This is a genomic window from Photorhabdus kleinii (assembly GCF_025384885.1).
Taxonomy (GTDB): Bacteria; Pseudomonadota; Gammaproteobacteria; order Enterobacterales; family Enterobacteriaceae; genus Photorhabdus; species Photorhabdus kayaii.
The window spans coordinates 57,672-115,342 of the sequence record NZ_JAJAFY010000008.1 but is presented as its reverse complement, the minus strand read 5'-3'; the positions used below and the strand labels follow the sequence as shown (position 1 = coordinate 115,342).

Sequence of the window (57,671 nt, the reverse complement as noted above, 5' to 3'; positions counted from 1 at the left end):
AGTGATCATCAATGTTGGGATCACCTGATCGGGAATGGTCAGATCAGGAATAATGGCTCGACCAATTGCGCCTGCTAGGTGCATACCGAACATGAGGATCGTCATGACGATGGTTCCGATGATGATCCCACGGTGAACAGCTTTGCTATCGCGGTAGGAGATGCAACGAACGGCAGTATGAGGTAATCCAATTACCCCAAAACAGACCAGTATCCAGAACGATGCCATGAAAGGTCCGCTAAGGATATGATCTGCGCCTTGTGGGGAAACCAGCTCAGGATTAATTGTTCGTAATGTGGTGACCGCCTCTGACAGACCTCCTGCCTTATAGATAATCGCCACCAGCAGTAGAACAGTGCCTAGCAACATTACCAGCCCTTGTAGGGCATCATTGAGGACACTCGCTCTGAACCCCCCAAATGCGGTATAGAGAGCGATAGAGATACCGAAAATCATTAATCCAGTGCCATAAGGGATACCCGCAGCAGTTTCTAGCAGGCGTGCGCCGCCAATAAACTGAACGGTCATCGCGCCAATAAAAGCGACTAAAAGACTTAGGCTGGCAAACCAAACCAGAAAACGACTGCCATAACGGGCATACAACATGTCATTAAGAGTAACGGCATTATAGCGGCGGGCGAGAATGGCAAATTTTTTACCTAACACACCCAGAGAAAGCCATATTGCCGGCAACTGAATCAGTGACAGTAATACCCATCCCAGACCATATTTGTAGGCTGCTCCCGGTCCGCCGATGAATGAACTGGCACTGATATAGGTGGCAGTAATGGTCATTGCCAATACAAAGCCGCCCATTGACCGGTTGCCAAGGAAATACTCAGTCAGGAAAGCGCCTTTCTGGTGGCGTCGATAGGCGTAAACTGACAGCAGAAATACCAGTGCTAGATAGCCAAGTAGAGGTAAGATAACTTCACTTTGCATTCTCATCCTCCAGCGGGACTTCTTTGAAAATAAACTTCACCATTAACCAGCAGAGGATGATGAATACAATTGGTAGTAATAAACATGCCATTTCAAACCAGCGAGGTAAGCCAGTGACACCGGGAGCATCACTGGGTAAATAGGCTGTCAATAGCCAGCCAATAAGGTAAGCAAGCGTTAACAATACAGCCCAAAGTGCTTCTTTATGGGATTGAACAAATCGTCTGTCCATTCGTTCTTCCGGTAATTAGATAAATTAGGATGGGAAGGGAAGGATTGTACGGCAAGATGCGAATTTATTCAGGAAAAATGTGATACGAAGTAAGTCATTTGAGTTTTGCTTAAAAACTTTTCTACATGAATAGATTATCTCGTATTCTTGTAGCATAACTCATATAAGGAAATGCGTTTTTATCATATTTTTCCTATAAGATGATGGGTAATGTTATAGACAAATTTAGGTTGTTTATTTATTGGTGACTAATACTGTGAAAAGCAATATGCAATACAATGAAATTAAATTATTACTGATAATAATTTATCTGATATTGGTTATCATAATTTGCTATTGAGGGAAAAATCGAAAATATCGGAAAAACATTTTTATCAATAGTGACATTAGTATAGGTGTAGTTTTACTCATTGAAAAAAATCTAGAAAAATAGGCTGAACGGTAGCTGAATCAATAATAGGGAATAAATAAAGTATGTATGATTATATTATTGTCGGTATTGGTATTGTTGGGCTTGGTGTTGCTAATGCATTGCAGGAAGTTCGGCCTGGCATCAAGATATTGATGTTGGATAAAGAGAACATGCCAGCCAGCCATCAAAGTGGTCACAATAGCAATGTAGTACATTCAGGCATTTATTATAAACCTGGCAGCTTGAAGGCCCGCCTGGCGACGCGTGGTAATAAAACTATGTTCTCTTTTTGTCGCCAGCATGGTTTGTATCATGATCGTTGTGGCAAAGTCATTGTTGCTACACAACCAAAAGAATTACCATTACTGGAAAATCTTTATCAGCGTGGATTGCAAAATGGTCTGGAAGTTAGCCGTCTAAACCGTTTGCAACTCAATGAGCGTGAGCCGCATGTCAACGGATTGGAGGCGTTACTTGTTCCCGATGCTGGTATTGTGAACTATAAAGAGGTGGCTGATAAACTGGCAGAAATTATCCAGCAGCGTTGCGCTACCTTGATTTATGGTCAAATGGTTACTGCCATTAGAGAGAATAGTGACAGAGTAGAAGTTGTTACGCCACAGAATAGTTATCAGGCAAAATGGTTGATTAATTGCGCCGGATTGCATAGCGATCGTATTGCTCGTTTGTCTGGCTATGATATTGGTATGAAGATTATTCCCTTCCGTGGTGAATATTATGTGTTGAATAGTGAAAGAAATTACCTGGTCAACCATTTGATCTATCCAGTACCTAATCCAGATTTTCCTTTTCTTGGTGTACATTTTACCCGTATGTATAACGGTAAACGTGATATTGGTCCAAACGCGGTACTGGCATTTAAGCGTGAAGGCTATAAAATCTATGGTCACCCCCGTTTTTGCAACACAAATTTTGATGTATGGTGGGCTTCGTAAATCTATTCTGCGTCTGGTGAGCAGTCATGCCCGCGCCACGATGAGTTCCGTGCCTGCCGAACCTTAAAAACCGGTCGGCTTCAGAGAGCCATTTTTTATATCAGGTTCATCAGCAGGCCGATATGCCGTTCATGTCATCAATTATCTGTCGTCGCAAAACCAGATGGTAACTGCTTAACTTACTGAGCTAACGCCGTTTTTCGTTGGCTCTTTTATTTAATGAACACCGTCTGATGTGCCGTAACGGCCCAGGCTATTCGTGCCAGTTTGTTCGCCAGCGCGTACGCCACAACGTTCGAGTGATGGCGGGCAAGCTGCCTGTTCACCCACTCTGCCAGACGCCCTGGATTATGCTCCAGCTGCTGCATAAAGACCCTGGCACACTGCGCCAGCAGCCGCCTCAGATTTTTATCACCCCGCTTGCTGATGCCCATCAATGTCGTTTTTCCACCCGTGCCGTACTGGCGGGGAACCAGCCCTGTTGAAGCCGCAAAGTCACGGCTGCTGGCATAGTTTTTACCGTCCCCCAGCCGCATGGCTAACAGACTCGCCGTTACCGGCCCAACGCCAGGAATGGTCAGCAGGCGTTGCGCGGTTTCATCTTCCGCCAGATGCGTTTTCAGTTCCTTATCGACTTCCTCAATTTCTCCGCTGAGGTAAACATAATGACTGTGGAGTCTGCTCAGAACCCTTGCCAGATAAGGCGGAAAGTCATTTTCTTCCAGCACGGCGGCCAGACGTCGTATCACGGCAATACCGCGCGGCAGACTGACGCCGAACTCCAGCAAAAAAGCGTGCATCTGATTGGTGGTTTTAACGCGTTGCCGTATCAGTGAGTTTCTGACGCGATGGAGGGCGGCCATCGCCTGTTGGTCTTCTGTGCGGGGGGGCACAAAGCGCATGGAGGGCCGGGAAGCTGCCTCGCAGATAGCTTCAGCATCGACAAAATCGTTCTTGTTACTCTTAACAAAAGGACGGACGAACTGCGGAGAAATCAGTTTTGCCTCATGGCCTAAATCAGCGCTCCGGCGAGCCATAAAGTGCGCCCCACCGCAGGACTCCATCACTACGGTTGCAGCCTTGCAGGAACCGAGAAAATTCATAAGCTGAGTGCGGGAAAACTTCTTACGCAGCAGGGCGTTACCCTGCCTGTCCTGACAGTGGACATGGAGGGAATGTTTACCGAGATCGATACCAATAAGCGTAACGTTTTGCATGATGGTTCCCTCTAAAATAAAATACCCTGCTAGCGTACCTCTCACAGGGTGGGTGTGACCATCTTGTATCTTTAATCTGGCAGATCTGAGTGAAATATTGGGCTACCGTGGTTTTTGGAAAATTGCACGTACCTATTTTGGCGAAGGAGTGGCGGAGATGTGCCGTTCATTATGTAAAAAACGGTTTGTCGCTAATGCTCGTTGTCTGATACCTGAACTTAATGCTGAGGATATTGTTTCTGGCCCCGCAGGTGTGCGTGCTCAAGCACTGACTGCCGATGGCAAGCTGGTTGATGATTTTCATATCGTGACGGGTATGCGCTCACTACACGTTTGTAATGCGCCTTCACCAGCAGCGACTGCTTCAATTGAAATAGGTCGTGAAATTGTTCAGCAATATTTGCCTGTGTGAATGTAAAATAGATGAAAAGGAGCGTTTGAACGCTCCTTAAAAACATGCTGATGTCATTAAACCAGTTTTAAGTTTCCTGTAATCCCAGTTTTTTCTCCAGATAGTGGATATTCGTGCCACCATTCTGAAAGTTTTCATCATTCATAATCGTCTGTTGAAGCTCAATATTTGTTTTGATGCCATCAATGATCAATTCTGCCAATGCATTTTTCATACGGGCAATGGCATTGTCACGATTTTCACCGTAAGTAATCAGCTTACCAATCATTGAATCATAGTAAGGGGGAACGGTGTAGCCAGCATAAATATGCGATTCCCAACGTACGCCAAATCCACCCGGTGAGTGGAAGCGGGTAATTTTACCTGGGCTTGGCAGGAATGTGTTCGGATCTTCGGCATTGATACGACACTCAATGGCGTGACCACGAACAACAACATCTTTCTGCTTAATTGAAAGTGGCATACCTGCGGCAATCCGCAACTGCTCTTTAATCAAGTCAACACCGGTAATCATTTCTGTAACGGGATGTTCGACCTGAATACGGGTGTTCATCTCAATGAAGTAGAACTCGCCGTTTTCATACAGGAATTCGAAAGTACCGGCGCCACGATAGCTAATTTCGATACATGCGTTAGCACAACGTTCACCAATACTGCGGCGCATCTCTGGCGTAATACCCGGAGCAGGGGCTTCTTCGACAACTTTCTGGTGACGGCGTTGCATAGAGCAATCACGTTCAGCCAGATAAATTGCTTGACCTTGACCGTCGGCCAATACCTGGATTTCAATATGACGTGGATTCTCAAGGAATTTTTCCATATAAACCATATCGTTATTGAAAGCAGCTTTTGCTTCCGCACGGGTCATATTGATTGATTGTTCCAGATCTTTATCACTGCGGACGACGCGCATACCGCGACCGCCGCCGCCGCCGGATGCTTTGATGATGACAGGATAGCCGATGCGTTTAGCGATGGTTTTGTTTTTCTCTGTGTCATCAGACAATGGACCATCAGAGCCAGGTACACAAGGAACGCCCGCTTTTTTCATCGCATTGATAGCAGAAACCTTATCACCCATCAGGCGGATCGTTTCTGCTTTTGGACCGATAAAAATAAAGCCAGAACGTTCAACCTGTTCAGCAAAATCTGCATTTTCAGACAGAAAACCGTAGCCAGGGTGAATGGCTACTGCGCCAGCGATTTCTGCCGCAGAAATAATCGCAGGGATATTAAGATAGCTTTTTGCAGAAGCTGCCGGGCCGATACAGATAGTTTCATCTGCCAGCAGTACGTGTTTTAAATCACGATCCGCAGAGGAATGTACCGCAACGGTTTTGATCCCTAACTCTTTACAAGCTCGCAGGATACGCAGGGCAATTTCACCACGGTTAGCAATTACAATTTTATCAAGCATGGGAACGCCTCGTTATTCGATGACGACCAATGGCTCGTCAAATTCAACGGGTTGACCGTTTTCCACAAGAATCGCTTTAACCACACCTGCTTTGTCGGCTTCAATCTGATTCATCATTTTCATTGCTTCAACGATGCAGAGGGTATCGCCCACATTGACACGTTGGCCGATTTCGGTAAACGGTTTCGCATCTGGGCTAGGCGTACGATAGAAAGTACCTACCATTGGAGAACGAACAACGTGGCCGTCGATTGCAGCCGATCTGTCGCTGATCGTTTCTGGTAGAGCCTGAGAAGGCGCAACAACGCTAGCCAGCGCAGGTTGTTGCGCTTGGACGGGAATATATTGTTGAGCTGCCGGAAAACTCTGGGGGGCTAATGCGCGGCTGATGCGCACTGACTCTTCCCCTTCAGAAATTTCCAGTTCAGAAATGCCAGATTCTTCAACCAGCTCGATCAGTTTTTTTATCTTACGAATATCCATGAGTGTGATTCCGTACTCTTCTGTTTTATTTAGTTGAGTTTTGACAAGCGGTTTACCGCTGCCTGTAATGCAAAGCTATAGCCATCTACCCCTAAACCGCAGATTACACCAACAGCAAGATCTGAAAGATATGAGTGATGACGAAATGGCTCGCGGGCGTGAACATTGGAGAGGTGGATCTCAATAAATGGGATCTTTACAGTCAGCAATGCATCACGCAGTGCCACGCTGGTATGCGTGAATGCAGCAGGGTTAATCAAGATAAAATCAGTATTACCCTGTGCAGAATGAATTCTATTTATCAGCTCAAATTCTGCGTTGGATTGCAGGTGACTGAATTTGACCCCTGATTGATGGGCTTCTTCAGACAATTTGCTGACGATATCATCAAGCGTTAAGTTGCCATAGATATCAGGTTCCCGGGTTCCTAACATATTCAAGTTAGGGCCATTAAGGAGTAAAATGTGAAACTTGTCTGCCATTGTGCTGGTATCTCCGGCAATTTGTCAACAACTGCCCAACATAATCCTATATTAACGATTTGTCATCTTTTTATAACAGCCACAAGTTCATTTCGGCGATAAAGCGCGACATTATAATGATATCGTAGCATTTAGCAGCTAAATACTGGTCTTATCAGAAAAAATGTCAAGAATAAAACCACTGTACTTTAGAGGCTAATCACAATTCTTAACGAACTCTTACCAATGTACGTCCTGTAACCTGGTTAGCTATCAATTTATTAGCGTATTCCACCGCTTGGTCTAGTGTGATTTCAGTCGTTGCTTGTTGATAAAAAGCAGCAGGTAGTAGCTCTTGCAGACGTTGCCACACGGCGGGGCGTTTGGCTGATGGAACCGTGACCGACTCTACACCTTGCAGGCGTATGTTGCGTAAAATAAATGGCATCACTGTTGTTGGCAGATTTGCATTGCTGGCAAGACCGCAGGCTGCAACGGTACCGTTATAGTGAGTTTGGGCCAGTATTGTTGCCAGTACATTATCGCCTACAGTGTCAATAGCTCCGGCCCAAAGTTGTTTTTCCAATGGGCGAGGCGGTTGGCTAAATTCATGGCGTGGCAAAACCTTTTTTGCCCCTAGGGATAACAAATAGTTATGATTTTCTTGTCTACCGCTAACGGCAACAACGGAATAGCCAAGTTGTGAGAGTAGTGCTATCGCCGTACTTCCTACACCACCACTGGCACCTGTCACAATAACATCACCATTTTCTGGCTTGACGCCACCTTGTTCCAAGGCGATAACACACAGCATTGCGGTAAAGCCAGCAGTACCAATGATCATTGCCTGTCGGCTATCTAAACCAATGGGTAAAGGCGTTAACCATTCCCCTGAAACTCTGGCTTGTTCTGCCAAGCCACCCCAATGATTTTCTCCTACGCCCCAGCCGGTTAATAAAACATGCTGGCCGATATGAAAACGCGGATCTTCTGTGTGGTGTACGATTCCAGAGAAATCAATACCCGGTATCATTGGGAATTGGCGGATAATTTTCCCTTTACCTGTGATTGCCAATGCATCTTTATAGTTCAGAGTTGACCAGTGAATATCGACGGTAACATCCCCCTTGGGAAGATGAGAAGTCTCAACTTCTTCAATGGATGCTGTTAATTGATTCTGTTGTTGTTTGAGTAGCAAGGCTTTCATTGATCGTTCCGTTTTCTGTAATTGATTTTGTCATTAAATAAGAATAGATAAAAATGGGTGATTTACATAAGGAATATAAGAAAAAATAAAGTGTTGATGGATTGTGAAACAGAATCTGTTCACATTTTTTCTATGATGTCGGTATCGGATTTCAGACTATTACCTATCGCAATCTATTTCAGAAAATTCTGTTTTTTATTATTTATTAGCAGAAAGTATTGTATTTTAGTCGCAATTTATTACATCATTAATTTGTTCACTACATAGACTACGTACTTGTAGTTAACTATTGGAAATAGTGAGCAAAAGTGTGGGTCTTATGTGAACTTACAAGAATCGTTACTGGTCAAAAAACAGGAGCGGATTTAGCCGGTTACGGTATCCGTGCCATAATGTTGAATTATGTAAAATCAGGTGGTTCTTGCATTTAGTTATGGAACAATTGGTAAAATTAACCCATTTTTATGCAGTTTTTTTCTGCTCCGTTTGGGAGAAGTAACGTAGAATATCGCTCTGTTGATATGAATAACGTAGCCACTTTTTTATTGAAGCAAGTGCTTGTGTGCCTTGTCGCTGCTTCATGTGGTTGGTAGAGTAGACGGGTTTCGTTCCGTCCCCAGCTTGCAGGATTATCCTTTCGCTATGTTTAAAAAATTTCGTGGCATGTTTTCCAACGACTTGTCTATTGACTTGGGTACCGCCAATACCCTTATTTATGTCAAAGGTCAGGGTATTGTATTGAATGAACCTTCTGTCGTCGCAATCCGTCAGGATCGTGCTGGTTCATCGAAAAGTGTTGCTGCCGTTGGGCAGGAAGCAAAGCAAATGCTGGGTCGAACACCGGGTAATATTGCGGCAATTCGTCCGATGAAAGATGGGGTGATTGCCGATTTTTATGTTACAGAGAAGATGCTGCAACACTTTATTAAGCAAGTTCATAGCAACAGTTTCATGCGTCCAAGCCCGCGAGTTTTGGTTTGTGTACCGGTTGGTGCAACTCAGGTTGAGCGTCGGGCAATCCGTGAATCTGCACTCAGTGCTGGCGCTCGTGAAGTATTTTTGATTGAAGAACCTATGGCTGCGGCGATTGGTGCAGGCTTACCTGTTTCTGAAGCCACGGGTTCAATGGTTGTGGATATTGGTGGTGGCACTACGGAAGTGGCGGTTATCTCTTTGAACGGGGTTGTTTATTCATCTTCTGTACGTATCGGTGGTGATCGTTTTGATGAGGCTATTATCAATTACGTTCGTCGTAATTATGGTTCACTGATTGGTGAAGCAACGGCTGAGCGTATTAAGCACACGATCGGTTCTGCTTATCCTGGTGATGAAATGCTGGAGATTGAAGTTCGTGGTCGTAACTTGGCTGAAGGTGTGCCACGTGGCTTTACGCTTAACTCCAATGAAATTCTTGAAGCTCTGCAAGAGCCTTTAACGGGTATTGTCAGTGCTGTCATGGTCGCTCTTGAGCAGTGTCCTCCAGAATTGGCTTCCGATATTTCAGAACGAGGTATGATCTTGACCGGGGGTGGTGCATTATTGCGCAATCTTGATCGTTTACTGATAGAGGAAACCGGTATTCCTGTCATTGTTGCGGAAGATCCATTGACGTGTGTTGCTCGTGGTGGCGGGAAAGCACTTGAAATGATCGACATGCATGGCGGTGAACTCTTCAGCGAGGAGTGAGTGTTAACTTGCAAGTGAGGGGGGAATGACGGGCAGCTCAGACCTCCTTGCGATTGCTGTCTGGGAATTCCATTGTTTATGAAACAGTACAGTTTGGAATAGCGCAGCTTATGAAGCCAATTTTTAGCAGAGGGCCTTCCCTGCAATTACGACTTTTCTTTGCTGTTATTGTTGCCATTGCTTTGGTTGTGGCAGACAGCCGCCTTGATGCTCTCAGTAAAGTCCGTAATTATATGGATACGGTAGTCAGTCCATTTTATTTTCTCGCCAATGGCCCGCGTCAAGTGCTTGATGGTGTGTCAGAAACCCTTGCTTCCCGTGAACAACTTCGATTGGAAAATCGTGCTTTACGCCAAGAATTATTGATGAAAAATAGCGATATGCTGTTGTTAGGCCAACTTAAACAGGAAAATTCCCGCTTGCGTGAGCTATTGGGATCACCTTTACGTCAGGATGAACACATGATGGTGACGCAGGTGATCTCCGGTAGGGCTAATCCTTATAGTGATCAGGTCGTCATCGATAAGGGATCAAGAGAAGGTGTTTATGAAGGGCAACCTGTTATCAGTGATAAAGGCATTGTTGGTCAGGTTGTTGCTGTTAGTCAGTTTACTAGCCGGGTATTACTGATTTGTGATACGACTCATGCTTTACCAATCCAAGTCTTACGTAATGATATCAGGGCTATTATTGCTGGTGCAGGTTGTACTGATGATTTGCAGTTTGAGTTATTACCGAGCAACACAGATATTCGGGTTGGGGATGTGTTGGTGACTTCTGGGTTAGGGGGTCGTTTCCCGGAAGGTTATCCGGTTGCGGTGGTTTCGTCAGTTAAAGTCGATAATCAACGGGCTTATACTGTGATTCATGCTCGGCCAACGGCAGAATTACAGCGTTTGCGTTATTTGTTGTTGTTGTGGGGGGCAGATAATAATCCATCCGAACCATTGCCGCCATCAGAGGTTTATCGTGTAGCCAACGAACGTTTAATGCAAATGATGCCTCAGGTATTGCCACATGCAAATGAAATGGGACCACCTGCGCCATCGTCTGTTTCTGATGAATCAACCAAGACAACAGAAAGAGTAAAAGGTGCTGAATCGACAATAACGTCGGCTAAATTTATAAATTCGGGAAATCGTTAATGAATCAATACCGGAGTCATGGGCGTTGGATCATTTGGGTATCTTTCTTGATTGCAATGGTGCTGCAAATTATGCCGTGGCCGGAGCAAATTTATATGTATCGGCCAACTTGGTCGGCACTATTGTTGATTTATTGGGTGATGGCGTTACCGCATAGAGTCAGTGTTGGTACCGGTTTTATATTGGGGATCATCGTGGATTTGATTCAGGGAGCGACACTGGGTGTTAATGCTTTGGCTTACAGCCTTGTGAGTTATTTGGTGTCATTTAAGTTTCAATTATTTCGCAATATGGCACTTTGGCAGCAGGCTTTGGTTGTCATTGCTTTATCGGTACTGATGGATCTCAGCGTTTTTTGGGCAGAATTTTTGTTATCAAATGTTGCTTTTCATCCAGAAGTATTCTGGAACAGTTTGGTCAATGGTATTCTTTGGCCGTGGTTGTTCCTGTTAATGCGAAAAATCCGTCGTCAGTTTAATGTACATTAGTGGTCGGATCGCCGTTTTTAATGTCCTGACAGAGCTTATTCCAGCAGGCGTTACTGATGCAGGCCATTCTTTCCAATAACTTGAGGATACGAGTAGTGTGTATAACCGGAGCGTACATAATGTACGTGAGGATTAAGCTCTGCTCTAGGTTCAAAATGGCAAATGAAATAGCCTAATGAGATAGGTAGTAGTAAGGACGAGATCATCATGAAAACCCTTTATCTGGCTTCCTGCTCACCAAGGCGGCGTGAGCTGGTTGAATTATTGGACTTTAAATTTGAAATTCTTTCTCCTCAGGTAAAGGAGCAATGGCAAGAGGGTGAAACTCCGCGTCAGTATGTCAGCCGATTAGCAAAAGATAAATCTCTAGCGGGAGTTGCTATTGCACCAGAGGATTTTCTGGTGTTGGGAGCGGATACTGTTGTTGTATTGAATGGTAAGATTCTCGAAAAACCACGTAGCGAGCAACATGCTGTTGCAATGCTCAGTGCACTTTCCGGTCAGAGTCATCAGGTGATGACAGCTATTGCTTTATCAGATAGTCAGCGTACCTTAAGTGATATAGTCATTACAGATGTAACCTTTCGCCAATTATCCACGCAGGAAATTTTGGATTATGTAGCAACCGGTGAGCCGATGGACAAAGCGGGGGCTTATGGTATTCAGGGAAAAGCAGGTTGCTTTGTTAAAACGCTGAATGGCAGTTATCACTCGGTTGTTGGTCTGCCATTGGTGGAAACGCACGAATTAATCACAAAGTTTTTTGCGTTAGTTGATGGGAAGGGGAACATATGACAGCAGAGTTATTAGTCAACATCACACCATCCGAAACGCGCGTTGCCTACATTGATGGTGGGATTTTGCAAGAAATCCATATTGAAAGGGAAGCCAAAAGGGGAATTGTCGGCAATATTTATAAAGGTCGTGTAAGTCGGGTATTACCAGGAATGCAGGCTGCTTTTGTTGATATTGGGCTGGAAAAAGCCGCCTTTCTTCATGCCTCAGATATTATGCCTCATACGGAATGTATTGCCGGTGAGGAGCAAAAGAACTTTCATGTTAAAGATATTGCTGAGTTGGTTCGCCAGGGACAAGATTTAATGGTTCAGGTAGTGAAAGATCCCCTTGGTACCAAAGGCGCTCGGCTAACTACCGATATTACCTTACCTTCCCGTTATCTTGTATTTATGCCCGGTGCATCTCATGTTGGGGTTTCACAACGTATTGAAAGTGAAGAAGAGCGTAATCGCCTGAAAAATATTGTTGCTGATTATTGTGATGAACATGGTGGTTTCATTATTCGGACGGCTGCCGAGGGTGTTGGTGACGAAGAATTAGCTCAGGATGCGGCTTTCTTGAAACGATTGTGGAGTAAGGTGATGGAGCGTAAAAAGCGCAATGTCACTAAAAATAAACTTTATGGCGAATTGGCTCTGGCCCACCGTATTTTGCGTGATTTCGCCGGCGCGGCCCTTGATCGTATTCGTGTAGATTCTCGTTTGACGTTCACTCAGTTACAGGAATTTATTCGCGAATATATTCCTAAAATGACAGCCAGATTGGAGCTTTATAACGGTAGTCAGCCTATTTTCGATCTGTTTGATGTAGAAAATGAAATTCAGCGAGCACTCGATCGCAAAGTTGAATTAAAATCAGGTGGTTATTTGATTATTGACCAAACTGAAGCGATGACCACAATTGATATTAATACCGGCGCATTTGTCGGCCATCGTAATTTGGAAGAAACTATTTTTAATACCAATATTGAGGCGACGCAAGCTATTGCCAGACAATTAAGGCTGCGTAATCTAGGTGGTATTATTATTATCGATTTTATCGATATGAATAGTGAGGAGCATCGCCGACGGGTATTGGCTTCTCTTGAGCAGGCGTTGAGTAAAGATCGTGTTAAAACCACGATTAATGGTTTTTCACAACTTGGGCTGGTGGAAATGACCCGTAAACGGACTCGTGAGAGTATAGAGCATATACTTTGCGACGATTGCCCTACTTGCAAGGGAAAGGGAACGGTAAAATCTGTTGAAACGGTCTGTTATGAGATTATGCGTGAAATTGTGCGTGTGCACCGGGCAGTTGATGCAGATCGTTTCCTTATTTATGCCTCACCCGCAGTGGCCGAAGCGCTGAAAGGGGAGGAATCTCATGCACTGGCGGAAGTGGAGATTTTTGTCGGTAGACAGGTAAAAGTTCAGACAGAACAGCTCTACAGTCAAGAACAATTTGACGTAGTTATGATGTAACCATCTGATTTGCTGACATAACAGCATTGGTAACCAAGGAGATGCGTGTGAGGCGACTGCCGGGAGTATTATTAGCGACAGCCGCAATAGTCATTATCATTGTGGCTTTGCTTGTTAGTGGATTACGTTTTCTACTGCCACATATTAATGATTACCGCCCACAATTATTCGCTAAAATTGAATCAATTATTGGTGTACCTATTGATGCTGGATATATTGCGGGAGAATGGGAATCTTTCGGGCCTGTTTTTGAATTACGTGATATCAGTGTAAAAACTGCAAATGCAGATGTGAAAGCCAAAAAGATCACGGTTGCATTGGATATCTGGTTATCTTTACTAAGAATGCGTTGGAATTTCCGCGATCTTACTTTTTATCAGTTACAAGTAGATTACTATCAACCGCTGTTTAATGATCAAAGCGGTAATATGTTTTCCCAATCGGATCTATTTTCTGATCTGTTTCTGGAGCAGTTTGATCATTTTAATCTGCAAGATAGCCGTTTTACTTTCCTTACTCCTTCTGGTGAACGCGCTGATCTTCTGTTACCACAATTAACCTGGCTAAATAAAGATAATCGTCACCGAGCTCAAGGGAAAATTAGTCTCTCTTCGATCAATAATCAGCATGGGGATATACAAGTTAAATTTGATTTGCATGACACTAATGGCGTATTGGATAACGGTACTATTTATTTACAGGCAGATAATGTTGATGTTCATCCGTGGTTAAGCCATTGGTTGCAGGATAATACTGGGCTGAAGGATGCTGAGTTTAGTTTGTCTAGCTGGATTATGCTGAAAGATGGTCGGATTGATGGTGGTCAACTGCAACTCCGTCAGGGAAAAGCTAATTGGAAAGTTGCTAACAAATCCCACAACCTTTCTGTCAGTGATTTGGTGTTACGAATGCGTCGCCAAGATGGTGGTTGGTTGTTTGATGCACCTGAGCTGGCAAATTTGATCACTGATGGTCAACAATGGCCGTCAGGAAAAGTATCAGTGCTCTATCTGCCGGAAGCCAAGAGAACTGATGGTCATGATCATTGGCGTATCCGGGCAAAAAACATTCAACTTGAACGGCTAAGTAGCATTTTACCGACTTTTTCTTTTTTGACGCCTGATCTTGTGAAGGATTGGCAGCATCGTCAGCCACAAGGATTGGTAAAGTATCTTGCCCTCGATATTACACCCAAAATGGCAGATGATTCCCGAATCAGTATGCAATGGCAGAATGTCAGTTGGCAGCGTTGGCAGGAATTGCCTTCTATTGATAATTTCTCTGGTTTTCTCAATGGCAGCTTGCGGCAAGGCAAACTGAGTTTTGTATTGAAGAATAGTGTCGTTGATTATCGAGATATGTTCCTGGCACCGTTTGAGATATCCCAAAGTCATGGCGAAATACTCTGGCGGCAAGATGAGCGAGGCTTACAACTTTGGAGTCAAGGATTGGATTTGCAGGCGAAGTCATTGTGGGTCAATGGTGATTTTCGTTATCAACAGCCTAAAGAACAGCCTCCTGCGCTGAATATTCTGGCGGGAATACGGGTTTATGATGCAGGTGATGCCTGGAGATATTTTCCAGAATCTTTGATGGGGACATCTCTGACTGACTATCTAACAGCTTCAATTATTAAAGGGCAGATAGAAAACGCGACTTTTGTTTTTCAAGGCAATCCAAAAGATTTCCCATTTGCAAAGAATAATGGCCAGTTTCAAGTTTTTGCTCCATTGCGTCACGCGACTTTTCAGTACCAACCAAATTGGCCGGCATTGCTAGATCTCAATATTGATCTTAATTTCCAGAATAACAGTTTATGGATGCTTGCTCCGCAAACGGCACTTGGTAAAGTGAAAGCTAGCAATGTTTCAGCAGTAATTTCTAATTATCGTAGTAAGAAATTGTTAATCAACGCTGATCTTCTGGGAGATGGCAAAGATATTCATGAATATTTTACCCGTAGTCCGTTAGCAAATTCTGTTGGTGAAACGCTGGATATATTGCAGGTTGGTGGTCAGATTGCTGGTAATTTGCATTTGGATATTCCACTCAATGGTGGCAATGTGGATGCCCGTGGTGAGGTGACTTTAAAAAATAATCACTTGTTGATTAAGCCCCTAGATAGCGAAATGAAAAATGTGAGTGGCCGGTTTCGCTTTGATAATGGTAATTTACAAAGCAGCAAATTATCAGCCCAATGGCTTGGGCAGCCTGTGACGGTTGATTTTTCTACTAAAAGTTTACCCAAAAACTACCGAGTCAATGTTGGTCTGAATGCGCGTTGGGTTGTGGCAAAATTATCTAAATTTTCACCAGCGATTGCTAAAGCGTTTTCTGGCTCTGTTGATTGGGAAGGGAAGGTCGGTGTCAGTTTGCCGTTTCAGGGCAAGCCTCAATATGATATGAAAATCGACGTTGATTTATCACAAGTGGATAGTTACTTATCTGCCCTGAAAGCGGATGAACCGCGTGCTCTTCATATTCTGGCTGATGGTGATATGGAGCAGTTGCAAGTAAAAGGCACTTTGGATAAACAGTATGCATTTAATACTCAATGGCGTCTGGCAGGGAAAAGCACTCAACTGTCACGTGGAATTTTACAAAGCAGCGATAAAATTCCTGATTTGCCTGAAAAATCCCTATTGGAGTTGAATCTTCCGGCAATTGAAGGGGAAGAGTGGTTAGGGCTGATTGCGCCTCTGACTTCAGGTTCTTCATCGGCAGGGATGTCAATGTTGCCACAGCATCTGCATATATCACTTCCATCACTGGATGCGGGGGGACAACGCTGGAATCAGTTATCGTTGGATGTGGAAAAACAGCTTTGGGGAACGCAGATCACTGCTAATAGTCGGGAAATCAACGGTAAACTCAATATCCGTAATAGTGGCTCTTGGCAAATGAATTTGAGTCATCTTTACTATAATCCTCTGCAACATAGCTCTCAGCAAGCTGAATCAGATTTACTTAAGCAATCTCAGGCAGGTACAACTCTGCGTTATTCGTTGAACCAATGGCCTTCATTAGACATCATCTGTTCTGAATGTTGGATTATGGGATTGAAGCTTGGGAAGGTGTCTGGTTCCCTGATTCCAGAAGGTAATTCGCTGGTATTAAGAGATGGAATAGTAGAAAACAGTGTCAGCAAACTAACTTTGGCAGGTCGTTGGCAAGAAGGGGCTGTAGGGAATAATACTCGTATCATGGGGCAATTTTCTGGTGAAAAGTTTGATGAGATGGCATCTTACCTTGGTATAGTCGTACCGATTGTAAATTCACCGTTTACCTTCCGTTTTGATTTTAATTGGTGGGATATACCATGGAAACCCAATTTCCAGACGATGAATGGCAATCTTGAAAGTGACTTAGGCAAAGGTGCTATTGAAAAATTGGGGGGAGGAAGTGCTGGTCAGTTACTAAAATTAGTCAGTTTTGATGCTCTGTTACGTAAATTACAGCTCGATTTTAGCGATACCTTTAGCCAGGATTTTGAATTTGATTCAATTCGTGGTGATGTTTCAGTAAAAAATGGGATACTCAAGACTGAAAACTTACGGGTTGATGGGTTGATTGCCGATGTGATAACGAAAGGTGAGATCGATCTTGTTCGCCAACAGATCAATATAGAAGCCATCGTCACGCCGGAGATTTCTGCTACTGTGGGGGTAGCAACGGCTTTTGTCATCAATCCGATGGCAGGTGCTGCATTATTCGCAGCGACCAAGGTTTTGGGGCCGTTATGGAATAAGATATCCGTTATTCGTTACCGGATTACTGGTAATCTTGAACAACCGAAAATTGATGAAGTTCTGCGTCAGCTTAAGGAGAATAGAGGAACATGAGAAACGTTAATGTTGCACTCTTGCAGTTATGTAGCGGTGAGAATATCAAACATAATTTGGCGCAAATTGAACAACAAATTAAGCAGTTGCCGGATACTATCAAGTTTGTCATGACCCCGGAAAATGCATTGTTGTTTGCTAATGCTGATAGCTATCGTAGGCATGCAGAACAACAGGGTCATGGGCCTTTGCAGCAAGCTGTCAGTGAGATTGCACGCTGTTATGGTGTTTGGTTATTAATCGGTTCTATGCCGCTTATCAGTCGTGAAAATCCTGAACGGCTCACCAGTAGTAGCCTGTTGTTTGATGATCAGGGTAAGATTTGCGCACGTTACGACAAAATCCATATGTTTGATGTCAATATTAATGATGAACATGGATCATATAATGAATCATCTGTTTTCCAGCGTGGGGAACATATTACCGTTGTAGATACACCTGTTGGTCGTCTCGGAATGACCATATGTTATGATCTGCGCTTCCCAGGGTTGTTTCAGGCATTACGTGAGCAAGGCGCTGAGTTGATATCTGTTCCTGCGGCATTTACTCGTTTAACAGGAAAAGCACATTGGGAGCCACTGCTGCGGGCTCGCGCTATTGAAAACCAGTGTATTTTGTTAGCGCCAGCTCAGGTTGGTGTACATGGAACCCGTCAGACGTGGGGTCACTCAATGGCAGTGGATGGTTGGGGGAAAGTGATTAAGAAAAACCCCGATGCAGTCAGTGCACTACAACTGAATATCAGGGCAGATAGCTTGAAGATTATGCGTGAGCAGATGAAGGTGGTGAAACATAACCGCTTTCGACCACAGTTGACTTCCTTGATTGAAAAAATACCGCAAATTAAAGAGTAGCAATTATGAGTTTAACTTCTGTCAGTGAACACCTACTGGCTGCAAATAAATTAAGCCATCAAGATCTGTTTTCAGTACTCGGTCAACTGGCTGAACGTCGGCTCGATTATGCCGATCTCTATTTTCAGTCCAGTTACCATGAATCTTGGGTGCTGGAAGATCGGATTATTAAGGATGGTTCCTATAATATTGATCAGGGGGTTGGCGTTAGGGCAATCAGTGGTGAAAAAACGGGTTTTGCTTATGCAGACCAGATCACGTTGAATGCGTTGCAACAAAGTGCACAGGCTGCCCGTAGCATCGTCCATGAAAAAGGGAATGGTAAAGCCCATACTTTTGGCGAAGTGACCTATTCTCAGCTTTATGCAGCAATTGATCCGCTGCAAAGTTTTTCCCGTGAAGAAAAGATTGCGTTATTGCAGTGTGTGGATCAGGTGGCTCGTGCTGAAGATCCAAGAGTACAGGAAGTCAATGCCAGTCTGACAGGGATCTATGAACGGGTGTTGGTCGCGGCAACCGATGGGACCTTGGCGGCTGATATTCGTCCTCTCATTCGCTTATCTGTCACGGTGCTGGTGGAGGATAACGGCAAACGTGAACACGGCACTAGCGGTGGTGGTGGCCGTTACGGTTATGAATATTTTCTGGAAGTGGTTAGTGGTCAGATCCGTGCAGAACAATTTGCGCGTGAAGCTGTTCGTATGGCACTGGTGAATCTTTCCGCTGTTGCTGCACCTGCTGGTACCATGCCGGTTGTTCTAGGGGCTGGTTGGCCGGGAGTGTTGCTGCATGAAGCTGTTGGTCATGGGTTGGAAGGTGATTTTAACCGCCGTGGTACTTCTGTGTTTTCTGGTCAGATTGGTGAAAAAGTCGCTTCTGAACTCTGTACTGTGGTTGATGATGGCACAATAAAAGGTCGCCGGGGGTCATTGGCAATTGATGATGAAGGCGTTCCTGGACAATACAATGTATTGATTGAAAATGGCATTCTGAAAGGTTACATGCAAGATAAAATGAATGCGCGTCTGATGGGTGTTGCGCCGACTGGCAATGGTCGCCGTGAATCTTATGCACATTTGCCAATGCCTCGTATGACTAATACCTATTTGCTGGCGGGTCATTCCACACCGGAAGAGATCATCGGTAGTGTGAAAAATGGCTTATATGCGCCAAATTTTGGTGGTGGTCAAGTGGATATCACTTCCGGTAAATTCGTGTTCTCGACATCGGAAGCTTATTTGATTGAGAACGGTAAAATTACCAAACCAGTGAAAGGTGCAACCCTCATCGGTTCCGGTATTGAGGCTATGCAGCAGATCTCTATGGTAGGAAACGATCTTGAACTGGATAAAGGTGTTGGGGTTTGTGGCAAAGAGGGCCAGAGCGTACCTGTTGGTGTTGGTCAGCCTACTTTGAAACTGGACAACTTGACCGTTGGAGGAACAGCCTGATTTTTGGCTGGTTAATACTCTTGTTTGAAGAAGTAGAAGAAGAACTGGAAGGGGAACTTAGTTTTAATATTTTCCCCTAACAGAAATTAGAACCTTACGGGTTTTAGGTTGTTAAGCGGATTCAGCCATATCTCTAAGATACTGGAAAATCTGACGATAAGATTTAGGTGGCTTATTTGCCGCCTTTTCTTTTTTGGCGTTGCGGATCAAGGTACGCAATTGCTGGCGATCGGTTTGTGGGAATAACGCCACCACTTCATCAATAACATCGTCATTGCCATCAATCAATTTATCACGTAATTCTTCCAGTTTATGGAGCAGAGTGATTTGCTGATTATGACGATTTTTCAGTTTATCGAGCGCGGTGGTAATTGGCTCGACATCCCGGGTACGCAGCAATTTACCAATAAATTGTAATTGGCGACGGCGCCCCTCTCTTTTTATCTTCTGTGCAAGTTCAATGGCGGCCAGCAGATCCTCATCTAACGGAACGCGTTCAAGCGCACTTTTGCTGAGCTCAACCAATTCTGTACCCAGCTTTTTCAATGCTTCGGCATCACGTTTAATTTCACTTTTACTGACCCAAATTATCTCTTCCTCTTCCTCTTCGGCAGGATAATCATTGAGCCAATCTTCAGGCTGCTTTGCCATAGTGGTTTTCCTTTTAAAAAGGTCGGAACTGGCAGGTTGATTTTTGGAGCATGACCTGTAGCCCGGCGGGTGTTAACATCCTAATATTGTGTATTGTAACTGGGAAAAACGTCGGATTACCACTCGACATTGACTGTGTGGGTAAAACGGTTCTGTTTTCCCGATAGATTTTCCCTTTATTCATCAAATTACGGGTAATTAATGAAAATCACGGATCAAATTGCGGAACAACGCAAACAACTGGAAAATGCAGTTTCACAGGCACTAGAGCTGGCAAAAGCGGGTTGTGATGCTGCGGAGGTTGCGGTTAATAAAACAACGGGTATTAGTGTCAGTACCCGCTTTGGTGAAATAGAAAATGTAGAATTCAATAGTGATGGTGCTTTGGGGATTACCGTATACCATCAGCAACGTAAAGGTAGCGCATCATCAACAGATTTAAGCCCGGATGCCATTGCCCGTACTGTTCAGGCTGCGATTGATATCGCTCGTTATACCTCTCAGGACCCGTGTGCTGGCCCGGCAGATAAAGCGCTATTGGCGTTTGAAGCGCCAGATCTTGACTTATTCCATCCAACAGAGTTGGATGCTGATAAAGCAATTGAACTGGCTGCTCGTGCGGAACAAGCTGCATTACAGGCAGATAAGCGTATTACCAATACTGAAGGTGGCAGTTTTAACAGCCATTATGGTATCAGAGTGTTTGGTAACAGCCACGGTATGTTGCAAAGTTATTGCTCCAGCCGTCATTCTATGTCGAGTTGTGTGATTGCTGAACTTGATGGCGATATGGAGCGGGACTATGCGTATACCATTCATCGTCGTTTTGAAGATTTAAAATCGCCAGAATGGGTTGGGCAGGAGTGTGCTCGTCGTGCATTATCTCGTTTGTCGCCACGTAAATTACCGACTATGAAAGCACCGGTGTTGTTTGCTGCGGAGGTTGCAACGGGCCTTTTCGGTCATTTGGTTGGCGCTATCAGTGGTAGCAGTATTTACCGGAAATCCTCTTTCCTGCTTGATCATCTGGGCAAACAAATCCTGCCATCATGGCTGACAATTGAAGAACGGCCACACTTGCTGGCGGGGCTGGCATCTTCTCCATTTGATAGTGAAGGTGTTTCTACCAGCAATCGGGATATTATCAAGGATGGTATATTACAGACTTGGCTTCTGACCAGTTATTCTGCCCGTAAGCTAGGAATGGCAAGTACCGGCCATGCAGGAGGGATTCATAACTGGTGCATTGCAGGGCAAGGTCAAGATTTTGCAGGTTTACTGCGTCAGATGGGAACTGGGTTAGTGGTCACTGAACTGATGGGGCAGGGAGTCAGTGCAGTAACCGGCGACTATTCCCGTGGCGCCGCTGGTTTTTGGGTAGAAAATGGTGAGATTCAGTATCCTGTCAGCGAGATTACTATTGCAGGCAATTTAAAGGATATGTGGGCCAATATGGTCACTATTGGGAATGATATTGAAACGCGTAGTAATATCCAGTGTGGTTCAGTCTTACTGCCGGAAATGAGTATCGCTGGTCAATAAGAGATACTCGTTTCCGATTACTTTAGTCAGCCCGGATCAAATGGGCTGGCTGAATTAACGGTGGAGCTCACCGGCAGCTTCTGGTTGATAAAGTAATTCTAATACTTTGACGCGGGTTTCTTCGCCGTTTGGCAATTCCCAACTGATTTCGTCACCGATACGAAGGCCCAATAATGCAGCACCTAAAGGAGCCATAACAGAAAGCTGATCTGAACTGTCTTGCAGTGACGCTGGATAAACTAAAGTACGTACCCGTTCTTCATTGCTTGTCAGGTCAATAAAACGAACCCGGCTGTTCATCGTCACAACATCTGATGGAATTTCTGCTGGCGGTACAATCTCTGCACGATCCAGCTCCTCATTCAAAGCGTCAGCGATACTAGTATCTGCAAACGCTGGCTGTTCCAACAGGGAATCTAAACGTTCTGCGTCTAATTCGTTGATGATAATTGCTGGTTTAGTCATACCACACTCCAAATGGATTCCAATACAAAATAACACCCCGCACCATGAGGAGGGGGGTGTTATTTAAAATGATTAACCTGATAGTAGGCTGTTCTTACTGGAAAATAAAGAGATCATGATCACGAACTGTTTTGTGCTGCTAATGAAAACAGTGAAGGACATGATAATCCATAGGTGAGTGAGCAACGTTATTCTTCGTCAAATCCCGAATTAAATAGATCAATAATAGCTGCAAGAGCCTGCTCTTCATCTGGGCCACTGGCTTCAACTTCAATATAGCTGCCTTTTTCTGAATCCAGCATCAGCATAGCAATTACACTGCTGGCCTCGGCTTCAACATGGCTATCATTGCGTAAAATAACATGAGATTCAAAGAGCTGTACTAGATCATACAGCTTCATTGCTGGCCGTGCGTGCATTCCCAGCCGATTTTTGATTTCAAGTCTTTGCTTGATAGTCATTATTTTCGCTTTTCGAGAGTACGGTGGCGCGACTGTACGTTTTTTCCTCTGGAACGAAAATAATCGGCCAACTGTTCTGCCACATAAACAGAACGGTGTTTACCGCCGGTACAGCCAATAGCAACGGTCAGATAGCTGCGGTTATTGGTTTCAAGCATAGGTAGCCAGAGTTCAAGATAACTGCGGGTTTGATAGATGAAGTTATGCACTTCCGTATGACGGTCGAGGAAAGCGGCTACAGGGCGATCAAGACCGGTCATTGGCCGTAATTTGGGGTCCCAGTGTGGGTTTGGTAGGAAGCGTACGTCAAAAACATAGTCGGCATCAATTGGAATGCCATGCTTAAAGCCGAAAGACTCAAAGACCATTGTCAACTCACGTTCCCGTTTGCCTAGCAGACGCGTTCTTAGCATCTCAGCCAATTCATGGACTGACATTTCGGAGGTGTCGATAATCAGGTCAGCTCTTGAACGAAGGGGTTCCAGCAGATCACTTTCTTGATCAATCGCGCTTTCCAGAGAAAGATTTTTGCTTGATAGCGGATGCAGACGGCGGGTGTCGCTATAACGGCGGATCAACGTATTACGTTCAGCATCAAGGAATAGTAATTGCGGTGAGAAACTCGCTGGTAGTTTAGTCAGAGCTTCTTCGAAAACTTCAGGTGATTCCGGCATGTTTCTTACATCAATACTAACCGCAGCAGAAATATCGCGGTCAGCTAGCGTATTTGCTAATTCCGGTAGTAATACTACCGGCAAGTTGTCTACACAATAAAAACCCATATCTTCCAGTGCGCGTAAGGCAACGGATTTACCTGAACCGGAACGGCCACTGACTATCATCAGCACCATGAGGCGACTCCCCTTAATTTCTTAGTGGTTATTATGAGCCACTCTTATTTATTGCTATCCATGCATTGCAACAGTTATTCAGTGATAATTGCGTATAATTCTTCATCACTTTGTGCCGATCTTAAACGACGGCAGAGATTTTTATCTGCAAGACGTTTGGCAATCAATGACAATGTGTGTAGGTGTGTTTGGCATTGATCGTTTGGAACCAGTAAAGCAAACAGCAAATCGACTGGTTGATTATCAATAGCATCGAAAGCAATAGGTTGTTCCAGACTTAGGAAAACGCTAACCGCTTGATCTGAGCTTTCTTCATCTAACTTACCGTGAGGGATAGCAATACCACTGCCAATTCCAGTAGTACCTACTTTTTCTCGGGTTAATATTGCTTCGAATACGACATTTTCTGGTAACTTAAGCTGCTTAGATGCTAGCTCACTGATAATCTCTAAAGCCCGTTTTTTGCTCGAACAATGTACATTATTGCGCGTACATGCGAGGGAAAGCACAGAGCTTAGTAGTAAATCTGCTTGATTATTCATTTTCCTATTCACTTAGGTGCTTATTGATACAGGATGCCATAGGTTATCTGTGGCATCCTGTATTTGCGCACTGTTTTACAGCAATACTCTGCTGTTGTTACTACATTCTTTGTTAACTAACTGTTAATGATGTCTCAGTTTGTCTTTATGTTTGGTTAATTGACGCGCCAGTTTATCGACCAGTCCATCAATTGCTGCATACATATCTTCATGTTCTGATGATGCGTGCAACTCACCTCCGTTAATGTGTACAGTAGCTTCGGCGATTTGTTGTACCTTTTCCACTCGGAGGATTACCTGAGTCAGGTTGATCCTGTCGAAATATTGATCCAGTTTGCTGCATTTTGCAGTGATAATGTCGCGTAATGCATCAGTAATTTCAATATTGTGGCCGGTTATTTTGAGTTGCATATTGTCTTCCTTCTCTGTTCATTTCAAACCAGACGCTTACGTTGGTTTGATGGCGGAATGGATAACGACTCTCGATATTTTGCGACAGTCCGTCGGGCAACCATGATGCCTTGATCGGCTAGCATGCTCGTCAGTTTGCTGTCACTGAATGGTTTGGCGGGGTTCTCCGCTGCTACCAGTTTTTTCACCAAAGCCCGTATTGCAGTTGAAGAGGCTTCGCCTCCACTTTCTGTATTGACATGGCTGGAGAAAAAATACTTCAATTCAAAAATACCACGTGGGCTGTGCAGGAATTTCTGGGTGGTTACCCTGGAAATGGTAGATTCATGCATATCAATCTGGAAAGCAATGTCTGCCAAAACCATAGGTTTCATATACTCTTCACCATGTTCAAAAAATTCCTGTTGCTGCTCTACAATACAACGCGCAACTTTCAGCAGAGTATCATTTCGGCTTTCCAGGCTTTTGATAAGCCACTTGGCCTCTTGTAGGTTATTACGGATAAACTGACTGTCACTTTCATTGCGCGTATGTTGCCCAAGCTCTGCATAATGCTGATTAATGTGTAAACGGGGGATACTATCTGTATTCAATTCTACTTGCCAGTGTTCACTCTCTTTTCGAACCAGTATATCGGGGATGACATATTCTGATTCGCCGGTGTTTATTGCCAGGCCAGGCTTCGGTTCAAGTGACTGGATTAAATTTATGACCTCTTTCAGAGTATCTTCTTTCAAGCGACTTAGGCGGGTTAAATTGCGGAAATCCCGATGACCTAATAGCTCCAGATGTTCGCAAACGATCAGTCTCGCCTCTTCCAAATAAGGTGTTTCTGGTGGAAACATTGATAGCTGGACTAGTAGACAATCTTTTAGATCACGAGCGGCGACACCGATAGGATCGAAATGTTGTATTTGTTTTAGCACCGCTTCCACTTCTGCCAGAGTAAGTTGAGCGTCGCCAATGCTGACAAGAATATCTTCTAATGGCACAGTGAGATAGCCAGTATCATCTACGGCATCAATGATTGATGTCGCAATTGCCGCATCTGTTTCGGTGAAAGGGGTGAGCTCTGCCTGCCACATCAAATAGTCTTGCAAGGTTTGAACGGTTTCACCTTGGTAAAGTGGCAGTTCGTCGTCGTTATAGTCATTGCGTGTCCCGGAAGGTGTGCCAGCGGTGTAAATTTCATCCCAACTGGCATCCAGGGGTAACTCGTCTGGCATATCCTTTTGTTGCAAGGCATCAAGCGTATCCATAGCTTCCGTTTCGTTATCGGGAAGTTCCTGATTGCTAATTTCCTGATGATCTTCATCCTGTTCAAGCAAAGGGTTCATTTCTAACGCTTGTTGTATTTCCTGTTGGAGTTCAAGCGTAGAAAGTTGCAACAAACGAATAGCTTGTTGGAGCTGTGGTGTCATAGCCAGTTGCTGGCTAAGCCTGAGTTGCAAACTTTGCTTCATAGCGTTAAATCAATTCTCCTGGCCGAATTAGAGCCGGAAACCTTCGCCTAAATAAACGCGCTTCACCTGTTCATTATTAAGAATATCATTAGGTGTGCCGTGAGCAATCAGATGCCCTTGGCTGACAATATAAGCACGTTCGCATACATCCAATGTTTCACGGACATTGTGGTCTGTGATAAGGACCCCGAGTCCATAATCTCTCAAATGCTGAATAATCTTCTTGATATCGATGACTGAGATAGGATCTACGCCGGCGAAAGGCTCATCCAGCAAAATAAATTTAGGATTAGCTGCCAGCGCTCTGGCAATCTCTACGCGGCGACGTTCACCTCCGGAAAGTGATTGACCAAGATTGTCACGTAGGTGGCTGATATGAAACTCTTCCATCAGCTCTTCGGCACGTTCTTTCCGCTGTTCTTGAGTCAAATCCTGGCGGATCTCCAATACAGCCATCAGGTTGTCGAATACGCTTAGACGGCGGAAAATAGAAGCTTCCTGAGGCAAATAACCGATACCACGTCGTGCCCGTTCGTGAAGTGGCAGTAGGCTAATATCTTCATTATCAATGGTAATTGTCCCGGTATCCCGTGAAACGATACCGACGACCATATAGAAAGTCGTCGTTTTCCCTGCACCGTTCGGACCAAGCAGGCCGACAATTTCGCCGGAGTTCACGTTTAGGCTGACATTTTCAACGACCTTACGGCCTTTGTAAGCTTTTGCCAGGTTTTCTGCGTTTAGTATTGCCATATATCGTTATTTACTCTTGTTGTTAACCCCAGGGCCTTCTTCTTGTAATTGAGAAGGTAGTAGGACGGTTGTCACTCGTTTACCTTTGTCACTAAACGCTTCCATTTGCTGAGTTGGGACTAGATAGGTGATACGGTCGCCTTTTATATTGCTGTCTAACTGTTCCAAATAGGCATTGCCAGTGAGTGTAACCAGCTCTTTATCCATTTCGTAACGCATTTTGGAACCGCGGCCCTTGATTGGTTTGCCATTGTCCTGTAGTTGATAGAAGGTTACTGGATTGCCAAATGCTTCAATAACCATTTTCTTAGAATCGCCATCTGGGCGAGTCACAACAACTTTGTCAGCGCGGATATCGATAGAACCCTGTTTGATGATCACATCTTCTGTAAATGTGGAAGTGTTTCTTGTCATGTCAAGGGCTTGTTTAACAGAATCGATAGAAATGGGTTTCTGTGTGTCATCTTTCAGTGCCATAGCGGGAAGACTGACTACAAAGATAGCACTGGCAATAAAAGCATTACGGATTCTGTTTTTCATGTTGGATTTCATAGTAGGTGTTAACCTTTTCAATCAGTTCAGCGGTTTTGTTTCGCAGGTTGCCACGCATTTTCATACCGACGGATTTTAGCCCGACACCAATCAGTGTGACCTGATCGTCAGATGAAACATCCTGAGTGACCAGGTTGATGATAGCGTTCTCTGTAGTAATACGTTGTAATTGTGACGTATTAGTCAGACTGTCAACCTGTACGTCTCCGTAAAGATAGAGCATTTTGTCATTAGTTAGTTTGGCTTTGTTAGCACGAACTGTCCATGTAGCAATGGCATTTGAGTCATAAGTAATTAATACCGGTTTGGTAAACCAGGTAAGTTTTGACTCTGCATAGTTCTGGACGTCATCAGCGACCAGTTTATACGTCAGTTTCCCCGTAGGGTCATAAACAAAAGTTATAGCTTCCTGACTTTGATAGGTTGGCTGACTGTTATCTGTGGCAGAAGATGATTTAATCTCATCTGAATCAGACAAGTTCCAGCCAATTAACGCCAGGATGATTAATACCAGAGTTATCACCAACCAGGATTTGATTCTATCCATTCTCGTTTCACTTCAACCTACTATATTGATAATCCTTTGGCCTCTTCCAGCTTATTCTGAGCAAAAAGCACCAAATCACAAAGTTCCCTTACCGCACCGTGTCCCCCTGCAATTTGGGTGACATAATGCGCTTTTGGTAAGAGTAATGGATGTGCATCCGCCACAGCGACAGATAACCCCACTTGTTCCATGACAGGCCAGTCAATCAGATCATCACCAATATAAGCAACCTGTTCTGGTTTTAATCCCAGTTTATCTAACAATTCTTTGTACGCCAAAACCTTATCACTTTGTCCTTGGTAAAGATGTGTAATACCCAAGGTGTTTGCTCGATCTTCCAGCAATTTTGCTTTACGGCCGGTAATAATAGCGACTTCGATTCCTGAAGTAATTAAGCAGCGAATTCCGTAACCATCTCTAACATTAAATGTTTTTAATTCTTCACCGTTATTGCCCATATAGATCCGGCCATCGGACATAACACCGTCAACATCGCAAATCAGTAAGCGGATTTTACGGGCTTTTTCAATAACGTCTTTATTAACTGGACCATAACAGGTGTCCAAATAAACTAATTGGCTCATTAAGGCGTTTTCTCCGGTTACACCACACCAGCTTGTAGCAGGTCATGCATATGTAATACACCAAGCAATTTATTGTCCTCTGCAACCAATAAGGACGTGATATGGTGTGACTGCATTAAGTTCAATGCATCAACTGCAAGGGCATTCGGTTTGATGCGGATGCCACCTGTTGTCATAACATCTGAAATTTTGACATTGTACAAATCGACGCCCATATCAAACACTCGCCGTAAGTCACCATCAGTAAAAATACCATCAATATACATATTTTCATCGCAAATGACGGTCATACCCAGTTTTTGTCGGGTGATTTCGAGCAGCGCTTCGCGTAAGGTGGCGTGACGATTAACCTTTGGAATATCATCGCCTGTATTCATCAAATCACTCACCAGTAGCAGAAGTTTGCGTCCAAGAGTGCCGCCTGGATGTGATAGTGCGAAATCTTCAGCAGTAAAGCCGCGTGCCTGGAGCAATGCAACCGCTAAAGCATCACCCATAACCAGTGTTGCAGTGGTACTGGTTGTAGGAGCCAAACCTAGCGGACAAGCTTCCTGTGGGACTTTGATACACAGGTGGATATCGGCGGCTTTTCCCATATTACTGTTGTAATTGTTAGTCATGCAGATAAGCGGGATTTTTTGGCGTTTTAATGCGGGAATCAGCGACAAAATTTCACTGGATTCACCCGAATTTGAGATGGCTAAAACAATGTCTTTAGGTGTGATCATGCCGAGATCGCCGTGGCTAGCTTCTCCCGGATGAACGAAAAAGGATGGTGTACCGGTGCTGGCGAAAGTGGCAGCAATTTTACACCCGATATGGCCGGATTTACCCATCCCCATGACAATCACTTTACCTTCGCAGTTGAACATCAGTTCACAGATACGGTCAAAATCTCCGTTTATATGTTGTTCAAGTTCTGTTAATCCATCCCGTTCTATGTGTAATACTTTTTTACCCGCTTGCTGAAAATCAATCTTAGGCATTTCTTTTTCCTACTCATTCGTGTTTATTTAATGCTGTAATTGGAAATAAACAGTACGATAAAATAAGCGATAAAGCAGCTTAATAACAGGACACCTTTAAATCGGTTTAATCGGTGTTTACGACCCAGACAAAATGCAGTAAATATTATGCTGGCTACCATCATTACCCAAAAGTCACGATGGAAAGATTCAGGTGAAATGGCGGCTGGTGAGAGTAATGCGGGAAGGCCCAAAACAATTGATATATTGAATATATTCGAACCTATAATATTCCCGAATGCAATGTCATCTTCGCCTTTGAATGCTGCGGCAATAGAGGTTGCTAATTCTGGCAGGCTGGTACCGACCGCAAGCACGGTAAGCCCGATAACTAATTCACTGATGCCATAAATGCGGGCAATAACAGTTGCATTATCAATAACCATACGAGTTGCCATAGGTAAAATAAGTAACCCTAATAGAATCCAAAGTAGGGCAATGTGTTTATTGCCTTCGACCGGTAATTCCGCAGCCTGTTCTTGCGTATAAATATCCGCTTCGGCACGGCGCGGTAGAGCAACCATTTTTATCATCAGTAAGATATACACTATGGCGGAAGCGAGTAATACCAACCCATCCATCCGGCTGAGATAGTGATCACTCATTAAATAACCACAGAAGACGGTGAGCAGTAGCATCAATAGCAGTTCCTGCCGCAGGATATCTGATTTTACTTCCATTGGGCGAATAAATGCAGCAGCACCGGGTATTAGTAGCAGATTAGTAATGTTGGAGCCAATAACATTACCCACGGCCATATCAGGTTGACTATCTAGCATTGCAGTAACTGAAACCATTAATTCTGGTAGAGAAGTTCCAATGCCAACAATGGTAATACCAATAATAAATGGAGGCAGTCCCAGAGTACGGGCAAAAATTGCAGCACCATATACTAATCTATCGGAACCATATACCAGTAAAATCAACCCGGCAATTAGAAGTAAAAAGGTCAGAAGCATGAAGCGTCCCTTGTAAGGTATATTCCGAATTAATGTTAACGCTGGTTGATTTTCTAAACAAAAATTGTCTGCCCAGTTAGATGGGGTATATTCTGACGGCGGTGGATAGAAAAGTAAAATTTGTCATCACATTAATGGCGAAAATTTTCCCGTTTTTTTGTAGTATATATGATTAATATATGAACCAAATATTAAAGCCAATTTATTAACCGTTAAGGGCTATCAATAATGAATCGACAGACAGCAAATCTCATCGAGATCCGTGGTATGTATTTTACCCGTGGTAACCGTTTGATTTTTGCTGATATTAATCTAGTTGTGCCTAGAGGAAAAGTCACTGCAATTATGGGGCCTTCTGGGATAGGGAAAACGACACTATTACGATTAATTGGTGGTCAGTTACGTCCTGAACGTGGAGAGATCTGGTTTGATGGTGACAATATTCCTGCTTTATCCCGTTCTCACTTGTATGCTGCTCGCAAGAAGATGAGTATGCTGTTTCAATCTGGGGCATTATTCACTGATCTCAATGTCTTTGAGAACGTTGCTTTTCCGCTGCGTGAACATACGAATCTGCCTGAAGAAATTATACAGACCACGGTAATGATGAAATTAGAGGCGGTAGGGTTACGTGGTGCCGCGAATTTGATGCCTTCCGAACTTTCCGGTGGTATGGCAAGGCGTGCGGCTCTGGCTCGTGCTATTGCACTTGATCCTGATCTGATTATGTTTGATGAGCCTTTTGTTGGTCAGGACCCGATTACGATGGGGGTTTTGGTGAAGTTGATTGATGAGCTGAATAAGGCACTTGGCGTTACCTGTGTGGTTGTTTCCCACGATGTACCGGAAGTTCTGAGCATTGCAGATTACGCTTATATTATCGCTGAACAACAGATTATTGCTGAGGGTACAGCTCAACAGTTGCATTCTAATTCTGATAGGCGAGTACGGCAATTTCTGGATGGTATTGCTGATGGGCCAGTACCTTTCCGTTTCCCGGCAGGGGATTATAAAACTGAGTTATTAGGATAATGGGATGTTAATGTTAACACAGGCGCTGGCGGCACTTGGCCGACGGGCCATTGAAGTGTTTGCCTCTTTTGGTCGTGCAGGTTTTATGCTTTTCCGCGCGATAATTGGCAAGCCAGAACCCGCCAGACAATGGCCGTTACTCCGACAGCAGCTTTACAGCGTGGGTGTTCGGTCATTATTGATTATTATCGTTTCAGGGCTGTTTATTGGCATGGTGCTTGGCCTACAGGGGTATCTGGTACTGACAACATACAGCGCAGAAGCCAGTCTTGGTATGATGGTGGCGATATCTCTGTTACGTGAATTGGGGCCGGTGGTCACGGCACTGTTGTTTGCTGGTCGAGCAGGATCAGCCCTGACCGCAGAAATCGGTTTGATGAAAGCCACGGAGCAAATTTCCAGCCTGGAGATGATGGCGGTAGATCCATTACGGCGTGTGATAGCGCCCCGTTTCTGGGCCGGGTTTATCAGTATGCCGCTATTATCTTTGATTTTTGTTGCGGTAGGTATTTGGGGCGGTGCGATGGTTGGTGTTGATTGGAAGGGGATTGACAGTGGCTTCTTCTGGTCTTCCATGCAGTCTGCTATCGAGTGGCAGAAAGATTTGCTGAATTGTTTTATTAAAAGTGTCGTTTTCGCCATTACTGTGACCTGGATTGCTCTATTCAATGGTTATGATGCGATCCCGACTTCAGAAGGGATCAGCCGAGCAACGACCAGAACGGTAGTTCATGCGTCGTTAACGGTTTTAGGTTTGGATTTTGTGCTGACAGCACTCATGTTTGGGAACTAAGCCAATGCAAAGCAAGAAAAGTGAAATTTGGGTTGGATTTTTTGTCTTGATTGCACTGGCTGCAATCGTCTTTTTATGCCTAAAAGTGGCAGACATTAAATCGGTAGGCAACCAGCCAACTTACCGTTTGTACGCAACTTTTGACAATATTGGTGGCCTGAAAGTGCGTTCACCGGTAAAAATTGGGGGTGTGGTGATTGGTCGTGTTGCAAGTATCTCTCTTGATGAAAAAACTTATACGCCGCAAGTGGCACTGGATATTATGAAGCAATATGACCATATCCCTGATACCAGTTCTCTTTCCATTCGTACTTCTGGCCTATTAGGTGAACAATATATTGCCTTGAATATAGGGTTTGAAGATCCCGATATGGACACCCGTATTCTGAAAGAGGGTGATCGCGTACAGGATACCAAATCAGCAATGGTACTTGAGGATCTTATCGGCCAGTTCTTGTATAAGAGTGGTGATAATGTTCAAAGTGGGTCAGAGCACACGCCGACACCCTAGCCAGCAACTGAATATCATTAAGAGGAACCCATTATGTTGAAGAGATTATTAATGGTGGCGCTATTGGTTTTCGCGCCATTAGCGAGCGCAGTTGATCAAACGAATCCTTATAAGCTGATGCAGGATGCGGCGGAAAAGACTTTTACTCGTTTGAAAAACAGCCAATCACAAATTCGTCAAAACCCAGATTATCTGCGTAAAGTGGTGAAAGAGGAGCTACTGCCTTATGTCCATATCAAATACGCAGGGGCATTGGTTCTGGGGAAATACTATAAAGATACGACTCCAGAGCAGCGCAAGGCTTATTTTGTTGCATTTGAATCTTATCTTGAGCAGGCCTATGGGCAGGCTTTGGCAATGTATCATAATCAAACTTACCAGATTGACCCTGAAAAGCCGTTAGGGGACAGCAATGTTATTGCTATTCGTGTCACTATTATCGATTCGAATGGCCGTCCTCCTGTCCGTCTTGATTTCCAATGGCGCAAAAACAGCAAAACTGGTTACTGGCAGGCATTTGATATGATTGCAGAGGGCGTCAGTATGATTACGACTAAACAGAGTGAATGGGCCTCTATCTTGCGTCAGCAAGGTATTGATGGCTTAACTAAGCAGCTTGAAATCAGTGCCCGTCAGCCAATTACTCTGGAAGAGAAAAAATAAGATGGCTGAGAGTCTGATCTGGGAAAAAACAGGGCAAACATTGATTCTCAAGGGCACTTTGGATCGTAATAGTTTGCTTCCTCTCTGGCAGCAAAAAGAGAAATTATTGGCTGATATTGACAGCATCAATGTGTCACAACTTGAATATGTGGATTCTACCGGGTTAGCTCTTTTAGTCCGTTTCAAACATCATATGCAAAAGAGAGGGGATAAATTGCGCTTTTCTGGCATTGATGAACGGCTTAACACCCTGATTAAGCTCTATGATCTGCAAGAAATGATCATTGATAGCTAACCGATAATCTCATTAATTATCTGTACATACCCTATGGATTTCAAGATGCATCGCGACGGCAAGGGAACGAATCCCCGGGAGCATAGATAACGATGTGACTGGGGTGAGTGAGTGCAGCCAACAAAGAGGCAACTTGAAAGATGACGGGTATAATCAGCGCCTTTGTAAGCAGAGATGTTACAAGGGCGTTTTCACAGTTTAAGAATAAGCAGGATTCTATTAGGATAGATGGCTGTCTATTATTTATTTCTAACTACAGAACATTGAGCAATTATGGATACTAATGAGATTAAGCAAGTGCTGATAGATAAATTAGCACTGGATGAAGTCATTGTTAACGGAGATGGCAGCCATTTCCAGGTTATTGTGGTTGGTGAGATGTTTGCCGGTATGAGTCGGGTAAAACAGCAGCAAGCCGTTTATGCGCCTTTAATGGAATACATTGCTGACAATCGTATTCATGCCTTGTCAATTAAAGCCTACACGCCGGATGATTGGAAACGGGATCGCAAGCTCAACGGTTTTTAATGTTGTTTGCCTCGCTGCGAACAGCAAATTATATAAAGAGAGTAGTCACAGATGGATAAATTTCGTGTGAAAGGACCCACTCGTCTATCGGGTGAGGTTACTATTTCCGGGGCAAAAAATGCTGCACTGCCAATCCTGTTCGCCGCGTTGTTGGCTGAAGAGCCTGTTGAGTTGCAAAATGTTCCAGAATTGAAAGATATTGATACCACTATCAAATTATTGAATCGTCTTGGGACCAACGTTGAACGTAATGGTTCTGTATTTGTGGACGCCCGCGATGTGAATCAATATTGCGCGCCTTACGAGCTAGTAAAAACCATGCGTGCATCTATTTGGGCGTTAGGTCCTTTGGTAGCGCGTTTTGGTCAGGGGCAAGTTTCTTTACCGGGTGGTTGTGCTATTGGCGCTCGCCCGGTTGATCTGCATATCAGTGGCTTGGAACAGTTAGGTGCTGAAATTGTGCTGGAAGAGGGCTACGTCAAGGCTTCCGTTAATGGGCGTCTGAAAGGGGCTTGCATTGTGATGGATAAAGTCAGCGTTGGAGCGACAGTTACGATTATGACCGCGGCAACGTTGGCTGAAGGGACAACCGTTATTGAGAACGCAGCACGTGAACCTGAAATCGAAGATACGGCTAATTTTCTCAATACCTTGGGTGCAAAAATCACAGGCGCTGGCACTGACCATATCATCATTGAAGGTGTGGAACGCCTTGGTGGTGGTGTATACCGTGTACTACCTGATCGGATTGAAACGGGAACATTTCTTGTTGCGGCTGCGATATCCGGTGGCAAGGTAGTTTGCCGTCATGCTCAGCCTGATACGCTGGATGCGGTATTGGCTAAATTGCGTGAGGCGGGGGCGGATATTGAAATAGGTAAAGATTGGATAAGTCTCGATATGCACGGTAAGCGCCCTAAAGCTGTGACATTACGTACAGCTCCTCACCCCGGTTTCCCGACCGATATGCAGGCTCAGTTCAGCTTACTGAATTTGGTTGCTGAAGGTGCTGGTATGATCACCGAAACTATTTTCGAAAACCGTTTTATGCATATCCCTGAATTAATTCGGATGGGGGCTCATGCGGAAATTGAAAGTAATACCGTGCTTTGTCATGGTGTTAAAAAATTATCTAGTGCTCAGGTCATGGCGACGGATTTACGCGCATCGGCAAGTTTGGTTTTGGCGGGTTGTATTGCCGAAGGCGTAACGGTTGTTGACCGTATTTATCATATTGACCGGGGTTATGAACATATCGAAGATAAGTTGCGTGGACTTGGCGCAAACATTGAACGAGTGAAATCAACGGGAAAGTAATTGCGCTTCCTTAAATTTGGAAATAAGAAATGGGGGTAATTGTCGGGTAGCTTCGATAATTGCCAACTTTCTTATAATGCTAAAGATATTCACATATACACTGTCAGACATAAACGTTTTTGACACACATTGTTGTGTGTCAAAATAGTTCTCATTTAAATAGCCCTCAGCAGTTTTTTAAACCGGTGTTGAGGGTGTTTGATACAGGCGAGAGTCTCACTACATTTTGGAAATACAGGCAGTGTTCATTTTCTACAGACATAAAGACCTCCCCCCACCGATTTACTTTAGTAGTTTATCTAACAGATTAATATCTTGGTTATTGTGTAAATGTGGTCTTGTCCAACCATTCAAGTCATAGTCAGAAAGACAGGATTCCACCAAGTTCATCATTTTCTTCATATTGCCAGAGCTATAAGCATGGCGCAGACATTGCAAGCGGACTCCATCTTGACTACCAGCATAATTGATTTCGTATAGCTCATGGCGGCCACCGAATTCACTGCCAATGGCATCCCACATTAATTTTAAAATCTTAATCCGTTCTACATAGTCGATGCCATTGGAACCGCGTACATATTGTGCAAGATACTTATTAATTTCTGGATTATTCATGTCACGTATACTGGATGGCAGGTAGATTAAGCTGCTGGTGACATTACTTTCAATAATATTCCTGATTTTTGTATAAGCCATCGGTGCCATAACGAGATAAGTTTGAATCGCTTGAGTATCCGGCAGATAAGCATCACCTTCCCACGGCTTGGCTTCTGCCCACATGGCATCTGTCAATGACCAGAATAGATTGCGCCATGCCACTACTTCTCCCAAATCCGCTTGAACACCACGAAAATCTATCACTCCAGTACATTCGAGACTCTTTTGCAGCAGTGCTGTAATGAAATCCAGCTTAACAGCTAGGCGTACACAAGCCTGCATGGGGAACAGACGGGCAAACCCACTTTGTACAGCCCAATGGCGAGTGCGACCAACATCGCGATAAATTAGTATGTTTTCCCATGGGATTAGTACCTTATCCATCACCATAATGGCGTCATTTTCATCAAACCTACTGGAGAGAGGATAATCGAAAGGGGAACCAGTGGTACCTGCGGATAATTCATAAGAGGCGCGGGATATCAATTTCATGCCATTGGCATCCATAGGGGCAACAAACATTAGGGTAAAATCGGGGTTATCTCCTATGTCTTGGGCCGAGCCAACAATGAAGTTGTAGTGAGTAAGAGCTGAATTGGTTGCCACGACTTTGGCCCCGCTGACTATAATACCTGCATCAGTCTCTTTTTCCAGTTGGATAAAAACATCTTTGACTTCATCCGTTGGTTTATGGCGGTCAATTGGTGGGTTAACAATGGCATGATTGAAATACATACAAGTTTCCTGAATGCGTTTATACCATGCGCGGGCATTGTTAGAGAATTGACCATAGAACTCAGGGTAAGCGCCTAATGCGCAACCGAATGCCGCTTTATAATCGGGGGTGCGTCCTAGCCAGCCGTAGCTTTGGCGTGACCATTCTGCAATGGCATCTCGCTGTTGGCGCAGTTCATCTGGATTGGTCGCAAAACGGAAGAATTTGTGCGTATAACCTTCATTACCAGTGTCTGTATCCCAACAGAGCGCATTGTGGGTTCCAGGAGCATGCAGAGCATCATACAATTGACCAATTGAAGCGGCTGTATTGCGGAAAGCTGGATGTGTAGTGACGTCTTTGACTCGCTCACCATAAATGTAAATTTCACGACCATCTTGAAGTGAATTCAAATACTCTTTACTGGTAAATGGGCGTTTGTCATTGGCACGTAAATTTTCTGGTTTCATTGTTACCTCAGAATTTGTACCCATTTTTGATTTCTGAGCCGTAGGGTACTTAATGTTAATTTTATGTTTCTAGAACTTATTTTTTATCAGACTTGAATATAATGTTCATATAACCTCCATTGATTTAAGTGCCGATAAGGCTTTATTCAATACTTGTAACTTACTTTTGTTATCTACCGTTATCGTGATATCGGATAGTTTTTGGTTACATTTACTCGCCAAGAAATAATTGTTTAAGAAGACTTCTTCTGGATGGAAAGAATGAACTCCAATATGAGAGCTCTTATCTAAAAAAATAGTAGTACCTTTTTCTTTCATTTGATTCCTAATATATTCAAAATCTAAATCGTCCTCAATAATAGAATGTCCTGCACCAAAATCGACTACTTTATTTGATGCATTTTGGACAACTTTTTTGACCAGCTCTGATTCAAATTTACGGTTGTATCTATATAAATCTATAAATTTATGTTTTTTTACTAATTGCTCAACATGATTTAGATCGTAGCCTATCTTTTCATATACGGACCATCTTATAGAATCTAAACTAATCAGTTCTTTTCCTAATTTCTTAGAAATTAATTTACTCAGCGTAGTTTTACCTGCGCCAAATGGTCCAATAATATAAATATTATTCATGCCACCTCATTAATGTTCAATCTTGAGCCAATGGTTTCCCTATGTGAGACGATGATTATTTTTTTATTTTTATCAATTTTATCTATTAATTTTCTGCAATCAAATTCATCGAATATAATCACATCTGAATTTGAGTTGTTGAGATAATCTAAAAATCTATCGTTTGCTAGATAGTGATCAAAATGATGGTCTATATATATGTACCCCTTTATTTTAGATAATCTCTTAAGAAAAAAAGTTTTACCACTGCCATTATTCCCCACTAATTGTATAATCCTATCGTTTTCTAATCTTTGCTCTAAAATTAATAAATTAGAGGATAAATTTGTTTTCTTATGATAAACATTTACATGCTTAGTTATTCTTTGGATAGATACAATTTCTGATAAGTATCCGAATATTGCAAAATAAAAAATGACTATTCTATTGTCTAAGTTTATAGCAGCCGTAATGTTGTCTGATTTGAAGTTTGGATATAGAGAGTACAAAATGATTAAACTGGATATTAGGAAGCCCAATATAGAAGCGACAGAATTAATTAAATATCTTTGTGATGCTATGGTATATAAACGATGAACTCCGGATAGAATAGTATCCTGACATAAACGATTAACCAAATTACATTGAGGTAGTTTTCTAGTATAAGAAAAGTAAATTGATAGAGAGTGGAGTTCTTTATAGTGTTTATTTCTATTATCCTTGTACGTAGGATACAATAAACAAACGCTAGTAATAAATATAAACATAGCCCCAAGTATAATTATGAAATTGTCAGAGTCAAAAAACAAAAATAGGGTTCCAACAAATATCGAACCAAACCAGAAAACATCTTTAGCATACATGGTGAATCTATTTATTATTACATTGTATTCATGTTTGAATAAATTGAATCCTTCTGCCATAGAGTTTTTTTTAATAGAGGTATATATGTCTTTTCTTGCTTTTTTTCTTATTTTAAACTCTATTAAGTATGATCCTGAGATAAATGAAATTAGGCCTAATAGAGATGTGAATGTTATCTTATAGGTCTCACTGTTATATTCGTTATATGTAATTCTTCCCAATTCGAATAATGAAAAACTGGCAATGAACAATAGTATAATCCCAATTAAAGAATTATAGCTAAAAATAGACAAAAATCTGGAAATTTTGGTATGATCTTCCTCTGATCTAACTTTACTATCTAACGTGTATTTTATGGTTTCATTTTTTGTTTCCAATTCTATATCTTTAGTTTCATGAAGATGTGATAGTAGAATATCAATTTGATATTCTATTTTTAATTTTGAAATTATATCTTCTAAATCAAGTAATAACTTAGAATCCCAGCCAGTCCTATTTACATCGAAATAAATATGGCCTTTATAATTATTAATTATAGCCATATATACATTCCTTGCGGCAAAAATAAGATTTAATTGTCCTCTTGACAGTTCGTTAATGTTTGAACTCATATTAATATACTTATTAATTTGGAAGATTTCATAACATAGCTTATTTAATATGCTCCTATTGATTAACTCTTTTGATAAAAATATATTCCCCAGAATGGTTTTTTCAATAAAACCTTGTGTGCCATCCAGATTATAGTATTCCTCTGGCTTGTATTGGTAATTCTTATGTCTACTGATAATTGATAATTGATAATTGATAATTGATAATTGATAATTGATAATTTGGCCAGATAACCATCATAAAATGGTGTTAGTAATCTAATTAAACCAAGATATTCGCCAACCAGAATTAGAGAATATAAAAGAATGAGTAATTTGTCACTATTGTCTATTTCTTTACCAATCAGGATTATAAAAAGGACAGGAATAACTTTTAAAAACGCATTTGATGCAATATCTACAGCTCGCCATAATGAATCAATGCGTTTTATTTTTTCTTCAGTATCAATAATTCTATTCAAGCTTAGAAATTTTCCCCCTTGGTACCCAGTTAACAATATAGCAGTCAGGGCCTCAAAGTTATCTCCAATAAATCCATATCTTAGCTTCCTTATCTTTGCTAGTTTCTTAGAAAGATGGACTCGTTTTTTAAATAGAAAAAATGATAATGGTATCAATATAGAACACAATGATAGTAAGCCAACTGTACCCTCTTCAATATTAACAACCATGAGAATGGAAAGATAGATAAAGCAAATTACCCTAGATATAATCAAAACAACACTAGTGTCATACGAGGAGTAATTTACAATGTCGTGTTCATTCTGCTGAGCATCTTTTTTGCTTGTAAAACAGTCATCAAATGTTGAGAGAATATAAGCCTGTTTTTTAGTAATAAGGAACAGGCTTATGTTATTAATTACACTTAAGGTAGGTCTCAATATTACAATTAAGAAGATAATCAGGCCAACATTACTTGCCTCTAAACCATTAGTCAAAGGCAGTGTTATTATGTAAATTAATATGGAAAATGAAAAAAAAGAAGATAATAAATTAATTCCTGTTTCAATAGGAAACAAGATAAAAGTACTATATTGCTTTCTTAAATCATTCTTAATTGCAGAGATATTCATTTTCTACCTTATTTTTGTGAGATATATTCTTCGTATACTTTAAGTGCTAAATCAGGCCTTCTTTGCTCTCCAAAGTATTTATAGAAAAACACAATGATGTTCTCATATATTCCACCAAGATACCAGCTACGTATACTCGTCCCTGCTAAGTCCCAAATTTGTATTTTACCTAAACATAGGCCAACGAAATCTTGAATATATATTTCAACACCAAATGGATATTCACTTAAATAGTTATCATGTGTGTAAGTCTTGGTAAATTGACAGGATGATACAGAATAAACATATCCAAAATCTTTATCTTTAAACTTTATTAGAATCCGGTTATCACTCAATTCACCATTTACATAGTTATTCATTGAAATTGCTAATCGGCCAACCAAAGGATCAATAGCTAGAGCTCGAGCCATGTCAGTTAGTTCATTTTCAATCGTAGCTAACCCATTTTTTTCTTCTGTTTCACTAAGTTCACCGAGTACAGGAATAAATGGGCTGAGCTCAACGCTAGATTCTTCATCCATGTACTTAATTAGCTTATTTTTTAGATTTAAATGTTTGTTTTTATTTAGTTCTATCCAGCCAGACAAACTGATTGAAAGCTTTCCATCTATAACTTCTATTACTTCACCTGGATATGGTCCACAAACATTTTCTTTAATTGATAATTGGTTGGCAATTTCAGACAATACCTTATTATATGAGAATAGGAATGGGCCATAATTCTCTCTTGGATTTATAAATCCATTGCCACAAATCAATATCTTAGTTTCCTCAGGGATGCCATCAAGATAGTCTATTAATATAGAGTTAAGTAATTTGACTCCTCTATAATTCTTGCCGCTAAGTCTTGACGATTCTAGTGGTAGCAAATTTGTATATGCTCCTTGAGCGTGTTTTGGTGTACACTGTGAATTATTTGCTACTATGATCCACTGTGGATTTGGGTATTGATCACCGATCCCTTCAATGTACTCCTCGCTGATTATTGCATCCACTGCTATAAAACCGTTACATTTTTCTTCATCAACATCTGATACTAAGTATTGAGTTACCCTTGACTCCCATAATATTGTTTCATATGGAGCAGAGAATGGCTTTATTTTGATATCTTTTACTCTTATTTCTTCTTTAAATGAATGTAATATGACATTATGCCCTAGGTGCTCTAAAGCTGTTTTTATACAGATTGGCATAAGTAGTGATATATAAATAGTTGTTCCCTTTGGCAGTATTGACAGAGTATCGATGTCGAAATGATCAACATGTTCATGTGATATAAATACAGCATCGATTGATGGCATATTACTTACATCAACGTTTCTTGGAGGGTATATTTCGAATTTTATATATCGGGTGTTCCCCATTGTTGAACCTAAGACAGGAACAATCAAAATATTTGTATTTTTGTGAGAGATTAGCCAACTTTGATGACCGACAAATGTTAATTGCATACATCACTCCATATATGGCAAAACAGCAACCTGTGTAGGTTGCTGTTAACTTAAAAATTAATAGTGGTAAGCAGCGATAGCGTCAGATTTTGAAGTCTGACTTTTGGAGTTTTTCTTTCCTTTTACTTGTTTAAGTAAACGTATTAATTTAACTTTTTCTTTATCACTCATATTTTTCTCTTTTAATCGATGATGTTGCCTAGTTCATTGGAATAAAAAAGAATACGTGGTTTTGCATAGTACTCCAAGAGAGTGTTAGTAAATTATTTTGATGTTTTTGGTCAATGATGACCTCTAAGATATGAGGTAAATGTCACATAAATTATGTTTTATATGCTCTATTTAACCGATGAGTGAGTTAGGGTTTGTTGACTAAAGAGAGTGAAGTTTATTGTTGGACCAGAGTTTTGGTAGTGTAAATTCTTTATTGAGAAAGCATCATAATTCCTAATGAAAACTGTAAGTAGTAGTAAATAGTACTTAGCTAATGTAAGTCCTACAGTGTTGTCCCATTTAATCAAGCATCAGTAAACAAGCTAATGTGCTTGATGTCTCGGTAAAAATGTCAATCTTCAAGTTAAAACGCTTTGTTATTGATGTACAAGATTGTGTATAGAAAACCAAATAGCGAGGCAGAGGAGAAAATCGACGACGCTGGCGCAAACTTTGCTTTCTGTCCATATGATTGCTCGTTAAGTTATTGGTGATACAGATTCACTCTGATAATTAACTATTTTAATTGACCGGTTATTCATTGAAGTATCATGAATTATCGTTAACTTTCAAATTCTTCAATAGTCACTTGCAACGATAATATTTTCCCATCGCGTAATAAAGTGACAGGAACAACGCTGCCGGGGCGTATTTCAGCCACTTGATCCATTGTTTCAACCGCAGAAATAGCAGGTTTATTATTGACACTGGTAATGATATCACCCACTTTAATACCGGCTTTTTGCGCTGGCCCGTTTGCAGTCACCTGAAATACTCGTAGCCCTTGAATCTGGTTAATATTGCCGTTAGAAGAGCGAATATGTGGCAGCTCTTGTGACGTTATGCCGATAAAACCCCGGATAACCCGTCCGTCACGGATAAGTTTCTGCATAATTTTAGTGGCGAGTTCAGTCGGAATAGCAAACCCCAATCCTTCTGGCGTTTCACCATTTTCACTTTTATCGAATGATAATGTATTGATACCTACCAGCTCACCAAGGGTGTTAATCAGTGCACCGCCGGAGTTACCTTGATTAATGGAAGCATCAGTTTGGAGAAAGTTTTGGCGGCGGGTAGGGCTTAATCCAACGCGACCGGTAGCGCTAATAATCCCTTGAGTAATGGTTTGCCCCAAGTTGTAAGGGTTACCAATGGCGAGAACGACATCTCCCACATGCGCGACTCTATTTGGATTAATCGTTATGACAGGCAGGTTCTCGGCATTAATTTTCAGGACAGCAAGATCCGTTAAGCTATCAGAACCTATGACCAGAGCTTCATAAAAATGACCGTCTTGCAGTGCAACAATAATTTGTCCTGCATTATTAATGACGTGTTTATTGGTAAGGATGTAGCCCTTATCGCTCATGATGACGCCAGAACCAAGGGTATGGTTTTCCCGACCTTGATGAGAAAAACTCCCCATGTTGCTGCTGTAGACGTTAACCACGGCGGGCGCCGCCCTGCGGACACCTTTATTAAAGCTGAATGGAACTTCGTCATTACTATTGCTGGTAATTGCAGATATCAGCCCGCTAGGGCGCAGCGATGGAATGGTAATCAGTAAAATTACAGCGACAAGTAATCCTAAAAAAGCAGAGCGCAGCAACTTGGCAATCATGGGTATTATTCAGTGTGAGTTAATGAGTCATGGCAGGATAACATAGAAATTAACAGACACCGCATTATGCTGTATCTACTTTTAGCGCTTCGATTATCACTATTGAGTTTTCATTAATAATAAAACGAAAAAATTTGTACTGACAGTTTACATGGGTATTAAACTTTTTTTATCGCATTTTGCTACAACTGGAGGGGTTTTAACGCTGTTTTCACTGTCTTTAATTTTTCGTTTTAGCGCTTTTTATTTACTTCGTAATGTTAAGATTTACTCAGATTAAATCATGTGAGGTGTCGTTTTTTATGTGATCTGAAAGCAAGGAGTGACAGAAACTTTCACTCATTTAGGGGGGATAGGGCTATGTGTGGCAGAATTATGAAACGTTATTTAATGCCAGCTTTTTAAAAGGTATAGAGTGAATTAAAGATGGTTTATTCCTTGCTATGATCATTTAAAAGTGAGTATACAGAGAAATTAGAGATTTTATATAAAAGGAGAAGGCAGGTTTAACTTAATAGATGCCTTTTTATAAGGGCAGTTAATTACATTTAATTAAATGCTATTAACCATTAACAGAAAGTTGAAAAGAAATCAGCAGGTAAAAGAATATTATTCAGCATGTTGATATTAAAGTGTTTTCTAACCGTTATTTTACTGAGAAAATTATAAACATAACGCAATAAAAAGAGGGATAAAACGGTTAATGTGGTAGGATTTAACTGCTAAACAGAAAGTTAATTATCGGAAAAAATATAAAGGGATATCTTTAACATTATCAAGTTATTTACTGTCATAATTTATGCGGAAAATAAAGGGTTGCGGCCTATAAAAAACTTTCAGAATTGAGAGTAAACAGTATCAGAAAAGATAAAAAAGCGGATATGATTAACGTTGGTTAAATGTAAAATACGATATGCCATGATGATTAAACTTAATAAAAATCAGGTGTTAAAAGTGGTAAAAACAACGTTTAACACCTGATGCCGATTAAAAGCAGCGGTTAAAACAATGGTTTATATTTTTTCATAACTTAATGCGTCCTTCTTCCACAATATCCAGTCGTTCGATGAAAAAATCAAAGTCAGCTTTTTCTTGTTGCAAAAAGGAATTCCAACTGGGTTTAGCTGGTTGAAAAATAATGGTATCGCCTTCACGAATAATTTCCAATACATTCACTCCTTAGAAATTGGGATAGCCAAGTATAAAACATTTTTACTAATGGAAAAACAAACCTCATTATTTTAAATAGGTTGATCAGCACCATAAGACACAGCGTTACGCTGTGCCTTAAATGGAATTGGATCGATTTTTACTAAAAGTATTAATTTCTCAGTAACAGATAGATACTCTCTTCTCCGCGAAGAATGTTCAGAGCTATGACGGGTGGTTTAGAATCAATAACTTTGCGCAGTTCATTAATGTTCTGTACCCGTTCATTATTGATCCCAACAATCAGGTCATTTTTCTGTAAGCCAGATAACACCGCCGGTGAGTTTTGAGCAACACTATCGATTTTCACACCGTAAGTCCCTTTCACTTCACCATTGCTTAGGGTTGCACCTTGCAGGGCAAGGGTTAGATTTCCGGCTTTGGTTGTTTGACCTTCACTGTTTTCCAGCGTAACAGAAACCTCCATTGGCTTACCTTTACGCAATAAACCAATTTTAATTTCTTTACCTGGTATCGTTGTGCCGATTTTGGCTTTCAGTTCAGCAAAGCTACTAATCTTCTTACCCTCAACGGAAATAAGAATATCGCCAGATTTAATACCTGCTTTCGCTGCTGCGGATTTTGGTAATACTTCACTGACAAATGCTCCGCGCTGGGCGTCAATATTGAATGCCTTAGCGATATCGGAATTCATTTCAGTACCTTTAATACCGAGGATACCGCGTTTTACTTCACCATGCGCGATAAGCTGCTCGCTCAGGGTTTTTGCCATATTACTTGGGATAGCAAAGCCGATACCGATGTTACCGCCACCTGGGGCTAGAATGGCGGTATTGATACCGATTAATTCACCATTCAAATTAACCAGTGCGCCACCGGAGTTGCCACGGTTAATAGAGGCATCTGTTTGGATGAAGTTTTCCAATCCTTCCAGATTCAAACCGCTACGCCCTAACGCAGAGATAATGCCGGAAGTTGCAGTTTGACCAAGGCCGAATGGATTACCAACTGCAACAGCGAAATCGCCAACTCGGAGCTTATCAGAATCGGCCATAGTAATTGCAGTTAAATTCTTAGCATCTTTCAGTTGCAGCAAGGCAATATCTGTCTGAGGATCGCGGCCTAATAATTTGGCTTCATATTCACGGCCATCATTCAATTGCACACGGATTTTATCTGCATTCTCAATAACGTGATTGTTGGTTAATATATAACCTTTGGCAGCGTCAATGATGACACCTGAACCAAGCCCTTGGAATGGGCGGGTACTTTCACGGCCCATTGGGAGATTTGGGCCAAAGAAGAACCTGAATTCTTCAGGTATACTCTGTTCCTGTTGTACCTGCGTACCAGAGACATGCACGCTGACAACCGCAGGCAGGACTTTTTCAAGCATCGGTGCGAGGCTTGGCAACGCCTGACCGGCGATAGCAGCAGGCAAAGCAGCATTGCTAATCGTAGGGACAGAAATTGTAGACAATCCGATACTGATGGCTAATGCACTAAGGAATAAGTGTTTTCTTTTCATCTAATTTTGTTCTCTTGTATACCTAAGCCGAAGGCTAATTGAGTTAATTCTGGCAAGCTGCCATGATTACTCTATGACTGTTAATTATTAAATAAAGTTCATCGGGCAAACAGATTTAGCATGATTCTTTACAGGTATTTACATGATTGAAAAACAAAAAAACAAAACTTGTAGGTAGATAATAGATTTTACATTTGAATTAATGCTGTGGCACACGATGTGCCACAGCAGGGTATTTACTGGTTTTTTTCATTCATCGGACGAAACAGGCCGGAAGCGCCATCGGAATAATCTCTTGGTGGCATTTTAACCGGAGATTGATCATTATCCGCTTCTGACTCAGTCAATCGATAATTAAATGGATTTTCTTGTGCTGGCATATTCGGCATCAGTTCATGAGAGCTTTTAGCCATATGTTGATATAACTGACGATAATCGCGAGCCATATTGTCGAGTAATTCTGCACTACGGGCAAAATGACCAACTAATTCTTTACGGTACTCTTCCAGTTCTGATTTATTATTCTCCAGTTCAGTTTGTAAGGCTTTTTGCTGGCGCAGCTTAGTGTTACCAAAACGCATAACTAGCGCTCCGATAGCAAAACCAACCACCAAGCCAATCAGTGCATACTCCCAAGTCATAGCTACTCCTTCATCGACATCGTTGTTCCGCAGAATGTTTCACTTAATTATCGTCACTATAACCGTTAATCTAGTTAGAGTGGAATATTGATCATGATTTACATTTGCTTGTAGATCTTATTGTGGACCTTATTGTAGACAATTGATCCGGTAATAAGGTCAATCTGAATCATAAAAACGATAAAAAACGGGCGATTATTTTAAGGATTGTTATTGTTATGCCATCATTGATTACCCCTTCATCATACTATCAAGAAGCCCTTTCTAAGGGTAAATACCAACCAGATGATGTTCAGCGCCAAGTTGTAGCGCAATTGGATACCATTCACAATACTCTGATTAATGCTTCTCCCGGCAATCCCGTAAGGCGACAAAGCTTGAAAAGGCGTCTGAGTAAACTGTTAGGAAAGCAGGCTTCAAGGAGCTGTGCACCTGTTCAAGGGCTTTATATGTGGGGGGGCGTTGGTAGAGGGAAAACTTGGTTAATGGATATGTTTTACCAGAGTTTACCCGGTGAAAGAAAACTACGTTTGCATTTCCATCGTTTTATGCTGCGGGTACATGAAGAATTAAAGGTATTGCAAGGGCATGAAAATCCGCTGGATATTGTGGCTGATGGTTTTAAAACGGAAACAGATGTACTTTGCTTTGATGAATTTTTTGTCTCCGATATTACTGATGCTATGATTCTTGGTACATTGTTGGAAGCGCTGTTTGTCAGGGGGATTACCTTGATTGCAACGTCAAATATTCCTCCTGATGAACTCTATCGTAATGGTTTACAGAGAGCTCGCTTTTTGCCTGCTATTGAGCAGATCAAAAAATATTGTGACGTGATGAATGTGGATTCGGGTATTGACTATCGGTTGCGCACGTTGACTCAAGCTCATCTCTATTTCACACCGCTGAATGAAGATAATGAACGTGCGATGGATCGAATGTTTACTCTTTTAGCTGGTAATAGCGGTGAACAAGCCGCTGTATTGGAAATTAACCACCGGCAGATGCCCGCGATTCGTCATGCTGACGGTGTATTGGCAATTGGATTTAAAGTTTTGTGTGAAGATGCGCGTAGTCAGATAGATTATATTGTTTTATCAAAACTTTATCACACGGTTTTGTTATATCAGGTTCCAGCGATAATGCCGGGTAATGAAAATGCTGCTCGCCGTTTCCTGGCACTGGTTGATGAATTTTACGAACGCCGGGTAAAATTGATAATTAATGCGGCGGTGCCGATGGAGCAAATTTACCAAGGGGTGTTGTTGGTTTTCGAATACCAGCGTTGCTTATCCCGTTTGCAAGAGATGCAAAGTGAAGAGTATCTGAAATTACCTCATTTACCTTAATTTTGTGTTCACCCGTATATTTCAGACTCAAAACTGATTTTAAATATTCAAATTGGGGTCGATTTTTATTTTTGACTTCTCTATAATCTTGCAACCCCACGTTACGGCAATGTTTTTTTCCCAAAAACTTGCAATAGTGCCGGCATAGGCTATTCGAAGGGGTAGGTTTGCTGGACAAGAGTCGTGTGAACCTCAGCAAGTTTCTGAACCTTGAGTGTTCACCAACGTGTAACTTATTATTGGGTAAGCTTTAATGAAAACTTTTACAGCTAAACCAGAAACCGTAAAACGCGACTGGTATGTTGTTGACGCAGATGGCAAAACTTTAGGCCGTCTTGCAACTGAAGTGGCTAGCCGTCTGCGCGGCAAGCATAAAGCGGAATACACTCCGCATGTTGATACCGGTGATTACATCATCATCGTTAATGCAGAAAAAGTTGCAGTCACCGGCAACAAGCGTTCTGATAAAATCTACTATCACCACACCGGTCATATCGGTGGTATTAAGCAAGCGACCTTTGAAGAGATGATTGCCCGCCGCCCTGAGCGTGTAATTGAAATCGCGGTTAAAGGCATGCTGCCAAAAGGGCCGCTGGGCCGTGCAATGTACCGTAAACTGAAAGTTTATGCAGGTAGCGAGCACAACCATGCGGCACAGCAACCGCAAGTTCTGGACATTTAATCGGGATTATAGGCAATGGCTGAAAATCAATACTACGGCACTGGTCGCCGCAAAAGCTCTTCCGCACGTGTCTTTATTAAGCCAGGTAGCGGTAATATCGTCATCAACAAACGCAGCCTTGAAGTTTACTTCGGCCGTGAAACAGCGCGCATGGTTGTTCGTCAGCCGCTGGAGTTGGTTGATATGTTGGGTAAACTGGATCTGTACATCACTGTTAAAGGTGGTGGTATTTCTGGTCAAGCAGGTGCAATCCGTCACGGTATCACCCGCGCACTGATGGCGTATGACGAAACTCTGCGTTCTGATCTTCGTAAAGCTGGCTTCGTTACCCGCGATGCTCGTGAAGTTGAACGTAAGAAAGTTGGTCTGCGTAAAGCACGTCGTCGTCCACAGTTCTCCAAACGTTAATTTTTTGTCTTTATGGCAATTATTTAATGTGCAAACCCGTCTTTGTGGCGGGTTTTTTACTTAATTATCCACACACTTCCCCCAAAATGTACAAAATCTGGTAAACTAGTGCCAATTTTTGCCTCATCCATTTGTCTGCCTACTATCTGAACGGTAGTAATTGCGTTGAAACGGTAATGATTGCGTTGAAACGAAAGTAATTGTGTTGAGTAGCGCATTCCGTATTCACCGTTGTGGCGTAGAAACATAAGGGATGAGAATGAATGAGTAAGAATAGTCGTGGTCGTGTGGGGCTATTCATTCCCTTTTTAGATAAACTTGGAGGTTTTCATGGCTGTCGCTGCCAACAAACGTTCGGTAATGACTCTGTTTTCAGGCCCGGCCGACATTTTTAGCCATCAAGTGCGAATTGTATTGGCGGAAAAAGGTGTCAGTGTTGAAGTTGAGCAGGTTGAGGCAGGTAACTTGCCACAGGACCTTATCGATCTGAACCCTTATCAGACAGTTCCGACTTTGGTTGATCGTGAGCTGACGCTATATGATTCCCGCATCATTATGGAATATCTGGATGAACGCTTTCCTCATCCACCATTAATGCCTGTATATCCAGTTGCCCGTGGTTCCAGCCGTTTGATGATGCACCGCATCGAAAAAGACTGGTATTCCCTGATGCATACTATTGAGGAAGGCAATTCTCAAGAGGCCAATACTGCCCGTAAACGATTAGCAGAAGAGTTGCTAGCAGTGGCGCCAATATTTAAAGAGATGCCATTCTTTATGAGCGAAGAATTCAGTTTGGTTGATTGTTATCTTGCTCCTTTACTGTGGCGTTTGCCGGTATTGGGTATAGAATTACCGAGTTCTGGTACTAAAGATTTACAAATTTACATGCAGCGTGTCTTTGAGCGTGATGCATTCTTGGCTTCATTAACCGAAGCTGAACGTGAAATGCGCTTGCAATCCAGGAGCTGATTTATGGAGCTGTCTCAAATGTCTCCCCGTCGTCCTTATTTGTTGCGTGCTCACTATGAGTGGTTACTCGATAATGATATGACTCCGCATCTAGTTATAGACGTGACTTTACGTGGAGTTAATGTACCAATGGAATATGCCCGTGATGGGCAAATTGTGCTGAATATAGCGCCGAGAGCTGTTGGTAATCTTGAGTTAACCAATGATGAAGTACGCTTCAATGCCCGTTTTGGTGGTGTTCCCCGTCGGGTTAATGTACCGATGGCGGCAGTTATTGCGATTTATGGCCGTGAAAATGGGGCGGGAATGATGTTTGAGCCTGAAGCAGCTTATAAAGATGAATATCTTTTTAAATCCGCTTCAGATCAGGATAAGGCTGATACCTCTGCATCCGCGACAGATAATCTGGTATTAGTTACGGATGCATTGCCCGGTGCTGGAGATGATAGTGGAGCTTCACCTGATGATGAGCCACCAAAACCGACAAGAGGGCGCCCTGCTTTACGGGTAGTAAAATAAGCGTTAAAAGAGGGGGCGGTTTGCCTCCTTATTTTTTCAAATTCATTGATTAGAATTCTGTATTGTAGGCTTTTTCTAATTCCCAAAAACAATCTTCTGCTCCGTTTTTAGCTTTGGAATCTGTGATAGCGCCTAAGCTCTTTTTAACCTTATCTACAAATTCTATTTTATTCTCTCTGGTCCCCAGTTCTGGTGGGATTGTGCAGATATCAGCCAATGATATATTGTTTTCTTTATCTACGTTAGCAAGGACTTCAACAGGATTATTAATTAATGCTAGGGATAATGCGTAGCGAACTTCTTTGGCAAAACCTAGGTGTATGCTTTGCGTTAATTTAAAAGCCAGTTTTATCCATTTACTATCACCAGTAGAAATGTTGTGAGTGATTTCTTGTTTGGCTCCTATTTCACCTAATTCTGCCACTACAGAATTGGTACCTCTATTCATAATTTCTTTATTAATATTTTCAGATGTTAAGGGCTGTGATAAAGCAAGTGCTGTATGACTGATAAACAGCATTGGAGATAATAAAGTTAAGGTTTTTATTAGCTTCATTAATATTTCCAGTATTTATAGTTGAATAAGCATCGTGATATTTGTGTCGGTTAATTAGAATATTTTATTTAAAACCCACACTAATGAGAATGAATATTCCAAAATATTATGTATGACAGTAATAAGTGTGGAATGTTCATTAAATACACTTGTTTTTTGTGTAAGAGTAATTCAATTAATATAAATTATCGAACTGATGATAGAAAGAGTTGGGAGCTGAAAAGCTCCCTTGGTTGATTAGATATTGAGATAATCAAGAATGCCTTGCGCGGCTTTACGCCCCTCGGCAATTGCGGTTACAACGAGATCTGAGCCACGAACAGCATCTCCACCAGCAAATATCTGCGGATTGCTAGTTTGAAAGGGAGTGTCTGAGTACTCTGGTGCGACAATGCGTCCTTGTTTATCCAAGGTTACTTGGTGATCACTTAGCCAGTTCATGGTATGTGGTTTAAAGCCAAATGCCATGATCACTGCATCGGCCTTAAGCAGGTGTTCCGAACCTGCGATAATTTCAGCTTGGCGGCGTCCATTCTCATCAGGTTGACCTAATTGAGTCCGTACCATTTTTATGCCACAAACTTGACCTGAATGGTTGATTTCAATCCTGACCGGTTGCAGATTAAACAGAAATTCTACACCTTCTTCCTTGGAATTTTTGACTTCACGCTGAGAGCCTGGCATGTTGATTTCGTCACGACGATAAGCACAGGTAACTGAAGCTGCTTTTTGGCGAATAGCCGTTCTGACACAATCCATTGCAGTATCGCCGCCGCCAAGCACCACGACCCGCTTACCTTGCATATTGATGAAAGGTTGCGATTGTAGGGCGGGATAACCCATCAAATGCCGGGTATTGGCAGTCAGAAATGGCAGAGCATCATAAACACCATCAGCATCTTCATTTGCCAGCCCCCCACGTATTGACTGATAGGTTCCTACACCAAGAAATACCGCATCAAACTGCTCAGTCAGTTCAGATAAGGCAATATCTTTGCCTATTTCAGTATTGAGCCGGAATTCAATTCCCATCTCAGAGAAAATTTCACGGCGGCGTATCATGACCTCTTTTTCCAGTTTAAACGCCGGTATGCCAAAGGTGAGTAATCCACCGATTTCCGGGTGACGATCAAAAACAACGGCTTGTACGCCATTACGAGTCAATACATCAGCACAAGCTAGCCCAGCAGGGCCTGCACCAATAATCGCAACCTGTTTGCCCGTTGGCTGAACTTGTGACATATCGGGCTTCCAGCCCATAGCAATCGCTTTATCATTGATGTAGCGTTCAATATTACCAATGGTTACTGCACCGAACTCATCATTCAGAGTGCAAGCGCCTTCACAAAGGCGATCCTGTGGACAAACACGACCACAAACTTCCGGCAGGCTGTTTGTTTGATGAGATAAATCAGCCGCTTCCATAATACGTCCTTCATTGGCAAGTTTAAGCCAATTGGGAATGTAGTTATGAACAGGACATTTCCATTCGCAATAAGGGTTACCACAAGAAAGGCAGCGATCAGCCTGTGTCTGTGCCTGATTTGCTGAAAATGGTTCATAGATTTCCACAAATTCTATTTTACGGATTTTCAGCGGCTTTTTAGGCGGATCGACGCGTTGTAAGTCGATAAACTGATATACATTCTGGCTCATCTTGGCTCCTTATTGCGCTTGAATTCGCAACTCTGCGGAAGAACGACTGCGATGTCCCAATAGGGCTTTCACATCACTGGATTTTGGTTTCACAAGCGCAAATTTGCTCAGCCACTGTTGCCAGTTAGCAAGAATATCTTCACCGCGTTGGGAGCCTGTCAGGTGGACGTGTTCAGTGATAAGCCCTCTCAAGTGCTCTTCGTGGATAGCTAAGGCATCTACTGCCAGTACTTCAACCAACTCTAGGTTAACCCGTTTGCGGAAATCATCATTTTCATCCAGGACATAAGCAAAGCCGCCGGTCATTCCTGCACCAAAATTTATTCCAGTGCGTCCGAGAATACAGACGATACCTCCTGTCATATATTCACAGCCGTTATCTCCGATACCTTCCACAACCGTGATAGCACCTGAATTACGAACGGCGAAGCGTTCTCCTGCTCGCCCGGCTGCAAACAGCTTGCCTCCGGTTGCACCGTAGAGACATGTGTTGCCAATGAGGGTTGCCTGATAGCTTTTGAAAGCAGAACCTACAGGAGGGTGTATGACAATGCGACCGCCAGCCATACCTTTACCGACATAATCATTGGCATCACCGATGAGTGTCAGCTCCAGACCGCCGGCATTCCAGACGCCAAAACTTTGACCGGCAGTACCATTGAAATGAATTTTTATGGGCGCCGCGGCGATCCCCTGATTACCATATCGAGCAGCGATAAAACCGGAAAGGGAAGCGCCCACTGAACGATCGGTATTACGGATATCGAAATAGAAAGTTTTACTTTGTTGCTTCTCAATATAGCTGGAAGCTTGAGCCAGTAAGTTTTTATTCATTGTTCCGTCGTCAAATGGCGGATTGCTTTCAGTGCAATATAAGGCTTTGCCCTGATGGGGGTCTGCGGTTGCCAAGAGCGGATCAAGATTGAGTTTGCTCTGTTTTGCTGAAATACCTTCCAGTACTTTCAACAGGTCAGTTCGGCCTATTAAATCAGTTAGATTTTTGACACCCAATGTAGCCATGATTTCTCTGGTTTCACGGGCGATGAAGCGGAAATAATTCATTACCCGTTCAGGTAATCCGTGGTAGTGGTCGCGACGTAATTTCTCATCCTGAGTGGCAACCCCGGTTGCACAATTATTAAGATGGCAAATACGCAGATATTTGCATCCAAGGGCAACCATTGGCCCAGTACCGAAACCGAAACTTTCAGCGCCAAGAATGGCCGCTTTAATAATATCTACGCCTGTTTTCAACCCGCCGTCAACTTGTAAGCGGATCTTATGACGTAATCCGTTAGCAACTAACGCTTGTTGGGTTTCCACCAGCCCCAATTCCCACGGGCATCCTGCATATTTCACTGATGATAATGGACTGGCGCCGGTACCGCCGTCATAGCCTGCGATAGTAATTAAATCGGCATAAGCTTTGGCAACGCCAGTGGCAACAGTACCAACACCGGGTTCTGAAACCAGTTTTACTGAGATCAGCGCATTGGGGTTGATCTGTTTTAGATCGAAAATCAACTGAGCCAAATCTTCAATAGAGTAAATATCGTGATGTGGTGGTGGAGAAATAAGTGTTACGCCGGGTACGGAATAACGCAGTTTTGCAATGTACGGTGTTACCTTATCACCCGGTAATTGCCCACCTTCTCCGGGTTTAGCACCTTGCGCGACTTTAATCTGAATCACATCAGCGTTGACCAGATAAGCAGGTGTCACACCAAACCGACCGGAAGCAACTTGTTTGATACGGGAAACCTTTTTTGTTCCATAACGTGCAGGATCTTCTCCACCTTCGCCGGAGTTGGAAAAACCACCTAGCGTATTCATAGCTTCAGCCAGAGCTTCGTGTGCTTCCGGGCTTAATGCTCCAATCGACATCGCTGCGGTATCAAAGCGTTTAAACAGCTCTTCGGCAGGTTCTACTTCTTCAATAGGTAGAGGTTCACCTTTTGTTTTTATCGCCAGCAAATCACGGATTGTGGTAATTGGACGCTGATTAACCAGACGAGAATATTTCAAGTAATCGTTATATTCGCCACTATGAACCGCAGACTGTAAAGTGCTTATAACATCTGGGTTATAAGCGTGATATTCGCCGTTATGAACATATTTCAGCAATCCGCCCTGATCGAGTGGTTGACGAGCAAGCCATGCACGTTTAGATAAGTTTTGCAGATCTTGCTCGAAATCGCTGAAATTAGCACCGCCAATTCGGCTGACGACGCCATTGAAGCAGAATTCAGTTAATTCGAAATGTAAGCCGACAGCTTCAAATAGTTTAGAGCAGCGATAGGAGGCGATAGTCGAGATGCCCATTTTCGACATGATTTTATATAACCCTTTATTGATACCATTGCGGTAGTTAAGCATGACATCAGCATAAGGTTTATTAATTGTGCCATTATCGACCATTTTGGCGAGGGATTCATAAGCCAGGTAGGGATAAATCGCTGTTGCACCAAATCCCAGTAGTACAGTGAAATGGTGTGGATCACGGGCACTCGCTGTTTCTACTATCAAGTTGGTATCACAGCGTAGGCTTTTTTCTACCAAACGGTGTTGAATAGCGCCAACAGCCATAGGAGCTGGTATAGGTAACTTCTCCGACGTAATGTTGCGGTCAGATAATACCAATAATACCGCACCATCTCTGGCGAGTTGTTCAGCCTGATCACACAATGCAAACAAGGCATTTTGCAGATTGGTTTCTTGTGGATTGAAAGTTAAGTCTAATTGTTCTGCGCGATAGTGTGGACTTTGCTGCGTTATTAATTGATGAAAGTCAGAGTAGAGCAGAATAGGAGATTTAAAACTTAATCGGTGTGCCTGTCCCTCTGCTTCACAAAATACGTTCATCTCCCGCCCGATGCAGGTGGTGAGAGACATAACATGTGCTTCGCGTAGTGGGTCGATTGGCGGATTAGTGACTTGAGCAAATTGCTGGCGGAAATAGTCATAAATAATCCGTGGGCGGCTGGAAAGGACGGCAAACGGCGTATCATCTCCCATTGAACCGGTTGCTTCCTGACCATTCTCTCCCAGGACACGGATGATTTGATCTAGCTCTTCGTTGCTGTAGGCAAATTGTTTGTGATAGACCGCTAAGGATTGATCGTTCAGATCCCGATGACCCGCTTGATCTTCCAGTAATTCTTCGAATGGGGTCAGACGCTTGACGTTTTTATCCATCCATTCTTTATAGGGATGGCGGCTTTTCAAGTCATTGTCTGTTTCTTCTGCATGAAGGATACGGCCTTGGCGGGTATCAATCACGATAAGTTCACCGGGACCAACTCGCCCTTTTTCCACCACTTCATCCGGTTGATAATCCCAGATACCGACTTCGGAAGCACAGGTGATCAACTTATCTTTGGTGATAACATAACGGGCTGGGCGCAAGCCATTACGATCCAGATTACAGGCAGCGTAGCGTCCATCTGACATAACGATACCCGCGGGGCCATCCCACGGTTCCATGTGCATAGAGTTGAAATCAAAAAAAGCCCGCAGATCTTCATCCATATCAGGATTGTTTTGCCATGCGGGAGGAACCAGCAATCGCATAGCACGGATTAAATCCATTCCGCCGTTGAGAAACAGTTCCAGCATATTATCCAGCGAGCTGGAATCTGACCCTGTTTCATTGACAAAAGGGGCCGCAGTGTGCAGATCGGGAATAAGCGGTGTCTTGAATTTATAGGATCTTGCTCGTGCCCACTGGCGGTTACCGGTGATGGTGTTTATTTCACCGTTATGGGCAAGATAGCGGAAAGGTTGTGCCAATGGCCAGCGCGGGACGGTATTGGTTGAAAAGCGTTGATGGAATAGGCAAATTGCCGATTCCAAACGTAAATCAGCCAGATCGGGATAGAAACGGGGCAAATCTGCCGCCATGCACAGCCCTTTATAGATAGTCACTAGGTTAGACAAACTGCAAACATAAAAGTCGCTGTCATTGATGCGTTTTTCTATTCGGCGGCGAGCAACGAACAAGCGGCGTTCTAAATCACGTGCACGCCAGCCAGCCGGAGCATTAACAAAAATCTGTTCAATATGAGGGAGGCTTGAAAGGGCTATTTCGCCCAGAATATCACTGTTGATGGGGACTTCACGCCAGCCAACGACTGACAGGGTTTCATTTTGTAGCTCTTGTTCGATGATTGCCCGGCAGTGTTGTGCAATCTGAGGATCTTGGCTGAGAAATAGCATACCGACGGCGTAATTGCGGGCTAAATGCCACTCTTGCTCCTGTGCGACCATCCGAAAAAAGCGGTCAGGTTTTTGCAACAATAAACCACAACCGTCACCGGTTTTGCCATCTGCCAGGATTGCCCCACGATGTTGCATTCTGGCTAGGGCATGGATAGCGGTACGTACTACTTTGTGGCTTGGCTCCCCTTCAATATGGGCTATCAGTCCAAAGCCACAGTTATCCTTTTCTTGAGATTTGTTATATAGCATAGTGTGAACCTCCCGAGGT

The 57,671-nt window shown here is 42.7% G+C and carries 55 protein-coding genes and 1 pseudogene (1 of these 56 only partly in view); 23 read left to right on the top strand and 33 right to left on the bottom strand.

The window, feature by feature from the left end:
* Both panF and LG003_RS07195 read right to left on the bottom strand, forming a co-directional pair.
* A protein-coding gene (gene panF / locus LG003_RS07200) for a sodium/pantothenate symporter (protein ID WP_262980429.1) crosses the window boundary here: on the bottom strand, positions 1-942 show its 5' portion. The gene continues 504 nt to the left of window position 1, outside the view; 942 of the gene's 1,446 nt are visible here — the first part of the coding sequence; it begins with the start codon at positions 940-942; the stop codon falls past the left edge of the window.
* Positions 932-1,174, bottom strand: coding sequence for a YhdT family protein (locus LG003_RS07195; protein WP_262980428.1), 243 nt, complete (start codon positions 1,172-1,174; stop codon positions 932-934). Before LG003_RS07195 ends, panF begins: the two co-directional genes overlap by 11 nt.
* Before the next feature lie 474 nt (positions 1,175-1,648).
* On the opposite strand from LG003_RS07195, the gene lhgO reads away from it, so the two are divergent.
* The gene (gene lhgO / locus LG003_RS07190; RefSeq protein WP_262980427.1) at positions 1,649-2,542 is read left to right on the top strand and encodes an L-2-hydroxyglutarate oxidase; all 894 of its coding nucleotides are present in this window, start codon (positions 1,649-1,651) and stop codon (positions 2,540-2,542) included.
* A gap of 212 nt (positions 2,543-2,754) precedes the next feature.
* Here the strand turns inward: lhgO and LG003_RS07185 are convergent, their stop codons facing one another.
* Positions 2,755-3,759, bottom strand: coding sequence for an IS110 family transposase (locus tag LG003_RS07185; RefSeq protein WP_262980426.1), 1,005 nt, complete (start codon positions 3,757-3,759; stop codon positions 2,755-2,757).
* A gap of 157 nt (positions 3,760-3,916) precedes the next feature.
* On the opposite strand from LG003_RS07185, the gene LG003_RS07180 reads away from it, so the two are divergent.
* Positions 3,917-4,171 carry a hypothetical protein gene (locus LG003_RS07180; RefSeq protein ID WP_240000857.1) on the top strand — a complete coding sequence of 85 codons (255 nt, stop codon included), beginning with the start codon at positions 3,917-3,919 and terminating at the stop codon, positions 4,169-4,171.
* Positions 4,172-4,238: 67 nt separating this feature from the next.
* Here the strand turns inward: LG003_RS07180 and accC are convergent, their stop codons facing one another.
* From accC to acuI, 4 genes are all read right to left on the bottom strand, one after another.
* The gene (accC, locus tag LG003_RS07175) at positions 4,239-5,588 is read right to left on the bottom strand and encodes an acetyl-CoA carboxylase biotin carboxylase subunit (RefSeq protein ID WP_112879262.1); all 1,350 of its coding nucleotides are present in this window, start codon (positions 5,586-5,588) and stop codon (positions 4,239-4,241) included.
* A 12-nt stretch (positions 5,589-5,600) separates the two neighbouring features.
* The gene (accB, locus tag LG003_RS07170) at positions 5,601-6,071 is read right to left on the bottom strand and encodes an acetyl-CoA carboxylase biotin carboxyl carrier protein (RefSeq protein WP_112879261.1); all 471 of its coding nucleotides are present in this window, start codon (positions 6,069-6,071) and stop codon (positions 5,601-5,603) included.
* Between the two features lie 29 nt (positions 6,072-6,100).
* Complete coding sequence (gene aroQ / locus LG003_RS07165) at positions 6,101-6,553, bottom strand: type II 3-dehydroquinate dehydratase (protein WP_112879260.1); 453 nt, start codon at positions 6,551-6,553, stop codon at positions 6,101-6,103.
* Between the two features lie 208 nt (positions 6,554-6,761).
* On the bottom strand, positions 6,762-7,739 hold the full coding sequence (acuI, locus tag LG003_RS07160) for an acrylyl-CoA reductase (NADPH) (protein WP_112879259.1): 978 nt from the start codon (positions 7,737-7,739) through the stop codon (positions 6,762-6,764).
* A gap of 642 nt (positions 7,740-8,381) precedes the next feature.
* Here acuI and mreB point away from each other — a divergent pair.
* From mreB to tldD, 8 genes are all read left to right on the top strand, one after another.
* Positions 8,382-9,425 (top strand): rod shape-determining protein MreB, encoded by a 1,044-nt coding sequence (gene mreB / locus LG003_RS07155; RefSeq protein ID WP_011148194.1) that lies wholly within the window; start codon positions 8,382-8,384, stop codon positions 9,423-9,425.
* A gap of 110 nt (positions 9,426-9,535) precedes the next feature.
* Entirely contained in the window at positions 9,536-10,570 is a 1,035-nt protein-coding gene (gene mreC / locus LG003_RS07150) for a rod shape-determining protein MreC (protein WP_112879258.1), read from the top strand.
* Positions 10,570-11,058, top strand: coding sequence for a rod shape-determining protein MreD (gene mreD, locus LG003_RS07145; RefSeq protein ID WP_112879257.1), 489 nt, complete (start codon positions 10,570-10,572; stop codon positions 11,056-11,058). The genes mreC and mreD overlap by 1 nt, the downstream gene beginning before the upstream one ends.
* Positions 11,059-11,265: 207 nt before the next feature.
* Positions 11,266-11,853, top strand: a complete 588-nt coding sequence (locus tag LG003_RS07140; protein ID WP_112879256.1) for a Maf family protein — start codon at positions 11,266-11,268, stop codon at positions 11,851-11,853.
* Positions 11,850-13,319 (top strand): ribonuclease G, encoded by a 1,470-nt coding sequence (gene rng / locus LG003_RS07135; protein ID WP_112879255.1) that lies wholly within the window; start codon positions 11,850-11,852, stop codon positions 13,317-13,319. Before LG003_RS07140 ends, rng begins: the two co-directional genes overlap by 4 nt.
* A 47-nt stretch (positions 13,320-13,366) precedes the next feature.
* Positions 13,367-17,161, top strand: coding sequence for an AsmA2 domain-containing protein YhdP (yhdP, locus tag LG003_RS07130; protein WP_262980425.1), 3,795 nt, complete (start codon positions 13,367-13,369; stop codon positions 17,159-17,161).
* Complete coding sequence (gene nit1 / locus LG003_RS07125) at positions 17,158-18,015, top strand: deaminated glutathione amidase (RefSeq protein ID WP_262980424.1); 858 nt, start codon at positions 17,158-17,160, stop codon at positions 18,013-18,015. The genes yhdP and nit1 overlap by 4 nt, the downstream gene beginning before the upstream one ends.
* Before the next feature lie 5 nt (positions 18,016-18,020).
* Positions 18,021-19,466 carry a metalloprotease TldD gene (gene tldD / locus LG003_RS07120; protein WP_112879252.1) on the top strand — a complete coding sequence of 482 codons (1,446 nt, stop codon included), beginning with the start codon at positions 18,021-18,023 and terminating at the stop codon, positions 19,464-19,466.
* Positions 19,467-19,577: 111 nt separating this feature from the next.
* Here tldD and yjgA read toward each other — a convergent pair whose 3' ends face one another.
* Positions 19,578-20,117, bottom strand: coding sequence for a ribosome biogenesis factor YjgA (gene yjgA, locus LG003_RS07115; protein WP_112879251.1), 540 nt, complete (start codon positions 20,115-20,117; stop codon positions 19,578-19,580).
* A 201-nt stretch (positions 20,118-20,318) separates the two neighbouring features.
* On the opposite strand from yjgA, the gene pmbA reads away from it, so the two are divergent.
* Entirely contained in the window at positions 20,319-21,659 is a 1,341-nt protein-coding gene (gene pmbA / locus LG003_RS07110) for a metalloprotease PmbA (RefSeq protein ID WP_112879250.1), read from the top strand.
* A gap of 54 nt (positions 21,660-21,713) precedes the next feature.
* Here the strand turns inward: pmbA and rnk are convergent, their stop codons facing one another.
* The 12 genes from rnk to LG003_RS07050 form a co-directional block, all read right to left on the bottom strand.
* Positions 21,714-22,124 carry a nucleoside diphosphate kinase regulator gene (gene rnk / locus LG003_RS07105; protein ID WP_112879249.1) on the bottom strand — a complete coding sequence of 137 codons (411 nt, stop codon included), beginning with the start codon at positions 22,122-22,124 and terminating at the stop codon, positions 21,714-21,716.
* A gap of 188 nt (positions 22,125-22,312) precedes the next feature.
* On the bottom strand, positions 22,313-22,585 hold the full coding sequence (gene npr / locus LG003_RS07100) for a PTS phosphocarrier protein NPr (RefSeq protein ID WP_112879248.1): 273 nt from the start codon (positions 22,583-22,585) through the stop codon (positions 22,313-22,315).
* On the bottom strand, positions 22,585-23,436 hold the full coding sequence (rapZ, locus tag LG003_RS07095; RefSeq protein WP_011148173.1) for an RNase adapter RapZ: 852 nt from the start codon (positions 23,434-23,436) through the stop codon (positions 22,585-22,587). The genes npr and rapZ overlap by 1 nt, the downstream gene beginning before the upstream one ends.
* 74 nt (positions 23,437-23,510) lie before the next feature.
* Positions 23,511-23,978 carry a PTS IIA-like nitrogen regulatory protein PtsN gene (gene ptsN, locus LG003_RS07090; RefSeq protein WP_262980431.1) on the bottom strand — a complete coding sequence of 156 codons (468 nt, stop codon included), beginning with the start codon at positions 23,976-23,978 and terminating at the stop codon, positions 23,511-23,513.
* Positions 23,979-24,101: 123 nt separating this feature from the next.
* Positions 24,102-24,389 (bottom strand): ribosome hibernation promoting factor, encoded by a 288-nt coding sequence (gene hpf, locus LG003_RS07085; protein ID WP_036775988.1) that lies wholly within the window; start codon positions 24,387-24,389, stop codon positions 24,102-24,104.
* Between the two features lie 23 nt (positions 24,390-24,412).
* Positions 24,413-25,852, bottom strand: a complete 1,440-nt coding sequence (gene rpoN / locus LG003_RS07080; protein ID WP_112879246.1) for an RNA polymerase factor sigma-54 — start codon at positions 25,850-25,852, stop codon at positions 24,413-24,415.
* A gap of 27 nt (positions 25,853-25,879) precedes the next feature.
* On the bottom strand, positions 25,880-26,605 hold the full coding sequence (gene lptB / locus LG003_RS07075; protein WP_011148169.1) for an LPS export ABC transporter ATP-binding protein: 726 nt from the start codon (positions 26,603-26,605) through the stop codon (positions 25,880-25,882).
* Positions 26,606-26,611: 6 nt separating this feature from the next.
* On the bottom strand, positions 26,612-27,145 hold the full coding sequence (gene lptA, locus LG003_RS07070) for a lipopolysaccharide ABC transporter substrate-binding protein LptA (protein ID WP_112879245.1): 534 nt from the start codon (positions 27,143-27,145) through the stop codon (positions 26,612-26,614).
* Positions 27,126-27,704: an LPS export ABC transporter periplasmic protein LptC gene (gene lptC / locus LG003_RS07065; protein WP_112879244.1), complete on the bottom strand. Its 579-nt coding sequence runs from the start codon at positions 27,702-27,704 to the stop codon at positions 27,126-27,128. The genes lptA and lptC overlap by 20 nt, the downstream gene beginning before the upstream one ends.
* A gap of 20 nt (positions 27,705-27,724) precedes the next feature.
* On the bottom strand, positions 27,725-28,288 hold the full coding sequence (gene kdsC / locus LG003_RS07060; protein WP_112879243.1) for a 3-deoxy-manno-octulosonate-8-phosphatase KdsC: 564 nt from the start codon (positions 28,286-28,288) through the stop codon (positions 27,725-27,727).
* Positions 28,289-28,305: 17 nt separating this feature from the next.
* Complete coding sequence (gene kdsD, locus LG003_RS07055) at positions 28,306-29,274, bottom strand: arabinose-5-phosphate isomerase KdsD (protein WP_113043693.1); 969 nt, start codon at positions 29,272-29,274, stop codon at positions 28,306-28,308.
* A 23-nt stretch (positions 29,275-29,297) separates the two neighbouring features.
* Positions 29,298-30,272, bottom strand: coding sequence for a calcium/sodium antiporter (locus tag LG003_RS07050; RefSeq protein WP_112879241.1), 975 nt, complete (start codon positions 30,270-30,272; stop codon positions 29,298-29,300).
* A 228-nt stretch (positions 30,273-30,500) separates the two neighbouring features.
* Between LG003_RS07050 and mlaF the strand changes: the two genes are divergently transcribed.
* The 7 genes from mlaF (at position 30,501) to murA (ending at position 35,411) form a co-directional block, all read left to right on the top strand.
* Complete coding sequence (gene mlaF / locus LG003_RS07045) at positions 30,501-31,304, top strand: phospholipid ABC transporter ATP-binding protein MlaF (protein WP_112879240.1); 804 nt, start codon at positions 30,501-30,503, stop codon at positions 31,302-31,304.
* A gap of 10 nt (positions 31,305-31,314) precedes the next feature.
* Positions 31,315-32,097, top strand: a complete 783-nt coding sequence (gene mlaE, locus LG003_RS07040) for a lipid asymmetry maintenance ABC transporter permease subunit MlaE (RefSeq protein ID WP_112879264.1) — start codon at positions 31,315-31,317, stop codon at positions 32,095-32,097.
* A gap of 4 nt (positions 32,098-32,101) precedes the next feature.
* On the top strand, positions 32,102-32,608 hold the full coding sequence (mlaD, locus tag LG003_RS07035; protein ID WP_112879239.1) for an outer membrane lipid asymmetry maintenance protein MlaD: 507 nt from the start codon (positions 32,102-32,104) through the stop codon (positions 32,606-32,608).
* Between the two features lie 33 nt (positions 32,609-32,641).
* Positions 32,642-33,271: a phospholipid-binding protein MlaC gene (gene mlaC / locus LG003_RS07030; RefSeq protein WP_112879238.1), complete on the top strand. Its 630-nt coding sequence runs from the start codon at positions 32,642-32,644 to the stop codon at positions 33,269-33,271.
* A 1-nt stretch (position 33,272) separates the two neighbouring features.
* Entirely contained in the window at positions 33,273-33,566 is a 294-nt protein-coding gene (gene mlaB, locus LG003_RS07025) for a lipid asymmetry maintenance protein MlaB (RefSeq protein WP_112879237.1), read from the top strand.
* A 273-nt stretch (positions 33,567-33,839) separates the two neighbouring features.
* Positions 33,840-34,094 carry a BolA family iron metabolism protein IbaG gene (ibaG, locus tag LG003_RS07020; RefSeq protein ID WP_112879236.1) on the top strand — a complete coding sequence of 85 codons (255 nt, stop codon included), beginning with the start codon at positions 33,840-33,842 and terminating at the stop codon, positions 34,092-34,094.
* 51 nt (positions 34,095-34,145) lie between these two features.
* Positions 34,146-35,411: a UDP-N-acetylglucosamine 1-carboxyvinyltransferase gene (gene murA, locus LG003_RS07015; protein ID WP_262980423.1), complete on the top strand. Its 1,266-nt coding sequence runs from the start codon at positions 34,146-34,148 to the stop codon at positions 35,409-35,411.
* A gap of 282 nt (positions 35,412-35,693) precedes the next feature.
* On the opposite strand, the gene hpaB is transcribed toward murA, so the two are convergent.
* The 10 genes and pseudogenes from hpaB to zapG form a co-directional block, all read right to left on the bottom strand.
* Positions 35,694-37,253, bottom strand: a complete 1,560-nt coding sequence (gene hpaB, locus LG003_RS07010; protein ID WP_112879234.1) for a 4-hydroxyphenylacetate 3-monooxygenase, oxygenase component — start codon at positions 37,251-37,253, stop codon at positions 35,694-35,696.
* 105 nt (positions 37,254-37,358) lie between these two features.
* The gene (locus tag LG003_RS07005; protein WP_112879233.1) at positions 37,359-37,892 is read right to left on the bottom strand and encodes a shikimate kinase; all 534 of its coding nucleotides are present in this window, start codon (positions 37,890-37,892) and stop codon (positions 37,359-37,361) included.
* Complete coding sequence (locus LG003_RS07000; RefSeq protein ID WP_262980422.1) at positions 37,889-39,277, bottom strand: hypothetical protein; 1,389 nt, start codon at positions 39,275-39,277, stop codon at positions 37,889-37,891. Before LG003_RS07000 ends, LG003_RS07005 begins: the two co-directional genes overlap by 4 nt.
* Positions 39,278-39,408: 131 nt before the next feature.
* Entirely contained in the window at positions 39,409-40,419 is a 1,011-nt protein-coding gene (locus tag LG003_RS06995; RefSeq protein WP_262980421.1) for a hypothetical protein, read from the bottom strand.
* 8 nt (positions 40,420-40,427) lie between these two features.
* Positions 40,428-41,870, bottom strand: a complete 1,443-nt coding sequence (locus tag LG003_RS06990; RefSeq protein WP_262980420.1) for an MBL fold metallo-hydrolase — start codon at positions 41,868-41,870, stop codon at positions 40,428-40,430.
* A gap of 513 nt (positions 41,871-42,383) precedes the next feature.
* Positions 42,384-42,551, bottom strand: coding sequence for a hypothetical protein (locus LG003_RS06985; RefSeq protein ID WP_262980419.1), 168 nt, complete (start codon positions 42,549-42,551; stop codon positions 42,384-42,386).
* A gap of 94 nt (positions 42,552-42,645) precedes the next feature.
* Complete coding sequence (degS, locus tag LG003_RS06980) at positions 42,646-43,704, bottom strand: outer membrane-stress sensor serine endopeptidase DegS (RefSeq protein WP_112878888.1); 1,059 nt, start codon at positions 43,702-43,704, stop codon at positions 42,646-42,648.
* A 1,023-nt stretch (positions 43,705-44,727) separates the two neighbouring features.
* Positions 44,728-44,883, bottom strand: a pseudogene (locus tag LG003_RS06975) (type II toxin-antitoxin system VapB family antitoxin); the annotation flags it as partial.
* 142 nt (positions 44,884-45,025) lie between these two features.
* Positions 45,026-46,402, bottom strand: coding sequence for a serine endoprotease DegQ (degQ, locus tag LG003_RS06970; protein ID WP_112878887.1), 1,377 nt, complete (start codon positions 46,400-46,402; stop codon positions 45,026-45,028).
* A gap of 236 nt (positions 46,403-46,638) precedes the next feature.
* Positions 46,639-47,043: a Z-ring associated protein ZapG gene (gene zapG, locus LG003_RS06965; protein WP_011148149.1), complete on the bottom strand. Its 405-nt coding sequence runs from the start codon at positions 47,041-47,043 to the stop codon at positions 46,639-46,641.
* A gap of 218 nt (positions 47,044-47,261) precedes the next feature.
* Between zapG and zapE the strand changes: the two genes are divergently transcribed.
* From zapE to sspB, 5 genes are all read left to right on the top strand, one after another.
* Positions 47,262-48,392 (top strand): cell division protein ZapE, encoded by a 1,131-nt coding sequence (zapE, locus tag LG003_RS06960; RefSeq protein WP_262980418.1) that lies wholly within the window; start codon positions 47,262-47,264, stop codon positions 48,390-48,392.
* A 253-nt stretch (positions 48,393-48,645) separates the two neighbouring features.
* A complete protein-coding gene (rplM, locus tag LG003_RS06955) occupies positions 48,646-49,074 on the top strand; it encodes a 50S ribosomal protein L13 (protein ID WP_112878885.1) in 429 nt (142 codons plus the stop codon).
* 15 nt (positions 49,075-49,089) lie between these two features.
* Positions 49,090-49,482, top strand: coding sequence for a 30S ribosomal protein S9 (gene rpsI / locus LG003_RS06950; RefSeq protein ID WP_011148146.1), 393 nt, complete (start codon positions 49,090-49,092; stop codon positions 49,480-49,482).
* Positions 49,483-49,812: 330 nt separating this feature from the next.
* A complete protein-coding gene (gene sspA, locus LG003_RS06945; protein WP_058589205.1) occupies positions 49,813-50,454 on the top strand; it encodes a stringent starvation protein SspA in 642 nt (213 codons plus the stop codon).
* A gap of 3 nt (positions 50,455-50,457) precedes the next feature.
* Positions 50,458-50,973, top strand: coding sequence for a ClpXP protease specificity-enhancing factor (gene sspB / locus LG003_RS06940; RefSeq protein WP_112878884.1), 516 nt, complete (start codon positions 50,458-50,460; stop codon positions 50,971-50,973).
* A 49-nt stretch (positions 50,974-51,022) separates the two neighbouring features.
* On the opposite strand, the gene LG003_RS06935 is transcribed toward sspB, so the two are convergent.
* The 3 genes from LG003_RS06935 to gltB form a co-directional block, all read right to left on the bottom strand.
* On the bottom strand, positions 51,023-51,529 hold the full coding sequence (locus LG003_RS06935; protein ID WP_112878883.1) for a hypothetical protein: 507 nt from the start codon (positions 51,527-51,529) through the stop codon (positions 51,023-51,025).
* Between the two features lie 237 nt (positions 51,530-51,766).
* Positions 51,767-53,185 (bottom strand): glutamate synthase small subunit, encoded by a 1,419-nt coding sequence (locus LG003_RS06930; RefSeq protein ID WP_112878882.1) that lies wholly within the window; start codon positions 53,183-53,185, stop codon positions 51,767-51,769.
* Between the two features lie 9 nt (positions 53,186-53,194).
* Positions 53,195-57,652 (bottom strand): glutamate synthase large subunit, encoded by a 4,458-nt coding sequence (gltB, locus tag LG003_RS06925; protein WP_262980417.1) that lies wholly within the window; start codon positions 57,650-57,652, stop codon positions 53,195-53,197.
* Positions 57,653-57,671: the final 19 nt, after the last annotated feature.

What these genes read in the sequence shown, in the direction of transcription:
- LG003_RS07195 (WP_262980428.1), bottom strand. Translation starts at nt 1,174, where the DNA reads ATGGACAGACGATTTGTTCAATCCCATAAAGAAGCACTTTGGGCTGTA.
- lhgO (WP_262980427.1), top strand. Translation starts at nt 1,649, where the DNA reads ATGTATGATTATATTATTGTCGGTATTGGTATTGTTGGGCTTGGTGTT.
- LG003_RS07185 (WP_262980426.1), bottom strand. Translation starts at nt 3,759, where the DNA reads ATGCAAAACGTTACGCTTATTGGTATCGATCTCGGTAAACATTCCCTC.
- LG003_RS07180 (WP_240000857.1), top strand. Translation starts at nt 3,917, where the DNA reads ATGTGCCGTTCATTATGTAAAAAACGGTTTGTCGCTAATGCTCGTTGT.
- accC (WP_112879262.1), bottom strand. Translation starts at nt 5,588, where the DNA reads ATGCTTGATAAAATTGTAATTGCTAACCGTGGTGAAATTGCCCTGCGT.
- accB (WP_112879261.1), bottom strand. Translation starts at nt 6,071, where the DNA reads ATGGATATTCGTAAGATAAAAAAACTGATCGAGCTGGTTGAAGAATCT.
- aroQ (WP_112879260.1), bottom strand. Translation starts at nt 6,553, where the DNA reads ATGGCAGACAAGTTTCACATTTTACTCCTTAATGGCCCTAACTTGAAT.
- acuI (WP_112879259.1), bottom strand. Translation starts at nt 7,739, where the DNA reads ATGAAAGCCTTGCTACTCAAACAACAACAGAATCAATTAACAGCATCC.
- mreB (WP_011148194.1), top strand. Translation starts at nt 8,382, where the DNA reads ATGTTTAAAAAATTTCGTGGCATGTTTTCCAACGACTTGTCTATTGAC.
- mreC (WP_112879258.1), top strand. Translation starts at nt 9,536, where the DNA reads ATGAAGCCAATTTTTAGCAGAGGGCCTTCCCTGCAATTACGACTTTTC.
- mreD (WP_112879257.1), top strand. Translation starts at nt 10,570, where the DNA reads ATGAATCAATACCGGAGTCATGGGCGTTGGATCATTTGGGTATCTTTC.
- LG003_RS07140 (WP_112879256.1), top strand. Translation starts at nt 11,266, where the DNA reads ATGAAAACCCTTTATCTGGCTTCCTGCTCACCAAGGCGGCGTGAGCTG.
- rng (WP_112879255.1), top strand. Translation starts at nt 11,850, where the DNA reads ATGACAGCAGAGTTATTAGTCAACATCACACCATCCGAAACGCGCGTT.
- nit1 (WP_262980424.1), top strand. Translation starts at nt 17,158, where the DNA reads ATGAGAAACGTTAATGTTGCACTCTTGCAGTTATGTAGCGGTGAGAAT.
- tldD (WP_112879252.1), top strand. Translation starts at nt 18,021, where the DNA reads ATGAGTTTAACTTCTGTCAGTGAACACCTACTGGCTGCAAATAAATTA.
- yjgA (WP_112879251.1), bottom strand. Translation starts at nt 20,117, where the DNA reads ATGGCAAAGCAGCCTGAAGATTGGCTCAATGATTATCCTGCCGAAGAG.
- pmbA (WP_112879250.1), top strand. Translation starts at nt 20,319, where the DNA reads ATGAAAATCACGGATCAAATTGCGGAACAACGCAAACAACTGGAAAAT.
- rnk (WP_112879249.1), bottom strand. Translation starts at nt 22,124, where the DNA reads ATGACTAAACCAGCAATTATCATCAACGAATTAGACGCAGAACGTTTA.
- npr (WP_112879248.1), bottom strand. Translation starts at nt 22,585, where the DNA reads ATGACTATCAAGCAAAGACTTGAAATCAAAAATCGGCTGGGAATGCAC.
- rapZ (WP_011148173.1), bottom strand. Translation starts at nt 23,436, where the DNA reads ATGGTGCTGATGATAGTCAGTGGCCGTTCCGGTTCAGGTAAATCCGTT.
- ptsN (WP_262980431.1), bottom strand. Translation starts at nt 23,978, where the DNA reads ATGAATAATCAAGCAGATTTACTACTAAGCTCTGTGCTTTCCCTCGCA.
- hpf (WP_036775988.1), bottom strand. Translation starts at nt 24,389, where the DNA reads ATGCAACTCAAAATAACCGGCCACAATATTGAAATTACTGATGCATTA.
- rpoN (WP_112879246.1), bottom strand. Translation starts at nt 25,852, where the DNA reads ATGAAGCAAAGTTTGCAACTCAGGCTTAGCCAGCAACTGGCTATGACA.
- lptB (WP_011148169.1), bottom strand. Translation starts at nt 26,605, where the DNA reads ATGGCAATACTAAACGCAGAAAACCTGGCAAAAGCTTACAAAGGCCGT.
- lptA (WP_112879245.1), bottom strand. Translation starts at nt 27,145, where the DNA reads ATGAAAAACAGAATCCGTAATGCTTTTATTGCCAGTGCTATCTTTGTA.
- lptC (WP_112879244.1), bottom strand. Translation starts at nt 27,704, where the DNA reads ATGGATAGAATCAAATCCTGGTTGGTGATAACTCTGGTATTAATCATC.
- kdsC (WP_112879243.1), bottom strand. Translation starts at nt 28,288, where the DNA reads ATGAGCCAATTAGTTTATTTGGACACCTGTTATGGTCCAGTTAATAAA.
- kdsD (WP_113043693.1), bottom strand. Translation starts at nt 29,274, where the DNA reads ATGCCTAAGATTGATTTTCAGCAAGCGGGTAAAAAAGTATTACACATA.
- LG003_RS07050 (WP_112879241.1), bottom strand. Translation starts at nt 30,272, where the DNA reads ATGCTTCTGACCTTTTTACTTCTAATTGCCGGGTTGATTTTACTGGTA.
- mlaF (WP_112879240.1), top strand. Translation starts at nt 30,501, where the DNA reads ATGAATCGACAGACAGCAAATCTCATCGAGATCCGTGGTATGTATTTT.
- mlaE (WP_112879264.1), top strand. Translation starts at nt 31,315, where the DNA reads ATGTTAACACAGGCGCTGGCGGCACTTGGCCGACGGGCCATTGAAGTG.
- mlaD (WP_112879239.1), top strand. Translation starts at nt 32,102, where the DNA reads ATGCAAAGCAAGAAAAGTGAAATTTGGGTTGGATTTTTTGTCTTGATT.
- mlaC (WP_112879238.1), top strand. Translation starts at nt 32,642, where the DNA reads ATGTTGAAGAGATTATTAATGGTGGCGCTATTGGTTTTCGCGCCATTA.
- mlaB (WP_112879237.1), top strand. Translation starts at nt 33,273, where the DNA reads ATGGCTGAGAGTCTGATCTGGGAAAAAACAGGGCAAACATTGATTCTC.
- ibaG (WP_112879236.1), top strand. Translation starts at nt 33,840, where the DNA reads ATGGATACTAATGAGATTAAGCAAGTGCTGATAGATAAATTAGCACTG.
- murA (WP_262980423.1), top strand. Translation starts at nt 34,146, where the DNA reads ATGGATAAATTTCGTGTGAAAGGACCCACTCGTCTATCGGGTGAGGTT.
- hpaB (WP_112879234.1), bottom strand. Translation starts at nt 37,253, where the DNA reads ATGAAACCAGAAAATTTACGTGCCAATGACAAACGCCCATTTACCAGT.
- LG003_RS07005 (WP_112879233.1), bottom strand. Translation starts at nt 37,892, where the DNA reads ATGAATAATATTTATATTATTGGACCATTTGGCGCAGGTAAAACTACG.
- LG003_RS07000 (WP_262980422.1), bottom strand. Translation starts at nt 39,277, where the DNA reads ATGGCTATAATTAATAATTATAAAGGCCATATTTATTTCGATGTAAAT.
- LG003_RS06995 (WP_262980421.1), bottom strand. Translation starts at nt 40,419, where the DNA reads ATGAATATCTCTGCAATTAAGAATGATTTAAGAAAGCAATATAGTACT.
- LG003_RS06990 (WP_262980420.1), bottom strand. Translation starts at nt 41,870, where the DNA reads ATGCAATTAACATTTGTCGGTCATCAAAGTTGGCTAATCTCTCACAAA.
- LG003_RS06985 (WP_262980419.1), bottom strand. Translation starts at nt 42,551, where the DNA reads ATGGACAGAAAGCAAAGTTTGCGCCAGCGTCGTCGATTTTCTCCTCTG.
- degS (WP_112878888.1), bottom strand. Translation starts at nt 43,704, where the DNA reads ATGATTGCCAAGTTGCTGCGCTCTGCTTTTTTAGGATTACTTGTCGCT.
- degQ (WP_112878887.1), bottom strand. Translation starts at nt 46,402, where the DNA reads ATGAAAAGAAAACACTTATTCCTTAGTGCATTAGCCATCAGTATCGGA.
- zapG (WP_011148149.1), bottom strand. Translation starts at nt 47,043, where the DNA reads ATGACTTGGGAGTATGCACTGATTGGCTTGGTGGTTGGTTTTGCTATC.
- zapE (WP_262980418.1), top strand. Translation starts at nt 47,262, where the DNA reads ATGCCATCATTGATTACCCCTTCATCATACTATCAAGAAGCCCTTTCT.
- rplM (WP_112878885.1), top strand. Translation starts at nt 48,646, where the DNA reads ATGAAAACTTTTACAGCTAAACCAGAAACCGTAAAACGCGACTGGTAT.
- rpsI (WP_011148146.1), top strand. Translation starts at nt 49,090, where the DNA reads ATGGCTGAAAATCAATACTACGGCACTGGTCGCCGCAAAAGCTCTTCC.
- sspA (WP_058589205.1), top strand. Translation starts at nt 49,813, where the DNA reads ATGGCTGTCGCTGCCAACAAACGTTCGGTAATGACTCTGTTTTCAGGC.
- sspB (WP_112878884.1), top strand. Translation starts at nt 50,458, where the DNA reads ATGGAGCTGTCTCAAATGTCTCCCCGTCGTCCTTATTTGTTGCGTGCT.
- LG003_RS06935 (WP_112878883.1), bottom strand. Translation starts at nt 51,529, where the DNA reads ATGAAGCTAATAAAAACCTTAACTTTATTATCTCCAATGCTGTTTATC.
- LG003_RS06930 (WP_112878882.1), bottom strand. Translation starts at nt 53,185, where the DNA reads ATGAGCCAGAATGTATATCAGTTTATCGACTTACAACGCGTCGATCCG.
- gltB (WP_262980417.1), bottom strand. Translation starts at nt 57,652, where the DNA reads ATGCTATATAACAAATCTCAAGAAAAGGATAACTGTGGCTTTGGACTG.